The 48,592-nt window shown below is 44.3% G+C and carries 47 protein-coding genes; 27 read left to right on the forward strand and 20 right to left on the reverse strand.

What is annotated here, in order from left to right:
• Nucleotides 1–982 precede the first annotated feature (982 nt).
• The 4 genes from JGK07_RS08645 (at nucleotide 983) to JGK07_RS08660 (ending at nucleotide 4,118) form a co-directional block, all read left to right on the forward strand.
• Complete coding sequence (locus JGK07_RS08645) at nucleotides 983–2,548, forward strand: APC family permease (protein ID WP_293224419.1); 1,566 nt, start codon at nucleotides 983–985, stop codon at nucleotides 2,546–2,548.
• Between the two features lie 105 nt (nucleotides 2,549–2,653).
• The gene (locus JGK07_RS08650; protein ID WP_293224421.1) at nucleotides 2,654–3,052 is read left to right on the forward strand and encodes a P-II family nitrogen regulator; all 399 of its coding nucleotides are present in this window, start codon (nucleotides 2,654–2,656) and stop codon (nucleotides 3,050–3,052) included.
• On the forward strand, nucleotides 3,052–3,375 hold the full coding sequence (locus tag JGK07_RS08655) for a YnfA family protein (protein ID WP_293224423.1): 324 nt from the start codon (nucleotides 3,052–3,054) through the stop codon (nucleotides 3,373–3,375). The genes JGK07_RS08650 and JGK07_RS08655 overlap by 1 nt, the downstream gene beginning before the upstream one ends.
• A 224-nt stretch (nucleotides 3,376–3,599) precedes the next feature.
• On the forward strand, nucleotides 3,600–4,118 hold the full coding sequence (locus JGK07_RS08660) for a hypothetical protein (protein ID WP_293224425.1): 519 nt from the start codon (nucleotides 3,600–3,602) through the stop codon (nucleotides 4,116–4,118).
• A gap of 287 nt (nucleotides 4,119–4,405) precedes the next feature.
• Here the strand turns inward: JGK07_RS08660 and JGK07_RS08665 are convergent, their stop codons facing one another.
• Nucleotides 4,406–5,119, reverse strand: coding sequence for a response regulator transcription factor (locus tag JGK07_RS08665; protein ID WP_366039130.1), 714 nt, complete (start codon nucleotides 5,117–5,119; stop codon nucleotides 4,406–4,408).
• A gap of 406 nt (nucleotides 5,120–5,525) precedes the next feature.
• Between JGK07_RS08665 and JGK07_RS08670 the strand changes: the two genes are divergently transcribed.
• The 4 genes from JGK07_RS08670 to JGK07_RS08685 all read left to right on the forward strand — a co-directional run bounded on the left by JGK07_RS08670 (nucleotide 5,526) and on the right by JGK07_RS08685 (nucleotide 11,042).
• On the forward strand, nucleotides 5,526–6,386 hold the full coding sequence (locus JGK07_RS08670; RefSeq protein ID WP_293182351.1) for a phycobilisome linker polypeptide: 861 nt from the start codon (nucleotides 5,526–5,528) through the stop codon (nucleotides 6,384–6,386).
• A 334-nt stretch (nucleotides 6,387–6,720) separates the two neighbouring features.
• Complete coding sequence (locus tag JGK07_RS08675) at nucleotides 6,721–7,473, forward strand: phycobilisome rod-core linker polypeptide (RefSeq protein WP_293241694.1); 753 nt, start codon at nucleotides 6,721–6,723, stop codon at nucleotides 7,471–7,473.
• Nucleotides 7,474–8,031: 558 nt separating this feature from the next.
• The gene (locus tag JGK07_RS08680) at nucleotides 8,032–8,337 is read left to right on the forward strand and encodes a CpeR family transcriptional regulator (protein WP_293182355.1); all 306 of its coding nucleotides are present in this window, start codon (nucleotides 8,032–8,034) and stop codon (nucleotides 8,335–8,337) included.
• 20 nt (nucleotides 8,338–8,357) lie between these two features.
• A complete protein-coding gene (locus tag JGK07_RS08685; protein WP_293182357.1) occupies nucleotides 8,358–11,042 on the forward strand; it encodes a PAS domain S-box protein in 2,685 nt (894 codons plus the stop codon).
• A 370-nt stretch (nucleotides 11,043–11,412) separates the two neighbouring features.
• Here JGK07_RS08685 and JGK07_RS08690 read toward each other — a convergent pair whose 3' ends face one another.
• The 3 genes from JGK07_RS08690 to JGK07_RS08705 form a co-directional block, all read right to left on the reverse strand.
• A complete protein-coding gene (locus JGK07_RS08690) occupies nucleotides 11,413–12,522 on the reverse strand; it encodes a hypothetical protein (RefSeq protein ID WP_293182359.1) in 1,110 nt (369 codons plus the stop codon).
• Between the two features lie 228 nt (nucleotides 12,523–12,750).
• The gene (locus tag JGK07_RS08695; RefSeq protein WP_293182361.1) at nucleotides 12,751–15,786 is read right to left on the reverse strand and encodes a poly(A) polymerase; all 3,036 of its coding nucleotides are present in this window, start codon (nucleotides 15,784–15,786) and stop codon (nucleotides 12,751–12,753) included.
• Between the two features lie 541 nt (nucleotides 15,787–16,327).
• A complete protein-coding gene (locus tag JGK07_RS08705) occupies nucleotides 16,328–17,344 on the reverse strand; it encodes an adenosine kinase (protein ID WP_293241691.1) in 1,017 nt (338 codons plus the stop codon).
• Between the two features lie 179 nt (nucleotides 17,345–17,523).
• Here JGK07_RS08705 and JGK07_RS08710 point away from each other — a divergent pair, with 179 nt between their 5' ends.
• From JGK07_RS08710 to JGK07_RS08725, 4 genes are all read left to right on the forward strand, one after another.
• Nucleotides 17,524–19,083, forward strand: coding sequence for a bifunctional aminoglycoside phosphotransferase/ATP-binding protein (locus JGK07_RS08710; RefSeq protein WP_293190227.1), 1,560 nt, complete (start codon nucleotides 17,524–17,526; stop codon nucleotides 19,081–19,083).
• 87 nt (nucleotides 19,084–19,170) lie between these two features.
• Entirely contained in the window at nucleotides 19,171–19,494 is a 324-nt protein-coding gene (locus JGK07_RS08715) for a hypothetical protein (RefSeq protein WP_293156260.1), read from the forward strand.
• Nucleotides 19,495–19,900: 406 nt separating this feature from the next.
• Nucleotides 19,901–20,695, forward strand: a complete 795-nt coding sequence (locus JGK07_RS08720; RefSeq protein ID WP_293190229.1) for a YdcF family protein — start codon at nucleotides 19,901–19,903, stop codon at nucleotides 20,693–20,695.
• A 352-nt stretch (nucleotides 20,696–21,047) separates the two neighbouring features.
• Nucleotides 21,048–21,284: a hypothetical protein gene (locus JGK07_RS08725; RefSeq protein WP_293156254.1), complete on the forward strand. Its 237-nt coding sequence runs from the start codon at nucleotides 21,048–21,050 to the stop codon at nucleotides 21,282–21,284.
• Between the two features lie 170 nt (nucleotides 21,285–21,454).
• Here JGK07_RS08725 and JGK07_RS08730 read toward each other — a convergent pair whose 3' ends face one another.
• A complete protein-coding gene (locus tag JGK07_RS08730) occupies nucleotides 21,455–22,435 on the reverse strand; it encodes an ABC transporter ATP-binding protein (protein ID WP_293182463.1) in 981 nt (326 codons plus the stop codon).
• A 110-nt stretch (nucleotides 22,436–22,545) separates the two neighbouring features.
• On the opposite strand from JGK07_RS08730, the gene JGK07_RS08735 reads away from it, so the two are divergent.
• On the forward strand, nucleotides 22,546–22,734 hold the full coding sequence (locus tag JGK07_RS08735) for a hypothetical protein (RefSeq protein WP_293182371.1): 189 nt from the start codon (nucleotides 22,546–22,548) through the stop codon (nucleotides 22,732–22,734).
• A 159-nt stretch (nucleotides 22,735–22,893) separates the two neighbouring features.
• Here the strand turns inward: JGK07_RS08735 and JGK07_RS08740 are convergent, their stop codons facing one another.
• Entirely contained in the window at nucleotides 22,894–23,823 is a 930-nt protein-coding gene (locus tag JGK07_RS08740) for a phosphoribulokinase (protein WP_293182373.1), read from the reverse strand.
• Between the two features lie 165 nt (nucleotides 23,824–23,988).
• Entirely contained in the window at nucleotides 23,989–24,171 is a 183-nt protein-coding gene (locus tag JGK07_RS08745) for a hypothetical protein (RefSeq protein WP_293182375.1), read from the reverse strand.
• A gap of 367 nt (nucleotides 24,172–24,538) precedes the next feature.
• Here JGK07_RS08745 and JGK07_RS08750 point away from each other — a divergent pair, with 367 nt between their 5' ends.
• Entirely contained in the window at nucleotides 24,539–25,672 is a 1,134-nt protein-coding gene (locus JGK07_RS08750) for an adenylate/guanylate cyclase domain-containing protein (RefSeq protein WP_293182377.1), read from the forward strand.
• Between the two features lie 575 nt (nucleotides 25,673–26,247).
• Here the strand turns inward: JGK07_RS08750 and JGK07_RS08755 are convergent.
• The gene (locus JGK07_RS08755) at nucleotides 26,248–26,505 is read right to left on the reverse strand and encodes a hypothetical protein (RefSeq protein WP_293156235.1); all 258 of its coding nucleotides are present in this window, start codon (nucleotides 26,503–26,505) and stop codon (nucleotides 26,248–26,250) included.
• A 219-nt stretch (nucleotides 26,506–26,724) separates the two neighbouring features.
• On the opposite strand from JGK07_RS08755, the gene JGK07_RS08760 reads away from it, so the two are divergent.
• The 3 genes from JGK07_RS08760 to JGK07_RS08770 all read left to right on the forward strand — a co-directional run bounded on the left by JGK07_RS08760 (nucleotide 26,725) and on the right by JGK07_RS08770 (nucleotide 29,915).
• Nucleotides 26,725–29,130 (forward strand): ATP-binding protein, encoded by a 2,406-nt coding sequence (locus JGK07_RS08760; protein ID WP_293290826.1) that lies wholly within the window; start codon nucleotides 26,725–26,727, stop codon nucleotides 29,128–29,130.
• Nucleotides 29,131–29,214: 84 nt separating this feature from the next.
• Nucleotides 29,215–29,406: a hypothetical protein gene (locus JGK07_RS08765; RefSeq protein WP_293216474.1), complete on the forward strand. Its 192-nt coding sequence runs from the start codon at nucleotides 29,215–29,217 to the stop codon at nucleotides 29,404–29,406.
• A gap of 110 nt (nucleotides 29,407–29,516) precedes the next feature.
• Nucleotides 29,517–29,915 (forward strand): hypothetical protein, encoded by a 399-nt coding sequence (locus JGK07_RS08770; RefSeq protein ID WP_293202971.1) that lies wholly within the window; start codon nucleotides 29,517–29,519, stop codon nucleotides 29,913–29,915.
• A 78-nt stretch (nucleotides 29,916–29,993) separates the two neighbouring features.
• On the opposite strand, the gene crn3 is transcribed toward JGK07_RS08770, so the two are convergent.
• From crn3 to JGK07_RS08805, 7 genes are all read right to left on the reverse strand, one after another.
• A complete protein-coding gene (gene crn3, locus JGK07_RS08775; protein ID WP_293182385.1) occupies nucleotides 29,994–30,323 on the reverse strand; it encodes a CRISPR-associated ring nuclease Crn3/Csx3 in 330 nt (109 codons plus the stop codon).
• A 276-nt stretch (nucleotides 30,324–30,599) separates the two neighbouring features.
• On the reverse strand, nucleotides 30,600–31,553 hold the full coding sequence (locus JGK07_RS08780) for a DUF192 domain-containing protein (RefSeq protein ID WP_293224435.1): 954 nt from the start codon (nucleotides 31,551–31,553) through the stop codon (nucleotides 30,600–30,602).
• Nucleotides 31,537–33,294, reverse strand: coding sequence for an NAD+ synthase (locus tag JGK07_RS08785; RefSeq protein WP_293224437.1), 1,758 nt, complete (start codon nucleotides 33,292–33,294; stop codon nucleotides 31,537–31,539). Before JGK07_RS08785 ends, JGK07_RS08780 begins: the two co-directional genes overlap by 17 nt.
• Before the next feature lie 208 nt (nucleotides 33,295–33,502).
• Entirely contained in the window at nucleotides 33,503–33,808 is a 306-nt protein-coding gene (locus tag JGK07_RS08790) for an isochorismate lyase (RefSeq protein ID WP_293182391.1), read from the reverse strand.
• A 201-nt stretch (nucleotides 33,809–34,009) separates the two neighbouring features.
• Nucleotides 34,010–34,759, reverse strand: a complete 750-nt coding sequence (locus tag JGK07_RS08795) for an NUDIX domain-containing protein (RefSeq protein ID WP_293190239.1) — start codon at nucleotides 34,757–34,759, stop codon at nucleotides 34,010–34,012.
• Nucleotides 34,720–35,319 carry a nicotinate-nucleotide adenylyltransferase gene (locus JGK07_RS08800; RefSeq protein ID WP_293190241.1) on the reverse strand — a complete coding sequence of 200 codons (600 nt, stop codon included), beginning with the start codon at nucleotides 35,317–35,319 and terminating at the stop codon, nucleotides 34,720–34,722. Before JGK07_RS08800 ends, JGK07_RS08795 begins: the two co-directional genes overlap by 40 nt.
• A gap of 156 nt (nucleotides 35,320–35,475) precedes the next feature.
• Nucleotides 35,476–36,879, reverse strand: coding sequence for a nicotinate phosphoribosyltransferase (locus JGK07_RS08805; RefSeq protein ID WP_293190243.1), 1,404 nt, complete (start codon nucleotides 36,877–36,879; stop codon nucleotides 35,476–35,478).
• Nucleotides 36,880–37,033: 154 nt separating this feature from the next.
• Between JGK07_RS08805 and JGK07_RS08810 the strand changes: the two genes are divergently transcribed.
• Together JGK07_RS08810 and JGK07_RS08815 are read left to right on the forward strand one after the other, a co-directional pair.
• Nucleotides 37,034–37,168, forward strand: coding sequence for a hypothetical protein (locus JGK07_RS08810; protein WP_293182397.1), 135 nt, complete (start codon nucleotides 37,034–37,036; stop codon nucleotides 37,166–37,168).
• Between the two features lie 95 nt (nucleotides 37,169–37,263).
• Nucleotides 37,264–37,413: an isochorismate synthase gene (locus tag JGK07_RS08815; RefSeq protein WP_293182399.1), complete on the forward strand. Its 150-nt coding sequence runs from the start codon at nucleotides 37,264–37,266 to the stop codon at nucleotides 37,411–37,413.
• A 349-nt stretch (nucleotides 37,414–37,762) separates the two neighbouring features.
• Here the strand turns inward: JGK07_RS08815 and JGK07_RS08820 are convergent, their stop codons facing one another.
• Nucleotides 37,763–38,449: a diacylglycerol/polyprenol kinase family protein gene (locus JGK07_RS08820; protein WP_293190245.1), complete on the reverse strand. Its 687-nt coding sequence runs from the start codon at nucleotides 38,447–38,449 to the stop codon at nucleotides 37,763–37,765.
• A 129-nt stretch (nucleotides 38,450–38,578) separates the two neighbouring features.
• Here JGK07_RS08820 and JGK07_RS08825 point away from each other — a divergent pair, with 129 nt between their 5' ends.
• The 3 genes from JGK07_RS08825 (at nucleotide 38,579) to JGK07_RS08835 (ending at nucleotide 40,281) form a co-directional block, all read left to right on the forward strand.
• Entirely contained in the window at nucleotides 38,579–39,295 is a 717-nt protein-coding gene (locus JGK07_RS08825) for a DUF4336 domain-containing protein (RefSeq protein ID WP_293224439.1), read from the forward strand.
• A gap of 132 nt (nucleotides 39,296–39,427) precedes the next feature.
• The gene (locus JGK07_RS08830) at nucleotides 39,428–39,634 is read left to right on the forward strand and encodes a hypothetical protein (protein WP_293211048.1); all 207 of its coding nucleotides are present in this window, start codon (nucleotides 39,428–39,430) and stop codon (nucleotides 39,632–39,634) included.
• A 356-nt stretch (nucleotides 39,635–39,990) separates the two neighbouring features.
• Nucleotides 39,991–40,281, forward strand: a complete 291-nt coding sequence (locus tag JGK07_RS08835) for an antibiotic biosynthesis monooxygenase (RefSeq protein ID WP_293216464.1) — start codon at nucleotides 39,991–39,993, stop codon at nucleotides 40,279–40,281.
• A 240-nt stretch (nucleotides 40,282–40,521) separates the two neighbouring features.
• Here the strand turns inward: JGK07_RS08835 and JGK07_RS08840 are convergent, their stop codons facing one another.
• Nucleotides 40,522–41,499 (reverse strand): glycosyltransferase, encoded by a 978-nt coding sequence (locus tag JGK07_RS08840; protein WP_293224441.1) that lies wholly within the window; start codon nucleotides 41,497–41,499, stop codon nucleotides 40,522–40,524.
• 121 nt (nucleotides 41,500–41,620) lie between these two features.
• Complete coding sequence (locus JGK07_RS08845) at nucleotides 41,621–42,091, reverse strand: tetratricopeptide repeat protein (protein ID WP_293182411.1); 471 nt, start codon at nucleotides 42,089–42,091, stop codon at nucleotides 41,621–41,623.
• Between the two features lie 76 nt (nucleotides 42,092–42,167).
• Here JGK07_RS08845 and JGK07_RS08850 point away from each other — a divergent pair, with 76 nt between their 5' ends.
• Nucleotides 42,168–43,547: a glycosyltransferase family 4 protein gene (locus tag JGK07_RS08850; RefSeq protein WP_293224457.1), complete on the forward strand. Its 1,380-nt coding sequence runs from the start codon at nucleotides 42,168–42,170 to the stop codon at nucleotides 43,545–43,547.
• A 37-nt stretch (nucleotides 43,548–43,584) separates the two neighbouring features.
• Nucleotides 43,585–45,504, forward strand: a complete 1,920-nt coding sequence (locus tag JGK07_RS08855; RefSeq protein ID WP_293241688.1) for a hypothetical protein — start codon at nucleotides 43,585–43,587, stop codon at nucleotides 45,502–45,504.
• Between the two features lie 439 nt (nucleotides 45,505–45,943).
• Here the strand turns inward: JGK07_RS08855 and JGK07_RS08860 are convergent, their stop codons facing one another.
• Together JGK07_RS08860 and JGK07_RS33150 are read right to left on the reverse strand one after the other, a co-directional pair.
• Nucleotides 45,944–46,090 carry a hypothetical protein gene (locus tag JGK07_RS08860; RefSeq protein ID WP_293156176.1) on the reverse strand — a complete coding sequence of 49 codons (147 nt, stop codon included), beginning with the start codon at nucleotides 46,088–46,090 and terminating at the stop codon, nucleotides 45,944–45,946.
• A gap of 308 nt (nucleotides 46,091–46,398) precedes the next feature.
• Nucleotides 46,399–46,581 carry a hypothetical protein gene (locus tag JGK07_RS33150; RefSeq protein ID WP_325315263.1) on the reverse strand — a complete coding sequence of 61 codons (183 nt, stop codon included), beginning with the start codon at nucleotides 46,579–46,581 and terminating at the stop codon, nucleotides 46,399–46,401.
• A gap of 166 nt (nucleotides 46,582–46,747) precedes the next feature.
• On the opposite strand from JGK07_RS33150, the gene JGK07_RS08870 reads away from it, so the two are divergent.
• The 3 genes from JGK07_RS08870 to JGK07_RS08880 all read left to right on the forward strand — a co-directional run bounded on the left by JGK07_RS08870 (nucleotide 46,748) and on the right by JGK07_RS08880 (nucleotide 48,471).
• Complete coding sequence (locus JGK07_RS08870) at nucleotides 46,748–47,086, forward strand: hypothetical protein (RefSeq protein ID WP_293182415.1); 339 nt, start codon at nucleotides 46,748–46,750, stop codon at nucleotides 47,084–47,086.
• Between the two features lie 205 nt (nucleotides 47,087–47,291).
• A complete protein-coding gene (locus JGK07_RS08875) occupies nucleotides 47,292–47,867 on the forward strand; it encodes a DUF4360 domain-containing protein (RefSeq protein ID WP_293182417.1) in 576 nt (191 codons plus the stop codon).
• A 142-nt stretch (nucleotides 47,868–48,009) separates the two neighbouring features.
• Nucleotides 48,010–48,471: a helix-turn-helix domain-containing protein gene (locus JGK07_RS08880; protein ID WP_293206380.1), complete on the forward strand. Its 462-nt coding sequence runs from the start codon at nucleotides 48,010–48,012 to the stop codon at nucleotides 48,469–48,471.
• The last annotated feature ends 121 nt before the right edge of the window (nucleotides 48,472–48,592 follow it).

Consider the following 48,592-nt stretch of genomic DNA (forward strand, 5'->3'; position numbering starts at 1 on the left):
TTATTCCTGTAGTTTTAGGACTGTGGACTAAAATTACTAACGTAGATGTCTAACATTGACTACTTTTGGGTAGCTTTGTCCATGTTTTTACGAGCGGTACTTTGTAACTGTCAACTGCTATAGCTTTTAGAAGAGCTATATCTGAATCGATTTGTCGGTTGGCTGCAAGATAATAGATATCTCCCATAATTCTTGTGGAACAGGCAAGATGCCTGTTCTTGACAGGCTTTTTCGGAGAAGTCTAATGGTCACGTATTTGACTCATATCAATTCCGGCTGCACCGGAATGATATAGAGGAGACGGCTTGGCCTTAGTCCCTACTAAAAATAATACTGTAGGGACACGGCTCATATCAATTTCGGCTGCACCGGAATGATATAGAGGAGACGGCTTGGCCTTAGTCCCTACTAAAAATAATACTGTAGGGATTAAGGCCAAGCCGTCTCCTGATTTCAGCTAATAATTCCGATGCTACCGGATTTGACTCACAGCAGGTTTAAGCGGCTCTCCTGGGTTTATGGTGGATACGGTATTAGGCACAATTGTTCGCGATTCTGTGCTCCCCTCTTCGTCAAGGATATGCGGTTTGCTTATCACTACAAACTCAGGAGAACCATTTAAGCTATGTTTGGGCTTGAAAATTTTTTAAGTCCCGATCGGACTTATAGGCATCTATTGTATTTTTATATACGGATTTATAAACTATTCCCGTTTAAACAAGAAGTTAAATCCAAACGATCGCAGATCTCACGGGTGCATCTCAATGCAAGCAAATATGTTTGTATGGGCTATAGCATGACCTCCGTCAATATGGGATTATAAGTAATAACTTATATGCGGTCATGCTTCGCCCTCTTCAAAAACCAGATGCACCCGATCTCAGAGCTCACAATGACCAAAAGCAATTTCCTCCGTGGCCTCAGATTCATTCCTTCGCAGGCTTAGGACGGGATCGACAATTTCAAAGCTCAAAAAAAACCCATGACAAACTCTAATGGAGAATTCAAGCCTACCCTAGGACTGGTAGGCATTACGATTAACGCGATGGCGCTGATTGCACCGGGCGCTTTTCTGTGGACGACTTACCAATTGCAAGCCCCGCCGGATTCTGCTAAAAATATGTGGGCTGCGATCGCCCTAGCAACTGCGATCGCCCTGCTGACAGCAAGCTGTTATGCAACGCTTTCTAAAGCTTACCCCGAAGCAGGTGCCGGCAGTTCCTATTACTATGCAGAAGCAGCAATCTTAGCGAAACAGGAACACAAACACTTTCGTTTGGCGCGTTTGGCAAAGTTTGTAACCGGCTGGGCTGCACATTTGTACTACTGGGTGTACCCCGGCATCATGATTAGCTTTATGGGAACGCTTGTCGTTTACATCGGGCAGTTGTTTAACCCTGATTTTGCAGCAGATTGGTTCAGCAAAACCTTAATTTGCTTTATCTTCACTGGGCTGGTGGGCTTTATTGCCCTCCAGGGCGTTACCGGTTCTACGCTGATTAATATCATCATCAATATTGTGCAAATTAGCTCTCTCACCTTCCTGGGATTGTTGATGATTGTTTACCGATTAGGTCATCCGAATGTGAATTATGAACACGCAAATGCTTTTAGCGTTGTGATGCCTCATGATTTATCGGGATTGATTTACCAAGCGACGATCGCAATTCTGTTACTTGTCGGATTTGAATCGGCAACAGCGATGGCTGGTGAGGCCATTAATCCTCAGCGCGATATTCCTCGCGGTGTTATTCTCTCTTTATTTATTCAGGCTTGTATCTGTTATTTCTTCGAGTATTTCGCGGCTAATTTTTTCATTGGCGACCAATATACTGCAACTGTTGATGGCAAAACTGTAACGGGATTTGCCGCTGCATTATCGTCGGGTGCGCCGATCGGCGATATCGCGAAAATTTTGGGAGATACGCTACTATTTGGTAACGGATTTCTGCTGCAAATTACGATCGCCAGCACAGTCGTCATGGCATTGATCGGGACAGCGCTATCGTCGCTGTCAACGGGTGTTCGGATCAGTTATGCCATGGGGAGCGATCGGGAATTACCCGCCGTATTCGGCTTTTTACACGGGCGTTACAATACGCCTCACATCGGAATTTACTTTCTAACTGGACTTTCCGCTTTGATTGGGGCTTATGCGGTGCAGAGTGTGGATAACGTGACGATCGTTACGTTAGTGTCTAACATTGGCACGTTTATGCTCTACGGAATTACCTGTGGAGTAACGTTAGTTGCTACCCTAGAGCATTTGCTAGATGAGGAACACAACCCAATCAAAACTGTTGTGATTCCCGTTTTGGGTTTGGTCACGAATTTACTTATGGTTTGTGGCATTTTTTACTACGGTTTGACTGGAACTGGTAATGCCAAAACTAATTCTATGACTGCGATCGGCATTTCTGTTGCCTTCTTTTTTGCCGGATTTGCTTACCTGATTGGAGACAGCTTGATCAAAGGCAAACCTCTGTTTTTGCCGTCGGATATTAATCATCCCCTGCGCGATAACACCTCTGCATCTAAATCTCCATAGTTAAACAGTTGACCTGTGGTAGGGGCGGTGCCCCCGTGCCCGCCCTCTTAGCTGCCGATTGAGGGCGGGGGATGCTATACCCAAGATATTTGGTAATTGAAATCTATGCAATTAGTTCTTGCGATTATCCAGCCTGCTAAATTGGATTCCATCAAGGAAGCCTTAGTCAAACTTGGTATTCAAGGAATGACTGTCACAGGCGCAAAAGGATTCGGACGGCAAAAAGGGAAACCGCTTGCTTTTTTGGGACTCTTAGATATGGAAGGCAAACCTTTTACGGTTGACTTTCTGCCGAAAGTCAGAATTGAAATTGTCGTGAACGACGATATGGTTGATGCGGTTGTCGATACGATTGTGACAACGGCGAAAACAGGAACTGTCGGAGATGGCAAATTGTTTGTGATTCCGGTAAGCCGAACAGTTCGCATTCGCACAGGCGAAGAAAACGAAGCTGCTTTGACAATCGAAGAACCTGCAACTTTGAGCGATTCCTGGAAAAAATAATGATTCAATCTTTGTTGCTTTTTGTGTTAGCTGGAGTATGCGAAATTGGCGGTGGCTATTTATTTTGGCTGTGGTTGCGCGAAGGCAAAAGCCCTTGGTTAGCCGTAATTGGGATGGTTATTTTAGGGGTTTACGGAGTGGTGCCAACGCTGCAACCGGCTACTTTTGGGCGAGCATATGCGGCTTACGGGGGTGTGTTTATTGTGTTGTCAATTCTGTGGGGCTGGATTGTCGATCGCATTGCTCCTGATAAGTACGATTTACTCGGAGGGTGGATTGCTTTGCTGGGCGTTTTGGTGATTATGTATGCGCCTCGCCGTTAGTTAGCATGATTCGGCATCATTTGGAATGATTCGGCGGTTGAAACCGCTTCTTGTCATACGAAGTCTGCCTCCGCAGACTAAGAGATCGCGGGTTGAAGTTCAGCCACGATCTCTTTTTTGTCAGCTTTTGCTGACAATCAGCTTTTTTCATGCTTGCTTTTTCAAAAAATGTGTTAAATAGTAGTTAAAGATACAGAAAATAATTAATTTATCAGAAATAAACCATGTTTAATACGATTTTGAGCCAGCAGCGACAAGTCCTCGGAACCTTTTCTAGCCGTGAAGACGCAGGACAGGCTCTGGATTGTCTGGTGTTTTCAGGCTTTCCGCTAGCGCAGGTGTTCTTGCTGGGGCAAAGGTGCGAGGAACAGCAAAATTCTTTAAACCTTCCCTCAGAGTCGTTTGGAGCGATCGCAGGCACTGCAACTGGTCTGAAAAAAGGAATGTTTCTGGGCAATTTGGTGGGGGGTGCCACCGGGCTACTGTTAGGAGTGGGACTCCTTGCCCTTCCCGGTGTGGGTCAAGTATTGCTGTCTGGGGCGATCGGCTTTACGCTGTTGAGTGGCGGAATTGGCACGGCTGCGGGTGGATTGATGGGAGCTTTAATTGGATTGGGGCTGACTTCAGAGCAAGCTAAAGCCTATCAGCAGCAGATTTCTCAGGGCAGTGTTTTACTAATCGTAGAAGGCAGCGGACAAGAGGTCGATCGGGCTAAATACTTGCTCGCAAAATCGGCAGTCTAAACTTTAAGAATATCGGGTAAAAATCGAAGTATGACAGCAGTAAGAACCAAGAAGGAAGAAAGAAGGAAGATGAAATACAAAGACGAATCAACCCGAAATAATAAAGCATATTCTATGTAGATGTGGTACACACAATCTTGTCGTAAGTAAGGTGCGTCGCCACCAGTCAATCAGCAAATTATCCAAGATATCGGAGCGACGCACCCTACAAATTAACAGCACACAATATATCTGCTACTGTACTTCATGAATCTGGAATAGGCTGTATCAGTATAGGTGGCAATTTCTTACAAGCTCAGTGGCTTGAGCCTAGAGTTACTGACCGCATTTACAGGGGAATCTGATTGCTTCAGGCGATAGCCCATACTGTGAACTGTCTCAATTAAATCTTCAGCAGCTCCCGCAGCTTTGAGTTTTTGACGCAAACCTCTGATGTGAACCTTGACAGTATTTTCTTCTGGAGGAGATTCCAACGACCAGACGTGTTCGATCATGACACTTCGACTGAGAACACGGCGACCATTTCGCAACAGAAGTTCCAGAAGCGCGTATTCTTTGGGCGTGAGATGGAGTGGGGTGTATCTATAGCTAACTTCATAGGTACTGGGGTTGAGGCGAATTTCTTCCCATTCTAAAATCGGCCCAGAAGTGCTACTACCTCGACGCAATAAGGCTCGAATCCGAGCAAATAGTTTTTGCAAGTCCACGGGTTTGACTACATAATCATCAGCCCCAGCATCAAGCCCATTAATTTCATCACTGAGGGTGTCACGGGCTGTGATCATCAGGACAGGCATAGTATAGCCGTGCGATCGCAATCGATGGCAGAGACTAATTCCATCAAGTTCTGGTAACATCAAATCTAGCAGCAGCAAATCATAGTTGAGCATCTTTGCTTGATGCCATCCAGATTCCCCATCGGTAACTATATCAACAACATAGCGCTGGTCTGTCAAGGCTTCTGCCAACGTTTCTGCAAGGCGCAGATCGTCTTCAACCAAGAGAATCCTCATAATCAAGAGGCTGGGGGAAAGTACAAAGCCACTTATTGACTTTTAGACAAGATTGAGTTAGCGAACCAGAGCGCTCTAATACCAATAGGGCTAGGGCGATCGCCATGCTGGCTCCTCAACATCTTATTCGCATTTGGGCCCCAAATTTTACCGATTTGCGATCGAGATGTCAACAAGTTTTGACCCAAGGGAAGCTCAGAAACCATTGGCCAAAGCTTTCTTAACAAATATTGCCAAAAATCACGATTTATTACTTATTGAGAATCTTTCCGATTTCTTTACCATTTTCTGACTCATTTCTTTACTTGTTATATGTAATTGTAGGTGGGATCGGCACTTGGATGGGGTCAATTCTCCCACCCACTTGATAGTTAATTTGGGAGATTAGTGTTAAATGGCTTTTGGACCAGCTTCAAGATTGGGAGTGAGCCTGTTTGATGAAACCCCACCAATAGAGCGGGTTACAGGTAACTCCAATGAAGACCTTGAAACCATCATTCAGGCAGTATACCGACAAGTTTTGGGAAATGCCTACGTCATGGAGAGCGAACGCCTCACCGTTTGTGAGTCGCAGTTTAAACGCGATGAACTGACGGTACGGGAGTTTGTGCGTCGGGTTGCAAAGTCTGACTTGTATCGATCGCGATTTTTCGATAGTTGTGCTCGCTATCGGGCGATCGAACTCAACTTCAGACATCTACTTGGTCGCCCTCCGCTGGATCTCGAAGAAATGCGGAGCAAAAGTACCATTCTGGATACCAAGGGCTTTGAGGCTGAGATCGATTCTTATCTCGATAGCGATGAATACCAGAATACTTTTGGAGATGACATTGTTCCCTACATCCGGGGATACAAAACCGAAGCTTGTCAAAGCATGGTGCAGTTTACCCATACCTTCGAGTTGGTGCGAGGTGCTTGTAGCAGCAGCTTGAAGGGAAATCTGGCTGGTAAGAGTCCGCGTTTGAATTCCCTAGTAATTCAGGGCACGCCAACCGCCGTAATTTCTCCAGCCAGCAGCGGATCGACATTCCGCAATCCATCCGGTAGCGCTCGGACTCGTCATGGCGCTGGATCGGATGAAAACGGAAAAGTCTATCGCATTGAAGTTACCGGCTATCGCGCCAATGTGGTGAATCGGATTTCCAAGTTTCGCCGCAGCAACCAAGTTTACCTGGTGTCGTTTAACGAGCTATCCGAAACCTATCAACGGATTCACAAACAAGGTGGGACGATCGCTAGTATCACCCCTGTCTAGTTGAAAGTCGATCAATTTTAGATTTTAGATTTTAGATTTTAGATTTTAGATTGAAGAATTATTCGGGGCTTGTAATGAGAATTCGGAGCTTTGCTTCAATCAACAATCAACAATCAATTATCAAAAATCAACAATCATTCCGGTACAACTGGAATTGATATAAGCGGTGTATTACTGACATATTGAACCATTCTCAATTAACATTTTACGAACAGGCAAGATGCCTGTTCCACAAGAAATCCACTCTTTGTGGAACAGGCATCTTGCCTGTTATTGACAGTGGTGCAAGATTTCAGCTACTACCAACTATTATCTGTAAAGGAGATTAATTGCAATGGCAGATTCGACAAAATGTGAACTGTGGCCAACCAGCGGTGTAGATGAGGTGCAAGCTGTGATTCGCGCCGTCTACAAGCAGGTTTTGGGCAATCCCCACGTGATGGAAAGCGAGCGCTTGGTAACTGCGGAATCTCAATTGTGCGATCGCAGCATCTCCGTGCGTGAATTTGTGCGATTGGTTGCTAAATCTGATTTCTATAGCACTCGCTATTTTCAAAAGTGCGCTCCCTATCGATTTGTCGAACTCAATTTCCTGCACCTGCTAGGTCGTGCACCGCAAGATCAAACTGAAATTTCTGAACACATTATCCGCTGTGTTGAGCAAGGCTACGATGCCGAAATTGACTCATATCTCGACAGCGACGAGTATCAAACCGCTTTTGGTGAAAACGTTGTTCCCTATTACCGAGGCAGAAGCAGCGAAGCAAATACCAAGCAAGTAGGTTACAATCGGATGTCGCTGCTCGATCGGGGTTTTGCTCAAATCGACAGTGCCGTCAAAGCTTCTCAGTTAGTCTACGCCGTTGCTACCAACAGCGCTAACGTCATCAAGCCCTCAACCAGTCGAGGAGGCGCTTATGTCGCAACCGAAAAGATGTTCAAAATTGTGGTAACAGGGTCTAAATTCGATCGACCTCGGCGCCTCAGTAACACGACATACATTGTGGCAGGAGACAATATGACTCCGCAAATTCAGCGGATCAATCGCACCTCTGGCAAAATTGTCAGCATCACTGAGATTCTCTAAATCCAACAAAAACAAGAAGTTTAATAGATGGATTTAAGTCATATTTAGAGGGTTTTTCTGGCTTCTCTAATTAGATTCAGCTATCTCTAAATTTCTAGCAACAATTGGATAGAAATTGAGATTATATCAGTTTCTCAAAATAATTGTACAATCTACATCTTTGGGTCGATATTCTACAATCAACCTACTGTTATTACTGTATAATTTGGGATAACTGGTATTCCCTCATTTTGAGAATATTAAGTATCTCCCGAATTGGAGGATGCCCGATTCGGGAGAATGCCAACTCTATTAATAAACTAGCTGGAGAAAATTTAATTTGAAATCCTCATCACGTTTTTGCGATCGACCATGATTCTCTATACTCCAATACTTAAGACAGTTTGTTTAAAGCCTCTGTAAGTTTGACAGTACCAGCCCTGCAATTTTTAAATTTTTTTCTGCGTTGCCATTAAAAACAAACTTGGAAAAAATAGTTCACAATAGATCCAGCCTAGGTTTCATGTACTCGATTAGCACCTAAAACTGTCCGAAGTATTGATACTCAATCATATTAGAATGTTGCCACCACAAGCCCAAAAAAAGTTGCAATGCTGGATTCGCAGCCGTCATTTAATTTGTTCTGGCAATTTTTACATCTTTGAAACTATAGACTATAGCGCTATTGAGCGATTTACCGAGTCGATTACGGCTTTAGGAGGAACATTAATCTCGGTTCAGCCGATCGACAAAATTTGGATGGGCGATCACCGTCAAGTCATTCTATATCGTGCCAAAGCCAGTTTGCATACGCCTTGTCACAACCTCAAGCAATACTGGTTTAAATATGGTAGTTTCCAGACTAGGTTCGATCCAAGCTCTTGATCTGGCTGATACTGGTTAGCATGGTTGTAGCATTGTTGTTGTCTGTTGGTGGCATCCTGATTTTCATAGGAATTATCCAACCATTTTCTATGCTAAGTAACATTTTTCTAGTTGCGATCGGCGTTTTAGTTGTGGTAGTAATTTGCCCCTGCTTCAAACAGGAAGTAGCCCGACGACAAACAGCCGAAGGGGTGCTGCGCCAACAAACCGATCGCGAACGGTTAGTCAATCAAATTGCTCAACACATCCGACAATCCCTGGATTTAGACCACGTGCTAGAAACCACGGTAGCAGATGTGCAACGCTTTCTGGAAGCCGATCGCGTTCTCATTTACCGCCTGTGGCCAGACGGAACGGGCAGCGCCATTAACGAAGCCGTTTTACCCCCTTACCCCGTCATTTTAGGAACATCCTTTCCACCAGAAGTGTTTCCCAGCGAGTACCATGAGGCTTATTCTCTGGGAAAAACCCGCCTCATAGAAAATATTGAAGAAGCCGATCTCGAAACTTGTCTGACTGATTTTCTCCAACAATTTGGAGTCATAGCAAAATTGGTTGTCCCCATCGTCCAAGAAAATCGGCAGGTTGAGGGGAATCCTTCTGTACCCTATCTTTGGGGGTTATTGATTGCTCACCAGTGCGATCGCCCCCGCATCTGGGAAACCTGGGAATTGGAGTTAATGCAGCAACTAGCGACGCAGGTGGCGATCGCCATTCAACAGTCAGAATTATACCAACAGCTTCAACAACTCAACGCCGAACTAGAACAGCGCGTCCAACAACGTACCGAAGAATTAGCTGAAGCCAACGTCGCTCTACGAGACGAAATTGGCGAACGACAGCGCACCGAAGTAGAACTGCGCCACACCAACCACACCCTAAAAACCCTGATTAGCGCCTCTCCTCGCGCTATCTTCACGCTGGATATAGAAGGGTACGTCAAAATTTGGAATCCTGCCGCCGAACAGATGTTTGGTTGGACTGAAGCAGAAGTCATCAACCATCCCAACCCAATTTTTATCGACGATCCATTAGAAAATTATTCCACTCTCCGCAGCAATCTCCTGCAAGGAATCACATATAGTGTCGAACTGCGCCGCCACAAAAAAGACGGAAGTGCGATCGACATTATCTTCTCCGCTGCTCCTTTAAAGAATAGTGAGAATCAGATTGAGGGCATTGTCGCAGTGATTGCCGACATTACCGAACAAAAGCAACAGGAAGAACAGGTGCGACTCCTCCAATCAGTTGTTGTTAACACAAATGATGGCGTCGTAATTACCGAAGCGGAAGCGATCGATGAAGTTGGTCTTCGCATCATCTATGTCAATGAAGCATTTACCCAGATTACAGGATATAGCCTAGAAGAAGTTTTGGGTAAAACACCCCGGATTTTGCAGGGTAAAAAAACCGATAGCACAGAATTAGACAAAATTCGGATAGCACTTTCGCGTTGGGAATCTGTCACCGTTGAAGTGATTAATTATCGGAAAAATGGCTCCGAATATTGGAATGAATTTAGTATTGTTCCTGTTGGCGATCGCACGGGTTGGTATACTCACTGGATCGCCATCCAGCGAGACACCACCGAACGAAAACAAGCAGAACAAGCCCTGCGACATAGCGAAGAACGGTTTCGATCGCTCATTGAAAATGCTCTAGACATCATTATGATTCTAGATACAGATGGTACGATCGGCTATGTCAGTCCTTCTGTGGAAAAAGTCTTAGGGTATTTAGTATCTGAACTCGTGGGGAAAAAAATATTTGAGCCAATTCACCCAGATGATTTTACCACTACTTATCAAAGTCTCACCAATACTTGGCAAAGTGCAGAACTCAACCGTCCCATTGAATTCCGCTATCGGCACAAAGATAATTCTTGGCGAACCTTGGAAGCGATTAGCCAGCCTTTTATAAACAATGCAGCCACCACACAAATTATCGTCAATACTCGTGACATCACCGAACGAAAACGACTGGACGAAATTCGGTTAGCCCTGGAGCGCGAAAAAGAACTGAGTATTCTGAAAACCCGTTTTTTTTCAATGGCATCCCATGAATTTCGCACTCCACTCAGTACGGCTTTAGCAGCAGCTCAAATTCTAGAAAACAGCCCAGACGAATGGAATGACTCCCAAAAGCGACTGAGAAACCTGCACCGAATTCAGGATTCTGTAAGGAATATGGTGCAATTGCTCGACGATATTTTAACCATCAATCGCGCCGAAACTGGGAAACTAGAATTTAATCCAAAATTTTTGGTTTTGGACAAATTTTGCGAACAATTTGTGGAAGAAATGCGGCTCAGCGCTGGCAGTCAGTATACCATCACCTTTACCTGTGAAGGAAATCCAATTCCCGTTTGCTTGGATGAAAAATTGTTGCGATCGATTCTGTCCAACGTATTATCCAATGCGATTAAGTATTCGCCTAAGGGAGGTAATGTGCATCTTGGTTTAGAGTTTCAGTTGCATCAGGTGCTACTCCAGGTTTGCGATCGAGGAATTGGCATTTTTCCAGAAGATATAAAGCAGTTGTTTGAGCCATTTCACCGAGGTAAGAATGTCCGAACTATCCCTGGTACGGGATTGGGATTGATCGTGGTTAAAAAGTGCGTTGACTTGCATCAAGGTAGTATTGAGATTACCAGTGAAGTTGGTATTGGTACAACTTGTGTGGTGACACTTCCGCTGGTATTATAAAACTATCAATAGGTCAAGGTATGTTGTTGCGCTTCAGCGCTCTTTCCTAATATTTGTAAAGAGCGCCCAAGCGCAACTACGTACCTAATTTGTCTGACTACAATAAAACCGTCCTTTCTGGATAGGATATATACAACTACTAATAGGCTAAGGTATGTAGTTGCGCTTCAGCGCTCTTTCCTAATATTTGCAAAGAGCGCCCAAGCGCAACAACGTACCTAATTTGTGTGACTGCAATAAAACCCTCCTGTCAGGATAGGATATATAAAACTACCAATAGGTCAAGGTATGTAGTTGCGCTTTAGCGCTCTTTCCTAAGATTAGCAAAGAGCGCTGAAGCGCAACAACGTACCTAATAAGGAGCACGATCTCATTTGGCAAGATGGGAATCATGGCCGGCTGGGGCTTCGAGCTTGACTGGTGGGGTAGCTTTGAGATCGTCGAAGAGGGCTTTTTCTTCACGAGCAATTGCATTGTAATCATTCACTTTCTGCTTGTAAATATCGAATTGCTCTTGAAAAGCAGCAACGCGCTCCTGCTGTTCGCGCACTCCATCGTTAAATTCTTGCACTTTTTGATTGTAATCAGATTTTTTTTGTTCAAACTGAAACACCTTTTCTGGAGAGCCGTTACCCTGTCGGTAAGATTCTTCAGCTTGTTCCTTAAAACGCATTAAATCCAATTGCAACGCATCTAGATTGCGTTTCTTCGATCCGAGTTCGAGATTGTGCTCTTTGATTGTTTGCTTGGTTTGTGCGAGACTTGCTTCTAAGGTCTCAATTTCAGGTTTGAGTTGCTGGGATTTCTCATCTAATTTTCGCACAATCTCTTGAGACAGATCGGCTAACTTTACCACTTGTTGGCGATCGCGAAAGTAACGCTGATAGTATTGTTCGAGTTCGACATCGCCGAGATAGCCGAGCTCTGTCCCCAGATACGAGTGCAATTCGTTAACATACAAAGCTATATCCTTTTGCTGGTATTGCTTCAATATGCTAGACAAGCGATCGTTTTTGATTTGCAAAGCAGCTTGTTTGAGTTGGGGTGTTAGCTTGTCGCGATCCGATGGACTGAGGCGAGTGTAAGCGGCATGGAGCATTTCATGGGCTGCTGTCACTTCCATCACGCCTTGAAATCGATCGTCTGTAACCGACTGAATCGCGATTTTGCCCGATTTACCGTTGGTGAAATAGCACCCAAAGATAATTAAGGTATCCTTCACCTTTTCTTTTGTTTGACAGATTTTAAAGAAGGTTTGCTTGGGTTCGATGGTTGGAGTTTGCCGGTAGAAAATTTGTTGCGCTTCCCGCGTCATGGTGGTGGCGGTGGCGAGACGTTCGATTGCTGCTGAAGGTGGCGCTACACCAATCCACTCGTCAAGCTGCGAATTTAAGACAATCCTAGAGATGGCCACAACTAGCACAATTATCCAGAAGTTCTGCGATCGAAATAAGTTTTTTATCGACCATTTTATATTCATAAAAATTTTGGTAAATCCATTTCTTTAAAAACTGCTAGGCGCAGATAACGCTGGTAGGTTAGTGACTCGGTGGAGGCGCTAATTTGAGTTTTTATTTGGGAATGTAGGATGCAAATTCATCGGAGCGCTACAGTTGAATTACAATTTTACCATTGAGTTACACCAGACGACCGATCGATCTGCCTTTCTTGTTCAAGAAAAGATGTCAAATGGGTTCTGTAGCCTTTCTCAGGTAGATGAGGTACAATGTGACCAACCCGACTGGACATGATATGAGTCGCGATCGCACAACTCGATCTGCAAGATACTGCTACAATCGTTAGCAGCATTGAACCGATCGATAAACTCATTGCTAATTTGGGCGATCGCACCAGAATCTTCATCTATATTACAGATGATACCTAGCACGACACTAACTAGATTTTGCCTTCTCCGAATTCCAGGCCAAGGTCTGACAGAAATATTTAGTTTTTGCTCTAAATCGATCGCTAATCCAATTATGTGACCTTCAATCCAGCCGCCGCATTTTTCTAAATTACCAACTTCTGCACTACTTACCGTCAATACTAAAAACGCATTTGATTGTTCCAGTAAATCAACGGACTCAAATAGAGTTGTCCAAGTGGTATTTCCCGCCAATACTTCCGACGCAATTTCTGCACCGCGACCCAATTCGCGGCGCAATATTTCTGCGGTCGATCGCGTGACATTTCTGGTACTGTTTTGACAAGGTGCGATCGATGTAATTACAGGCAACCATTCCCGCGATTTTTGTACTTGATACTGTGTTCCGGCTTCAGTTAATGCTATTGGTTGAGTCCAATCGTGTTGGCTGAGGATTTGGAAAAAATGAGCAAGTAATATATCTAGGTTTAAGTGTTCGCTATGAATAGAACTCCAAGCTGTCAGTAATGCCCAAGAAAAATTACCGAGAAATCCCCAAGCATTACCGTGAATCTGACGTGCTTTCGCCCAGGTTCGCACCGCCCTTAACAAGTTTATAAATAAATCCCAGGACAAATGTTGGCTGACTGTATCTACCATTAAATCCGCTTCCAAAGCACCTACTACGGCACTCCAACTGACGGCATCAAAAAATGGTCTAGCCTCTTGAGATAATGGTTCAATTATCTGGAATTGTCCGAGGGTTGTGGCAGAGAGTAAATCGACTGCCACTCCTTCTATTTCCATTCTCAATACTGGTACTCTCCCCGATTTTACCAGTTGGGAGCAATAGCACAATCCTGCTAATCTAGTTTGTACCTGTTTGAGGAATGTTTCTCCTGTTAAAGGGGCAGGAATTATACAAAGTAAATCTAAATCGCTGTGGCTGCTTTGTATGCCGATCCGCGCCGATCCAATTTGCTGTAATAATGGTTGGTAGCCTAAACATTCTTGACAGGCTTGGGTGACGATCGACTGAATTAGTTCTTGATGCAGTGTCTGTGTTTGGCTTAGTTTTGGATCGAGTTGGTTGATTATTTGTATTAGTGATAAGTTAGACTCATTTTCTCGTGTTTTTGCGCCGGGATTTTCTGGGGGAGTTGCCGATTTTAAAGGTATCCGATATCTAATCTCGAATGGTTCGTTATCGCGACGGCTAATTAGGGCGATCGAGTCTACTTGAAATTTGACTGGATGCCATTGGGAAAGTTCGGTTTTGGCGACTTCGGTTGTGTCAAATTGACCTACAGTTAAATGGGGTGTGAATCCGTTAGCTGATTTGCTACTTTGTTCATCACATTGCGGAAATATTTGTTGAAGTATTGCTTGTAATTGATGCAGTGGATCGGCAGGTTGAGGAATCGGATTTAACCATGCCGTACAGCTAGAAGAGTGCGTGAAAGTTTCAAAGTTTGATAAAGTTATAGTAAATGGTTCTAGTTTTGTCAGTGCTTGGGTAATGGCTGCTGCTGCTTCTGAAAAATATGATTCTGGCAGAAAACCATATATTATATTGATATGAGGCATCCAACGATGAAATTGCCGATCGCAACGGCGGCGAATACTTTGAATTGCAGGTAAAATGTCATCCGGTGGAATGATGACAACTGCACTTTTATAGACAGGTGAGATGGTTTGCAAACAGGTGATGGATTCTAGTTGGGTGAGGAGACCAAAATGATCTGAGGGATAGATTTTTCCTTCTGTATCTGGTATGGGATTGCAGGCAAATAATTCTATTTGACGAGATATCCAATCTCGGTTCTGACTCCGTAACATCATCCTATCTAACCGTCCCGCAAGTCCAGTTAGACTCATTAATGCTGCCAAAGGATTAGCCTGGGGATGGAAAGTGTATCCCGGATCTTCGGGATGCAGTGTTTGCCAAAGATCGATAAAATTGTTTGTCGTTAATATCTCTGCTGGTTCGTTGTCTTTGGCATTGAAATCGCCAACAATTAGACAATCTCCCGGCTGTGAGTTTAGGTATTCTAGCAAGATATTAAGTTGCTTATACCTGACTTTTTCAGAATTTTTATTGTAATCGCTGGTGAAATGGACGGCGGCGACATTGAGAGTTTTACTATTCAGCAACCACTTTCCTACTAATACCCGCTTCCGTGGCGAGTAGCGATATTCTACTAAAGTAAATGGCAATCGCGATAGCACTAATAAACCGTGCCATTCCAGCGTTTCGCCTTGGGGAGATTCGGAGATATGATAAGCCTGAACCCAATCCTCAGCTAATAATTTTTCTAATAAACGCGGTGTTACTTCTTGAAGGGCGATAATATCGGCATCACACTGACGCAGATGCTCTATAATTATCGGAATTCGCTGGGCTGTCTCGGTAAGTTCTGACTCGTAGAGATCTGATAATACGTTATAACTGACAATTTTTAATCTGGTTATCGTTACCGACTCTAAGGGCAAATTCCTGGCTTGCCAATTTTGTTGATTGTATTGGTAAATAGATCTAGTCGGGAAGTCTTTCACAAAGGTGGGATTTGATTGTTGAGGATCGATTTGCAGTTGCTGGTTTGCCGATTCTATATTTTCCGTGGCGACAACCCATGCCGCGACTGGTAATTCTCCAGTAGTAAACAAGTCTACCAGCCGATCGCGATCCCAAACAATTGTTTCCCCACATTTAACATAACGAATCCGATGCCAGGGAATATCGCCATCGACTGCCCATTCTGACAAAGGCTTTTCCCGCATATTACCAGAAATGCGATCGCTAAAACCAAGGCTAAAGGCACGATGGTCTAAACGACTATCCCATAAAATGCGATCGTAAATCTCGCGGATTGTCGCCATTTTGGGTTTTGGGGACTTTGGCTGTGACATGGCATGATGCGGTTATAGTTACGCGTATAACACGAATATAACTATATTGTACTACACGAAAAAGGCGATCGTGTCGGGTGCGATGGGTGTCGATAAGGTAGCTTATTCCCATTTCCCATTGAAGGTTCGTAGTGTGGACTTTAGTCCGCAACATACTGCGGACTAAAGTCCACACTACGAACAATTTTTGTTATGTTAATCGACCGGACTTGATATTACAGGCAATTATTAACTTGAAAAAATTGAAAGGGGATGATAATGCCTATCAGCTTCGGATTGGTGACTATCGAATAGGTTTTTATTTTGATGGCGAAACTGTTACTTTTGCCAGGGTGCTTCACCGGAAAGATATTTATCGCTACTTTCCACCATAAAACTGTTTTCACTCTGACAGAACGTTTTAGGTAACTTCTCCTTGTCCTTTGAAGTAGTAGATTAATGTATTTGTATCCGATTAGTTCCACAGGCGATCGCCCCTTACGACAAAAAGTGCGATCGCCATTTTCAACTACTAACCATAAATCACCTGGTTCAGCAAATGAGCCTGAGAACCCTCAAGACGAGGGCCGTGAATCTGCACCACCATTGAAGCCAAATAATTGCCCCAACGAGCCGCTTTTTCAGCGCTCAAACCATTAGTAATTCCAAACAAAACACCGCCTGCAAAAGCATCGCCAGCACCCACAGTATCGATCGCCTTTACGGGAAATCCAGCCACATCTACAATCTGTTTGTTTTCCACCACCATGCAGCCTTTGTCCCCATTTGTGATAAAAGCCAAATCCGAAATCTCGCTCATCTTGCGAGCGCACTCTTCCAGAGATTCCTCCTTGAAAAAGCTCCGAACTTCGTCAGAGTTGCAAAAAATGACATCGCAATATTCCGAAACCACCTTGTGAAAATCATCCGCAAATCGATCGACCAAAAAGCCATCCGAAAAAGTAAAAGCCACCTTCACACCCAGACGCTTAGACTGTTCCATCGTCTCAATACTAGCCTTTCTGGGCTCGGTCGCATCCCAAAGATAGCCCTCAACATAACTGTACTTGCAATGAGACAGGCGATCGACATCAATATCAGTCGCCGCCAGAGTAGTAGAAACCCCCAAATTAGTACACAGCGTGCGTTCCGCATCCGGCGTAGTCAGCACGACACAAGTACCCGTGGGCCCATTCGACTCAGTAGCAGGATGCACATTAAAATCAATCCCAGCCTCCAGCAAATCTTGGCGGTAAAATTCGCCGTTAGTATCCTTAGCAACCTTCCCCGAATAATAGCCTTTACCGCCACTCTGAGCCAAACCAATCATCGTATTTGCCGCAGAACCCCCCGATCGCATTTGCAGCGAATTGTGTTCCAAATCGTGCAAAATTCCCCCCTGTGTTTCCGAATTCATCAGCGTCATCGCGCCGCGATTCAGCCCGTGCTTGACCACAAAATCATCTTCGACTAATGCTAGGATGTCTACAAGGGCATTGCCCACGCCAAACACATCTACGGAACCGGATTCTTGATTGTTTTCTGTCATCACTAATTTTTGGTTTACACTAACTATCAACTCTATAATAAATCGGATGAAAGTCAATATCCTTGCATCCCCAAATCCAAATCCTCAATCCCCAATCCCCAATCCCCAATCTAAAAATCCCCAATCCCCAATCTAAAAATCCTCAATCCAAAATCTAAAATCTAAAATCCAAAATCGATATGACTTGTCTCCCACCTCTGATTCAGCAGATGTTGCAGCCCGGGTTTTACCCGCACGGGGTGACAGAACCAGTGCAACTAATTCAGACTCACATTTCCTTTGTCCTGCTGACTGGAGATTATACTTACAAAATCAAGAAGCCAGTCGATTTTGGCTTTTTGGACTATTCGACTGTGGAGAAACGGCAGCATTTCTGCATCCAAGAATTGGAAATGAACCGACGCACAGCACCGGAAATTTATCTCGAAGTTTTGCCAATTATTCAAAGTGGCGATGCGTTTCAATTTGGCAGTAATTCACCAGATGTAAATCCCACCCAAGTTGCTGTAGAATACGCGCTTAAAATGCGGCAGTTTCCTCAAGATTCACTGTTGCTCAGTTTGTTGGAACACGGACTATTGACCGAGCAAATTATGGCAGACTTAGGGCGCGAAGTTGCTAGGTTTCACAGCAGGGCAGTTAGTAATAGCTACATTCGCAAATTTGGCGAAGTCACTCAGATTCGTACAGCAATAGATAACAACTACCGGATTTCCCAAAAATATATCGGCGGGCCGCAGACTGCGAGTCAATATCGGGAAACTAAAGATTATACTGATGCGTTTTTTGATGAAAATCAAGACTTGTTCGAGCGACGGATTGCTAACAATAAAATTCGCGAGTGTCACGGAGATTTGCACTTGCGGAACATCGCTTGGTGGCAAGATAAAATATTGCTGTTTGACTGCATTGAATTTAACGAGCATTTTCGCTTTGTGGATGTCATGTACGATATTGCTTTCACCGTCATGGATTTGGAATCGCGGGGGCGCAGAGATTTAGGAAATGTTTTTCTCAATACTTACGTCGAACAAACAGGCGATTGGGAAGGACTGCAAGTGCTGCCGCTGTATTTGAGCCGTCAAGCTTATGTGAGAGCAAAAGTAACTTCGTTAATGTTGGACGATGAAGCGGTTTCTACTAATGAAAAAGCACAGATTTCACAGAGTGCCGCTCATTACTACAAACTGGCTTGGGAATACACAAAGCCGCGCTCGGGAAAGTTAACTTTGATGTCTGGTTTGTCTGGTTCTGGGAAAAGTACAGCGGCTCGATATTTGGCCCGCCACACTGGGGCGATTCACATTAGATCCGATGCTGTTCGCAAACATTTAGGGGGAATTCCTTTAAATGAACGCGGTGGTCAAGATTTGTACTCGGATGAGATGACGGCACGGACTTATGGTAGATTGTTAGAGTTGGGGATAATGCTGGCTGACCGAGGTTGGGATGTGATTTTAGATGCTAAGTTCGATCGCCAAAACTGGAGAACCGATGCGATGAATCTGGCTCAATCCCACGGCTTGCCCCTGCAAATCGTTTACTGCACCGCACCAATGGCAGTATTGCGACAACGACTGCAACAGCGCAGAGGCGATATTGCCGACGCCACAGCAGAACTATTGACCTCGCAGCAAGCAGAAGCAGAACCTTTTACACAATTAGAGCAAATTTCTCTAAACGTTGTAGATACCGCACAAGACTTAGATGTACAATTAAATTTGATTTGTGGGAAGTAGTTGGAGTGCGATCGCCCGCGATGAATTTCATTCTCTGCTAATATTGTCAATATCTTTCTGTATTATTACAAAAATAACTTGCAGCTCATGGCAAAATTTAACGGAGACTCCAAGGGGTTTAACCCCGCGCTGATCTGGTTCGTGTTGTTTACCGTTGGGTTTCGCTTAGTAGGATGTAGTCTGCCCGTGAGTATTGGCCTTGGTGTCCTCGGCGGCGTGGCAGCAGGCTTAATGGTTGCTTGGTGGCACAATGAACTACTACTCAACCCGAATACACGTTCCAAGGAGAAAACCTCGGATGCTATCCTCAATAAAGAAGTCGTGGAAGTAGACGGGCATAAATACAAAACCTCCCGGCGTGAGCCTACTTCATTCTTTGACTGGCTATCAGAGCCTGAGGATCGTCGCTAGCACCGATTTGTTTTTAGTATTGAGTTTTGAGCTTTAATTTTAACAGTGTAAACTTCAAAACTCAATCATAAAAATTAAACTTTTAGACCAAAATAGTTAGCAGATCCCTGCCACTCCCAAGCTTGCCTATTTTAAAAATATAGCGGTTCTCAGAAAGATGAAGTACGTTGTTGGGCTTTAGCCCTCTGAGTTTATCTGAGTTTAGTGGTTATATAAGCTGTCAGTCATACCTCATCTTTTTGAGAAAAGCCATATCTGCGTTTATCTCGGTACATCTGCCTTTAATCTGTGGTTTTCGTATTAATAAAATCTTGGCAATAACTCTACCAATGCCCAATGCCCAATGCCCAATTCCCAATTCCCAATTCCGAATTCCCGCTAACGAGCAATTTTAATTACTTCCTGAATGTTTGTATTTCTGTCTAAACTTTTACCGCTGTTTATTTATCCTTTGGGGTTCAGTTGCCTGTTAATGATGGCGGCTTTAATCGTGCTTTGGAAGCATCCCAAATGGGCGGCAGCACCAATGGCTGGGGCTCTAATTATTTTACTGCTTGGGAGTAGCGGTTGGGTGTCAAAATCGTTAGTGCGATCGCTCGAATGGCAAAATTTACCAACCGCCGAGTTCCCTCAAGCTGAAGCGATTATCGTGTTGGGTGGCGGTGTGAAAGCAGGACTAGCGCCCCGCCCTTGGGTAGAATTGGGGGAAGCGGGCGATCGTATAATATACGCTTCCCGACTTTACCGTCAAGGCAAAGCTCCCCTGTTAGTGCTCAGCGGCGGTAGAGTAGATTGGAAAGGTGAGGGCTCTCCCGAATCGGCAGATATGGCAGAAATTGCCCAAACAATGGGCATACCGGCATCAGCAATTCTGCAAGATCCCGATTCCCACAACACCTATCAAAATGCCGTCAACGTGCGGCAAATCTTAGACGCAAAAAACATCAAAAAGCCCGTTTTGCTAGTGACATCGGCGATGCACATGACTCGATCCCTCTTGATTTTTCAGCGCCAGGGAATAAAAGTAATCCCAGCACCAACAGATTTTCAGATAACCCAGCAGGATATCGCCACATCTCAAAGCAACGGGCTAGCATTCGCCCTCGACTTATTGCCGGATACCTATTATCTACACCAATCTACTAAAGCTCTAAAAGAATACATCGGCTTAATCGTATATCGCCTGCGGGGATGGCTTTAATGGATTTTAGATTCTGGATTTTGGATTTTGGATTGCAGAATTTTAACTAATATCAAGCAAGAACAATCAATGCAACAATATTGATGATGATTCTTGTGGGATGGGCGTCCCGCCCGTCCTCTCTGGACGGGCGGGACGCCCATCCCACGAACTTCTGTAAATTATTTAATTTGCGATCCTAAAAATCTACCCAGCGACGCACCAGCACGACAATCTCTGAATAAACTAACTCAACGCACGATTTTTTATAAATCTTATAAATTCTAAAATCCCAAATCTAAAATTCGAGGATTTAATGTGTTAAATTAAAGTAATCACACCAAATATTTGCCACAGTCGCCCCCAAACAATTATGTTGCCCCACGAGCTACAAAACATTGTCCCAGAACCGACTCCAACGGCTGAAATTTTTCAGAGACATCAAGTTGTCCGTGAGTTTTATGACGAAGTTAAATACCGTCAAGAATTTGAGCTTTATTGCCAGTGGTATTATGCTACAGCCAAGCAGCACCAACAAGAATTGCAGAAAATGCAGGGAGATTTTAATATATTCGCTTGGTTCCGTCGCGGACATACTCCGGGCACGTAAAAGCGCGGGGATTCTAAGGTCAAACTGCGATTGCATGGCCTGTCTAACATCACCTAACTCGGGCGGTTGATGCCAAGAAAAACAAGCAAGTTATTCTTGGCAGGGTTTTCATCCTGTCCATCGATCGGATCTGGCCTCGGCGGTAGCCGTTTTCAACAAATATCCCTATTTCAACTGCTCGAATAAATACCTCTTTCTTGCAGTTGCTGAATAAAAAACTCTTCCAAAGAAGGCTTAGCCAAATTCATCCCAATTAGCTGCCCTCCCATCACGCTCAAATTAGCAATAAAGTCCTTCGGATGTCCCTGCAAATGACCGTACCATAAATCATTATCAACTTCCATATCCGGTATCCATTTTTGCAGAATATTCAAATGGCCACCCTTACCTTGAACTCGGTAAGTTTTAGTATTACCCAAAAGTTCATCGATCGCACCAACACAGATTAACTCACCGCGAGCCAAAATTGCCACCCGATCGCAAATCTTCTCCACATCCGAGAGTACGTGCGAATTAAAAAAAATCGTTTTCCCTTGATTTTTCAGCGATAAAATTATCTCCCGCATCTGATAGCGCCCCATCGGATCTAAACCAGACATCGGTTCGTCCAAAAATACTACATCGGGATTGTTAATCAAAGCTTGAGCCATGCCGATCCGTTGCAGCATTCCCTTAGAATACTGGCGCAACTGTTTTTTAATTGCCGCCGATTGAGCTAGCCCAACTAAATCTAGTAAATGCGGAATTCGCTGCCGCTGAATCGAGGGGGGGATTTGAAATAAGCCCGCCGCAAATTGCAAAAATTCCCAGCCCGTGAGATAATCGTAAAAATAGGGATTTTCTGGCAAATAGCCGACTCGTTGCTTCACAGTGCGATCGCCCAAAGGCTTCCCCAACAACAGCGCCCTGCCAGAAGTCGGCCGCACTATCCCCAGCAAAGTCTTCAGCAGCGTAGTTTTCCCCGCTCCATTCTGCCCTAACAGCCCGAAAGTTTCCCCCTCAGAGACAGTCAGAGTGCAATTTTTGAGCGATTCAATCTTTTCGTTCATCCAGAAGCCAGTACGGTAGAACTTCCCCAGATCGAATGTTTGCACCACTGGGGTAGCCCCTGGCATCTGGGTGGAAGTTGGCGCATCTATAACAGGTTCCATTTTCGTCATAAAAATAAGTAGCACCTGATTATATTGTATTGCATAAGTCCCTTAATAATTGCTCCATTTAATGTTAAACTAAGATTAGCTGCACTTAAAATATTCTGAATATGGAACGTTCAAAAATTATTGCTATTATCACCGGCGTCATTTCTGTAATCCTAGCAGTTGCCTACCTGCTGCTCGTCACTCTCCTCGACTTCCGAGGCGAAATGGTTCCCGCACCTCAAAGTCAGTTGCCAGTATCGCTGCAAGTTCAGCAATTGGCGACAGTTAATCAGACTTTGCCCTCACATTAGTTATTGGTTATTGGTTATTGGTTATTGGTTATTGGTTATTGGTTATTGGTTATGGCAATAATAACTAACAACTGCCAACTGCCAACTGCCAACTGCCAACTGCCAACTGCCAACTGCCAACTGCCAACTGCCAACTGCCAACTAACAACTAACAACTAACTAATACACATGAATTGCTTTCATCATGTGATATGCAACTAGCAACTGCGTCAAAGCTAGCGGGTAACTTTGCAAAACTTCGCCAGTTGTGCCGATTAGTTTGCCAATTTCCGGGTTGCCTTGGGCACTGCAAAATCCCCGCAGGTGGGGCATTTCGTTGCACAAAATCTTTTCCAGTTCGTTTACTTGTTCGCTCGTAGCGTGGGAGTCTACTTCTAAAACATCTACTGGTTTCCCCATATCGCGATCGAGTCCCAAACGAATGGCCGGTTTAAAACTATCGCTGCCTTGAGCTAAAATCTCAGTAAAATCAGGGTGAGGAATTGTTGGTCTCAGGACTAAACGCACGCTCAAATTTGATTCTTTGTCGGCTTCTGGCGGGTAAAAACTAACTACAACATCGGCAAATTTGCGCTGGGGGCGAATATAATTTTCTGAATCCGGTTCCCGCTTTTCTATTTCTGCAAGTACCTGTTCTTCAGTATAACCGCGCTTCATAATATCGCGCTTAACTTTCCACTGAGTTCGCAACTCTTCTGGGGGAGCAAGATACACTTTGACATCGTAAGAATCGCGGATGGTTCGGGTTGAGTAACCCAGCAAACCTTCAACTATTACAAATTTTTCTGGCTTGATGTATTCCGGGGGATCGAATGTACCTGAGTGGTGGTTGTATATGGGTTTGAGAATTGCTTGACCTGTACGCAGCAGGCTGAGGTGCTGCTGCATGATGTCGAGGTAATTGCAGTCGGGATGCAGTGCTGTGAGCCCGATTTCGGCGCGCTGCTGTCTGTCATACCTATGATAGTCGTCTGTGCAAATCACAGTGACATTTTCTGGCCCCAATACTTGGGCAATTCCCCGCGTCAGGGTGGTTTTGCCTGCTGCGCTGTCTCCGACAATACCGAGAATGATTGGTCGATCGCTCATTGTTGTTACCCCGACGGACAATAGCAAATTTTTTCTGAATCTTAAATCTTATCAAAATTGTACTCGATCCGATCGCTAATCGCATGGTTTGACTTGCTCCCTTCCCGAGTTTCCCCATGTGTAAAATTATTGTATTATTTCTTAATAAAATGTGGCACCAGAGACTCAGGGATGATATGACGAAAAAATCACGCCCATTTCTCGATCGCCCGCCATGTCGATCGTACTTTTAAATCCAGCTATACTAAGAATTTCGGGAAAATTAGCCCCGCCAACTGTGCCAGTAAGTCCATGAGTGTAGTGTAAATTGCAACAGCGGTGGGAATAGTGCGATATGTTTGTTTTCAAAACGGGTACCAAGCAGTCAATCAACTTACCAGTCAATCAATCTACATGGAGGGCGATCGAATTTACCCACAACATGAAGTTTTTGGCAAAGCTTTTGTTGTGCCTGACAAATTAGTATACATTTGAGTCAAGGAGGCATTCGTACATCAAAAATAGGGCCAATCGCTCTTTCTCCCTGCTTCAACAAGTAGTTTCATGAAAAAAAAGATTTCGATGCACCGTGCGTAAGTTTTGAATTTAAACCAATCTTATAGCGGTTCTCAAAAAAGTGAGGTATGCCCGATGCCCGATGCCCTATCCCCGATGCCCATGAGTACCTCATCTTTCTGAGAAAGGCTATAAGTTTAACTAACTTCCTAGCAAGCTGATGAATCAACTATCTTTTGAAAAATTCAGGGGCAGTATTTTAATTATTGACGACACTCTTAACAATTTAAGTTTACTGGAGCGAATCTTGTCGAAAAAAGGCTATGAAGTACGACTTGCATCTAGCGGCCAACGGGGACTCGAAGCTGTGGAGTTGACTCAACCTGACTTAATTTTGCTAGATATTATGATGCCTGGGATCGATGGCTATGAAGTTTGCAGTCGCTTGAAAGCTAGCGATCGCACTCGCGGCATTCCCATTATTTTTCTGAGTGCTTTGGTAGAAGTTTCTCATAAGGTGAAAGCCTTTAATATTGGCGGGGTGGATTACATTATTAAACCTTTTGAAGCAGTAGAAGTGCTAGCTAGGGTTGAAAATCAATTGCGGCTGCGGGAATTAGAACTGCAACTTACGCATAAAAATCAGATGTTGCAGCGGGAAATTGCTTCTCGGGAAGAGGCAGAAATTGAAACGCGGTTGCTCTTGGAAACAACCAAATTTCAGAAAGAAGAAATTGAAGAATTGCTCTTAAATATTTTGCCTAAACCGATTGCCGATCGCTTGCAGGAAGGACAAAGCATAATTGCTGACAGCTTTTCGGATGTCAGCGTTTTATTCGCTGATTTGGTGGGATTTACAAATTTTGCATCTCAAAAAAGTGCGGCAGAAACGGTGAAAGTTCTCAATCAAATTTTTAGTCAATTCGATCGGTTATCGTTAGAGCACGGTTTAGAGAAAATCAAAACTATTGGTGATGCTTACATGGTAGTCGGCGGTTTGCCCCAACCGCAAGAAAATCACGCAGAGGCGATCGCCCAAATGGCACTCGATATGCAAGCTGCTCTCGCTAGCTTCAATCTCAAACACAATCAAACTTTTAGTCTCCGCATTGGGATAAATATTGGTGGGGTGGTGGCGGGAGTCATTGGTTTAACTAAATTTAGTTACGATTTGTGGGGGGATACAGTGAATGTTGCTCACCGGATGGAATCAAACGGTATTCCGGGAGAAATTCAGGTGACTGCTGCGGTTTATGAGCGTTTGAAAGATAATTTTTCCTTTAAAATGCGCGGTGCTGTTGAAATTAAAGGTAAAGGAGAAATGATGACTTATTTGTTGCTCGGGCGAAAGTAGTCAGTAGTCAGTAGTCAGTAGTCAGTAGTCAGTAGTTAGTAGGGGCGGTGCCCCCGTGCCCGCCCTCTTAGTAGTCAGTTGTCAGTTGTCAGTTGTTATTTGTTGGTTGTTATTTGTGAGTTGTTATTTGTTGGTTGTCAGTTGTGAGTTGTTGGTGATAATTAATAACAACCAATTCCCGATGCCCTCTTTGGCCGATGCCCAATGCCCAATTTCCAATTCTCATATATTAGATTTACTGAACATTAACAAGTATTTTTAGGCACACTGCATTGGCGCATTAATACGCAAGACACCAGTGTTTTGCGTTCATATAAGGCATTTAATATTAACCGCAGAAACTTATACGTAAGTAATTAACTCTAATCCCGATCGTCCCAGTATAAAATACTATTCCGTAGTAGATCAGTAGAATTTTAGCTCGAAAGCTCGAAAATTATGCTGTTTATGCCCTAAGATAGATACACTAACTATTTTCAACTTAATTCCTGGCTTGGGGTCAGCCAATATGGATGCAACAATAGATGCAGTACATTTGACTGCGGTAATGCCTGGAGATCGCCCGATCGCGAATTTTACACCGATTTATCGAACCGCTTTCGGGGCTGTGGGCGATTGAAACCGCTAACCCGCCTGTAGCAAACTCTTGTAGTTTCCCGATCGGCGCGAAACGACCAAAAATCTAGATATTCCGGGCGCAATTCCTGCCCGCAGTATAAAAACCTACGCCCGCAGTTACCGATTTGTTGTGGACTTCTGCGAGGCGGTTGTGCCAGAATGCGATCGTCGAGTTGCATCGCGTGACAGTTAATTGCATCGCTCGAAATAGTCATCAAGCAAACAGATATTCCAGGACGAAATCGAAAGGAGGTCAGTTATTTTAAAATATATGAAAGATTCCTATCTGGGAAGTTTTATTTATAGTAACCTGCCAGATAAAATGGGATAAATCTTAGCACAAATAGACGCCGGATCGGCAATAAATTCCAGCCGCAATCCGAAGTAGTTAGACAGGGAGATACCAACAAGATTCATGGGAAAGTTGTGTTGTAATGCTAGTAACTATGATGCACGAATTTTACGATGCGCTGGCAGATTTAGCAATCTATGAAGATGCCGCACCGACAAAGCGAAAACAAATCCTAAAACGTGTTTTTGTAATTCAAAAAAACCTCAAAGAATTCGCGCAGCGTAACCCGAATAGTCACCAGCACAAATTAGATCTGGTTGAAGCAGAATGGCTTCGCATTTTTGGGAAGACTACAGAAGCAATGGAACTTTACGATCGAGCTATTGCCGGAGCTAAAGCTAACGATTTTTTGAATGAAGAAGCTCTTGCTTGCGAACTCGCTGCTAAGTTTTACCTGTCATTGGGAAGAGAAAAAATTGCTACAGTCTACATGATAGACACCTATGATTGCTATCTGCGCTGGGGAGATCGAGCCAAAATTGATGAATTAGAAAAATGCTATCCTCAATTGTTGTCAGCGATTTTGCAGCCTGCTAAACTCGCTACAGATTCATTAGCAACCTTCGCGATACCTGTCAAACAAAATCAATCTGTACCTTCATTGATGAATCCGTCTGTGTCGGCGACAGTCTCAGATTTTGGGAATTTTTCAACTCTGCTAAAAGCTTGTCAAGCGCTTTCTAGTGAAAGAGATCTCGATCAACTAATTGCCAAACTGATACAACTGGCGATGAGAAATACAGGCGTTGACAAAGGAGTGCTGATTTTGCAAAACGGCAATCAATGGGAAATTGCTGCTGCAAGAGCGATCGACAATTTGGGTGTCGATCGGGCGATCGACTTATCATCCGCAACACTCGATAAAAACAGCGATATCCTGCCCCTAAACATTGTTGATTGCGTTAAAGAATTGTTAAAACCTGTGATTTTGCGGGACATTCCTCAACAATGTGATTGGGAGTCCGACTCCTACATCCTCAAATACCAACCGCAGAGCCTGTCGTGTTTGCCGATTCTCGATCGAGACAAGTTAGTCGGCATTTTGTATCTAGAGAATCTGTTAACTGCAAGAGTTTTTACGCGCGATCGGCTGCAATATCTGAATCTCCTGTGTTCTCAAGCAGCCATCAGTTTGTCAAATGCTCTGCTATATAAAAATTCTCAGGATTACAGCCAAAAATTAGAGCGAATGCTAACAAAAGTCAGCCGAACAGAAGTTCAGCTTGCCGAGCAAAAACAAATGCTGCAAGCGATTCTTGATGTCGCTCCGATTTGGATTTGGATGGTTAATCCTCATGGAAAAGTACACTTTTTCAACAACACTTTTTGTCAAGATATCGGTGTGCCTCTCTCCGCTTTACTAGCTGTCGAACATTACAAAGATATACTAGGAGAAAATGCAGCGAATTGCCTGGTTTCAGATGCAGCCTGTCTTGCCCAAGATTCGCCCCATTACTCCAACGAAACTCTAATGTTTGTGGACGGCAAACTGCACTATTTAGAAGTCACAAAAGTGCAGTTAAAAAAATCCGATGGCGAGAGGATCGGGATTATTGGTTTGGGTGTTGATGCCACCGAGCGTAAGCGAGCACAGGAACTTTTGCAAGAGCAAAATCAGCGCCTCGAACAAACTTTAAAAGACTTACAACAAACGCAACTGCAACTCGTACAAAATGAGAAAATGTCGGCTTTAGGTAATTTAGTTGCCGGAGTCGCCCACGAAATTAACAATCCGATTGGGTTTATTTCGGGCAATTTAAGTGAAGCTAAAAGAAGTTTCGGGGATGTAATAGAACACTTAGAATTGTATCGCTCTGATGCACCCAAATCGGAAATTGCGAACCATGCCGAAGAGATAGATATCGATTATCTCTTGGAAGATTTACCGAAGATGATTAATTCCATGCAAGTCGGGTGCGATCGCATTTCCAGCATCAGCACCAGTTTGCGTACATTCTCCCGAGGCGATAAAGACTACAAAGTTCCTTTTAATATTCACGACGGCATTGATAGCGCTATTTTGATTTTGAAACACCGTCTAAAAGCTAACGAAAATCGCCCGCAGATTGAAGTGATAGCTAAATACGGTAATATCCCTAAAATTGAATGTTTTCCCGGTCAATTAAATCAAGTTTTTATGAACTTACTTGCCAATGCGATCGATGCCTTAGAAGAGTTAAATATTGGACGCACTTTTCACGAAATTGCTGTCAATCCCAACCGCATCACGATTTGCACTAATTTAATTGGGGAAGATTATATTATAATTCAAATTGCTGATAACGGAACCGGGATGCCAGAAGAAGTAAAAAAACAGATATTCGACCATTTGTTCACGACAAAAGCTGTCGGGAAAGGAACGGGATTGGGGTTGGCAATTGCCCATCAGATTGTGGTAGAAAAACATGGCGGCACTATCGAGACGAAGTCGCAGTCTGGAGTTGGCACTGAGTTTGCGATCGTTTTGCCTGTGAAAGTGAAAGGATAAATATTAATTAAAATTAAAGGTTTTTTGGGCGATCGCGTGATAAAATATAATTTTACCACTCTATTTTATTAGAGGGTCTTTTAAATGCCCTACAGCCAATTTAGGCTCGAACAAATCAAATCAGAATTTGGAATAACTCTCTCGGAACAATTCGGACTGTTTGCAGAGATTCCAGAAGCTACCTACAGCCAGTTTTTATCAGAAACCCTAGAGTACAATATTCCGTTAGCTCTGGCAATTAACTCGGACAAATCTCGATCGGAAATGATTGTATAGCCTTTCTCAAAAAGATGAGGTATGACTGACAGCTTATATAACCCTTAAATTAAGAGGGCTGAAGCCCAACAACGTACCTCATCTTTCTGAGAACCGCTGTAGCGCCAATTTTGATTGAACTCAGAAAACAATTTGACAATGGAATAGGCTTATTTTCCGGTAAAGATTTTACGGTAGATAGCCTGAGAGGTTTAAACGGATTTTGCGATTTCCTGATTAGCAAATCGCCGGAACAGTTAATTATCGAAGCGCCGGTTATTGCTTTAGTCGAAGCCAAAAATGATAATATAGAATCTGGTTTGGCTCAATGTATGGCTGAAACGATCGCAGCTCAATTGTTTAACCAACAAAAAGGCAATGAAATTAAGAAGGTTTACGGAGTTGTGACAACGGGAAGTCTCTGGAAATTTATGCAGCTAGAAGAACAAACTATATCGATCGATATCAATGAGTATTTTGTGGGCAATCCTGGCAAAATTATCGGTATTTTGAAAAGTTTTATCGAATAACGTTGTACAATTTGTTTGTAGTGAGGACTTTAGTCCTTCTATTGATTCGGACTGAAGTCCTCACTACGAACCAAATTACTAAGTTGGTAAGTTCAATTTGATTATTTGTCCCACTGATACTTCGTGCTTATGAGTTGCTACTACCACGGCGCCTTCTAGTCGCGGATCGTAACATCCAACCCAAGCAGCAGGATGGCATTCGTGCACTAAATACCCGTACAGCCAAATTGCTCCTCTACCTTCAATGACAATTCCTTGGCTGAATTGAACATTTTGAGGGATTTTCAAACCTTGTAAATCATCTGGTATAATAATACCGTCTTGAGTAGTAATTCGTAAGCGTAAATGTTGGTAGGCTAAACCGTCTTGAGTTTGATTGGGGATTATTGTTAATTCAATAGGATTCATTGGATGCAAAAATGTTGAATGTTTTTACAGAATCATATCATGTCCGATAGCATGGGCGGGGGCGGGTTTATGAGATTGTAGATTATGGGCAATTATTGTTGGTGAACCCGCCCCTACAAAATTTAACATCATACAATTCCGAATCAAACAGACATGATATCATATATAGCATTTATCAGAAAGATGAGGTATGACTGACAGCTTATATAACCGCTTAAACAAAGAGAGCCCAAGCCCAACAACGTCCGCGAACCTATCTGAGAAGGGCTATACCTTTTAGGGCAAATTTGGAATTCGATCGCCTACTTTGAGTCCCAACTGGGCCGCCCTGCCGCCTTTGAGCTCGATCACTCCGTCAACGGGAACATCGGGGCCGTAGTTGGGGCAGGTGTCGCTGAAACAGGGCGGTACGTTGGGAATTATCGCCTGCACTACCCCTTCGCGCAGAAAAATCATATCGAGCTCGATTTGCACGTTTCTCATCCAGAAACGCACATTGCGCGGGGGGGCGATCGCGAAAAGCATTCCCCTGTCATCGGGCAATTCTGTGCGAAACATTAAGCCAATTGCTTGTTCTTGGGGAGTTTTTGCCACTTCCAGCCCGATCGCCCGATCGCCCAAAATCGCATTCACTGAAACTGGCAAAAGTTGAGCCATATCCATCCCACCAAACATTGAGATAAAGTTTGATTCAGTCAAATTAAATCTTCCTGAAACTACTCCTAAATAGTTACCAGAATTTTTATTTTGCATCACAGTTTGGTTCTCAGAAATAGAAATGTTCAAATCGCTAAACTTGATGCCTTCTGTCAAGACAATTTTATCATTGCCGCTGCCAAAATCTGTAATAACATCGGCTTGGGTGACAGTAGATGCAGGGGATGTGTTTTCTAGCACAAATAAATCATCGCCCGCGCCTCCTGTCAAGATATCTTTGCCATCGCCGCCGATTAGTAAATCGTTCCCCCGATCGCCATTAATCGCATCTTCACCTTGTCCTCCATAGATTGTATCGCTTCCCTGGCCTCCAAACAGGGTATCGGCACCTTCGTTTCCGGCGATCGAGTCATTGTCGCGATCGCCAAAAATCAGGTCATTCCCCGCCAAACCTTGAATAGTGTCATTCCCTGCAAATCCTCTCATAGTATCGCTTCCGGGAGTTCCCAGAAGAAAATCGAAGCCGAAAGTACCGCCGATGTTAACCATTTTGCGTTTAATGATGCGTTTCATAAGAGGAAGATTTGGCGATCGGCATCCGCCAACCGGTACCAAAAGCTCGATCGCTAATTTTCAAACCCGGGGCTGCTTGTCGCCGTTTAAACTCCGATTGCCTGACCAATTTTACTACACGCTTAACCACGGCTTCATCGTGTCCCGCCGCGATAATTTGTTGGGCAGATTCGTGATGTTCTATCAACCGCTGCAAGATGTCATCCAAAATATCATAAGCAGGCAAAGAATCTTGGTCAACTTGCCCCGGTTTCAGTTCAGCACTAGGCGCTTTATTAATAATATTAACTGGAATGATTGCGCTGTCAGGGGACGAGAGTACAGCCCCTACATATCCCCCCGCATTCAGCCACCGACAAAGCGAATAAACGCGAGTTTTCGGCACATCGGAAATGACTGCCAATCCGCCATTCATATCGCCGTATAGAGTGCAGTAACCCACCGACATTTCCGACTTATTGCCCGTGGAAAGCAGCAAATGTCCGAATTTATTAGAAATCGCCATCAACAGATTGCCACGAATCCGCGATTGAATATTTTCCTCGGCAATTCCGAAAGTGGTATTGAGAAACAAATCGCCGAGAGTGCGATCGTAAGTTTTCATCAAATCGCCGATCGGCAACATTTCGATCGCAATTCCGAGATTTCGGGCTAACTCCAAAGCATCATTAACCGAATGATCCGAACTGTAAGGAGAAGGCATCAGCACCCCTAACACATTTTCGGGCCCGATCGCGCAACTGGCGATCGCCGCCACCAAAGCCGAATCTATCCCGCCACTCAAACCAAGTACAACCTTAGAAAAACCGCATTTGCGAACATAATCTCGGACTCCCAAAACCAAAGCCGCCCAAATTTCCGCATCCCCGAATGGCGGTTCAAAACTTAAATCAGTTGTGGAAATTAAATCACTTGTGGAACGGGCATCTTGCCTGTTCCCACCCCCGAGCAAATCTTGTTTGTTTTCATCATATTCCAGCACTGCAAAATCAGTTTCAAAAGAAGCCAATACTTGAATCAAATTCCCCTGACGGTTCACCGCAAAACTGCTACCATCAAAAATAATATCATCATTTCCCCCTACCTGATTAGCATAAACAATCGGTATTCCTGAACGGATGACACTGTGCTGCAACATCGCCGATCGCACTCCCCGCTTGCCAACAGAATAAGGCGATGCCGACAAATTCACCACTAAATCCACGCCCAATTTTGTCAAATCGGAAATAGGATCGCCCGCGTAACTGCGTTTACCCCAAAACTCCTCATTGTTCCACAAATCCTCACAAATTGTCACACCAATTTTGAGTTCACCAATAGTGAAATAATTACTGTTTTGTCCCGGTTCAAAATATCTATCTTCATCAAATACATCATAGGTAGGCAACAAGCGTTTATGAAAAACTTGTTGCACTGCGCCATTTTGCAACAAAACAGCACTGTTGAACAATAACTTCTCGCCTAGTTTCACAGCATCAGCATTAGGTACGGCAGTGCCGACAATGACTGCTAACTCCGGTGGCAAAGCTTGCGCTAGTTGTTCCAAATATGCGGCAGCAATTGCAATGAAACTCGGGTTCATCAACAAATCGCGAGGCGGATAACCCAGCAGCGAAAGTTCCGGTGTTAGTAATAAGTTGGCGCCCTCAATCTGCGCTTGTTTCGCTGCCTCCAGAATTAGGTTGGAGTTGCCACAGATATCACCAATAGTAGGGTTGAGTTGTGCGATCGCAATTTTCATATTACCAAGTCACCTAATAAATCTTGCTAGCAGTCCGCTCGCGCGGACTCAATTTCCTATAGTCTTAGACTTGAATGTAGGGAAACATTACCAGAAAGAATTGGTTGAAAGCCTCTCCCTTTTAAGGAGAAAGTTAAATCAGACGATTCATTACTTCAATCCACTTCCTTCTAGGTAGAGGTCGTTGTCAACTGTCAACTGTCAACTGTCAACTGTCAACTGAATCAGATTTGTAACGCTTCAATTCTTCCTCAATAAAATGATTGACCAAATCCCGGTAGAGTTTTTCTACCACATCAGGATTCAAACCCGATTCCAAAGCCCACTCGCGTCGCTGTTGTAACATAGCCTGAAAGCGATCGGGCGCTCTAACGCTCGCTTCACTCGTTTTGAACCTGGCTGCTGCAATGACGTATTGAAATCTCTTGCTCAAAGCATCGATCACTTCTCGATCGATGATATCAATTTCCTCGCGAACTTCATGAATATTAGCACATTGATCTGGGTCTTTCATCTGCTGCACTCCTTAATAGATTGTTTTCTCATATTACTCAATTGAACTCGTAATGTCAGTCGATTTTAGATTTTAGATTTTAGATCTTAGATTGACTCCACGGATTAATCTGAGAGATTTAACCTTAGTCTAAAATTTGGCGATCGACTCTCAGCAAGCGTCGGTGGCGGCTATTTTTAGGCGAGGTCATCCAAGGAACAGCTATATAAACACTAGGGGCTTATTTTTGAAAGGAGCAAAAGCGGCAGCATCAAAGCGGTACAAACTAGCAGGACGCCCTGCACCTCGCGAAACCTTAACACGGGTATCGCACAAAAAGCCCAATTTCAACAATCGAGCTCTAAAATTAGAATAATCAGAAAAATTTTCCCCCAAAATAGTAGTATACAATTGATACAGATCGCTCAAAGTAAAAAGCTCTGGCAAAACTTCAAAAGCTACGGGACTGTATTCAAGTTTGTTGCGGAGTCGCCGGTATCCGTATTCGAGAATTTGATTGTGATCGAAGGCTAGCTTCGGAACTTGTTGGACGGGATACCAAGCAATGCCGCCGACGCGGTGCCCGACACCTGCAACTACACTTCCAGCAATCAATTCAGCTTCTTCAAACCGCACCAAAGCAAAGTAACTCACCGAAAGATAGCGATCGCCCCTGGTGAATTCTCTCGGATCGCGTCCCGGTTCTCCAAAAGTATACAGTTGCTCCAGATACAAATTTTCTACTCGAATTTTTTCCGACAAAATCCGGTAAGCTGCATTTTCCAGAGACTCTCCGTGCCGTACCAAAGTACCGGGAAGACTCCAAGAATCGATAAACGGTTCGTCTTGCCGCATTACCAACAGCACCAACAAGCGGTTCTGCACGGTATCGACGGAGAAAATTACATTATCTACTCCTACTTTAAAGTCAGCTAATGAGCAACCTTCGCTCTTTTTTGTGCCTCGTGCCATGCGTACAAATGCTCCCGATTAATGTAATCTTCGATAGTCGGAGTCAGGGCTTCCGTGTCTCCTGTTTCCCGATAGGAAGTTGAAGAAACATCGGGAGCGTTCAAAGATGCGATCGCCACTTCTGCACCCATGCGCTTCAACTGCCACAAATCTAACTGTTCTGACGGATAACCAGGCCGCGGTACTATCAGTAACTCTACTTCTTTTAACAACTGTTCAAATTTGTACCAGCGAGGCAGTTGTCCCACCAAATCCGAGCCTATTACCATCGTCAACTCTGCATCCTGCCACTGCAATCTTGCTTGTTCCACGGTTTCTAGCGTCCTCGGACTGCTGAGTTCTGGATGCAAACAAAGGTTGTGTCTGGGCGAATTAATTTCTTGAATCATTAACAGCAGCATTGCCGATCGATGTTCTAGGGATGTTTGGTGCGACTTGAAAGGATTGTCCGACGCCCAAACTGCTACCCAATCAAAATGCTGAGCAAGCCAATTCAAGATTGTTTTGTGTCCCGCAGTAGGTGGATCGGCACTGGTTCCAAACAAGGCAATTCTTTGCATAGGGAATTGGGAATGGGTAATGGGGAAATAGGTACGTTGTTGGGCTTTAGCCCTCTTTATCTATATCTATAAAGAGGGCTAAAGCCCAACAACGTACCTGATCGATGCTATAAGCGAGATATTTCATAAGTTTTAGTCTGACGTTGACACAAATAACTAATGACTCTTTTTCGTTTTTTGAGTGAGAGTCTGCAAATCTGTAGAAATTTCCATCGGTGGCGAAATCGGGTTATTTAATTGGCGAGTTTCTGCCGGGAGACTGGCGACAGAAGCAGCAGTTCGTTTGGCGATATCCTCCAAACTTTCGGGTTCGTGCAATCGTTTGCCATCCTTGACAACCAATTGCATTAATGGTAAATGATGCTCCGAATTGTAAATATTGTCCGCTGCCAGTCCCAAACAATCTCCGATAATTTCTCCATCTTTCATGGTTCTAAAAATTTGCTTTTTCCCTGGATATGTTACCTTGCCGCTGGCCTCTTTCATCACGGGCATTCCGTCTATTTCCACTAACTTATAAACACCGTTGATAGGCGAACCGGTGACCAACTTTGTTCCCAAACCGTAACCGTCAATGCAAGCACCCGCACTTTTTAATCTAGCAATTTCGTGTTCGTCCAAATCACCGCTAGCAATAATTGGCACGCCCGGAAGGATCGATCGCACTTCCCGAGACAATTTTACCAAATCCCCCGAATCCAGCCGCACGCCTTCCAAGGGCATTTCACCGCTGTTGACTCGCGATGCTAAAGTCCGCGCCGCCGCCACAGTATCGTAAGTATCGATCAACAGCGGCGCCCCCGGAAAATAGCGGTGAAATGCTGCAAACGCCTCATCTTCGCTGCCTTCGAGAGCCGACACAGCCATTACCAAAGCATGGGCGATCGTACCGACAGGTTTGCGGCCCAATTTCAAAGCAGCCAAAACATTAGAAGTACCATCGATCCCAGCAGCCAAAGCGGCCCTAGCAGCCCAGACAGCAGCTTGAGGCCCAAAAGCCCTGCGCGTCCCGAATTCCAGCAACTTAGCCTCCGGGCCCGCCACATCGCGCAGCCGCGCAGCCCGCGTCGCAATTAAAGTTTGATAATTGATTGCATTCAACAAATAAGTTTCGACTAACTGAGCCTGCCACAGAGGAGCCTCGATCCGCAAGAGAGGTTCATTGGCAAATACCGCCGTCCCCTCGGGTACCGCCCACACATCCCCAGTAAAGCGGGCCCAAGCGAGTAGATCCCAAAATCGCTCGGGGGCCCCGGCAAAAATTCCGGTGGACTGTAAAGCCTGAATTTGCGCCTCTGAGAACCGCAATTTTTCTAGATAGTCGATCGCCTGAGCCAAACCCATGGCGATCGCATAACCAAAACCATCTGGTAGCCTGCGCGCGAACAATTCAAAACTCGCAGGGCGATCGTCGAGGCCTTCCCCGACGTAACAAGCCGCCATCGTTAGCTGGTAGAGATCGGTCAACAGGCTGTAATCTGCTGGAGAAACCGTCAATTCCCGATCTTCTAAGATTTCCTCAAAACCTGTGACGTGCAGGCTTTCTGTCGCAGTTTTCATCAAAAAAACCCCGGACAAACTTTGTTTATTTAATTATAGTGACAAATACCATATCTTTTTGTAAAGGTTTGATTAAGATTTCAGAGAGAGTCGGAATATTTTATGATTTATGCCCTCTAATAGGGGTTTTTGTGTAGATGGGTACAAAATAATTATGGTAGAATCACTAAAAAGTTCGCATTTAGCAATCTCAGCAAATCGATCGCAAAATATATATGAGGAGATTGGGGCGATCGACCAAAACACTGAATTGGTAAAAGCTTCAGTTTGCTTCGATGTTGCAGACTAATAAGTAATTCAAACAAATATTGCTAAAGCGATCGCAGGGCAGAAACTCAGACTAATCTATAAAGTATCAACAGCCAGAAAAGAGAGGCGGTTCTTATGAATCTTTCTAAATCTGTGGTAGGCGCAATGCGTTACGTTTCGGAAGCTGCATCGAGGATTTTTAGACGGAGCGATGACGATTATCCGGCTACTGGCGTTCAGCCTTTTGAAGGTACGCCACCCAAAGGCTCTAAATGGGACAGATGAAAAGGCGATCGGAGTATTTCTAGTGAGGTAGGCAAAGACATTCGTCTCACACAATAACGGCAAGTTTTTCAACTACTTTGAAATATCTTCAATTTCCCCCAGCTAAACTTTGTTTAGCTGGGGTTTTGCCGTTAAAAATTGGTAGTAATGATCAAGATTTTCAAAGGTGGTACCCGCCACGTGATTTATCCGTGGAATCAATCCCAAATCAAAAATCGAAAATCCTCTCTTCCCCCGAATTTATCAGTGGGGTCGCCTCTAAAATCTAAAATCTAAAATCTAAAATCTAAAATCGATTGACGTTAATGTTTTGAGTTTTATGAGGACTGAAGTCCTCACTACGAACCAATTACCAAAATTGATTGAGCAAAAAGGCGATCGCCCCGCTGCCGATTGGCACAGTCAAATTGTCAATTCCCAACTTAGACACCGACTCCAAAGTAGCAGCAACCAAAGCCACAACAGCCGACACCGCCCAAGTTTGCCAAACATTGCCTTGCACAGCCAGCAAAATCAAACTGCTAACAGCAAAACTCACCAAATACATAGTTGCAGAACCTTCCCAACTCTTCTGCATTCCCCAAACTCGATAAAGATGTTTGCCGTATTTCTGCCCAATAACAGCGGCCAATCCGTCCCCCCAAGCCATCACTAAAATGCCCAAAGCAGCGTATTCTTGATGTTGTAGCGGCCAAAACCAAGCGACGAGAACGCTGATACTGACAGCATAGAAAAAAGTCCCGAAACTCTTGCGGTGGATAGTGTTCAGACTTGGCAAAATCGGAACTTGGTAGGAAATTAGGGCGATCGCACCAGCCAAAAAACCAGCCGAAATCCCCACCCAGTCGGGTATTTGCAGCCACCAAGCCAGCAAAATCACGTTTCCAGTACCGATGTGAACCACCTTGCGCGATACCTCGGCACCGACAGCAGTAAAGCGATTTAACCCTTCAGCCACCAGCAAAATTACGCCCAACCAGGCTCCCACGAGGGAAATTTGCAACCACACAGTCGGAATTTCAGACAATATAAACACGATATTTAGGAAAAACTGCGATCGGGCACTGTGTACTACTTTAGTGGAAAGCGCGATCGCGATCGTTGAGGGTGCGATGTCAAAAAGCGCTACAATTGACTCTGTTTCGCAAGCTGCTGAAGGTTTGAGATGCTCAGAGAAATCGATCGAGATATTTGGGTTGCCGAACAACCGTTACGGTACTTTGGACTCAGCGTTGGCACGAGAATGACCGTGATTCGGCTGGCTAATCGCGAGTTAGTCGTTATTTCTCCGATTCAAGTCAATGATACAATCGTGAGTCAGCTTAGCGAACAGGGAACCGTTAGCCACATCATAGCGCCCAATCTGTATCACTATTTGTTTGCAGCCAATTTCAAAAAGCTCTACCCAAACGCGAAATTCTGGGCTGCACCGGGTTTGGAAGCTAAAAAACCAGATTTGGCGATCGATCGAACCATCCAAGGTGAAGCAAATAGTTTATGGAACGGGCTAGAATATGTATTTTTTGATGGATTCAGAACCCTTAGTTTAAGCGGTTTTGATTCACTCAATGAATGTGTATTTTTTCATGCTGCAAGCCGCACTCTGATCTTAACTGACACGGCCTTTCACTTTGACGAGAGCTTCCCAATCATCACACAATTTGCGAGCAGAGCGATCGGCGGATATAAAAATTTGAGTCCATCGATACTGGAGCGAATTGCGACAAAGGATAAAGAAAAAGTGAGAGAGTCAGTTAAGAAGGTTTTAGGTTGGGACTTTGAGCGAGTGATTGTCGCTCACGGCAGCATCATCGAGACTCAGGGAAAGCAAAAGTTTAAAGAGGGGTACGAGCAGTTTTTAGGTTGCTCTGTGAATGTTTGAAATTAGAGAAAAATAGGTTTTATGCCTGTGCAGGATGTCTCGATCGTTCATGAAGTAGACTCGGCAGTTGAAACCGCGTTTACTTTTTTCATGTTAGATTAATCGAATAAACACGATAGGGATTTTTAGACTATGACTTTCAGTGATGTAGTTGAAGCTATAAAAATTCTTTCCGCTGATGAGAAGCAGGAAATTCAACTATTGTTGAAACAATATCTCCGTGAAGAACGCCGTGAGGAGATCTCTGAGAATTTTAAGTCGGCGCAAGTCGAACAACAAAAAGGTTTGCTGAAATTTTCTGCCAACATCAATGAACTGAAACAACTGATAGAGGAGTAATCATGGAAGTCAGTTTCAGTTCTTCATTTAAACGTGCTTTCAAAGGGTGCATCTCAATGCAAGCAAATATATCTGTAGGGGCGAAGCATGACCGTAGTCAATATGAGATTATAACTAATAACTTATATGCGGTCATGCTTCGCCCTCTTCAACAGTGAGATGCACCAGTCATCAGTTCACGATAGATCCATTTAATCCGACTTTGAAAACTCACAAACTGTCGGGGAAACTTAATGATTTTTGGAGTTTTACCGTAGATTATGACGAAAGGGTGCTATTCTACTTTACGGAAGATGGTAAAACTGTGTTTGTAGATATTGGTAGTCACGATCAAGTGTATTGAGAGGAAAATAGGTTTGATTAGTATACAATATGTCTTAATTATTCATGAAGTCGAAAATTATGCAGCTTGGAAAAAGGTATTTGACAATGCTGCAAATATCCGAAAAGAAGCTGGCGAGCGCTCGTATCAGGTTTTGAAGTATGAGAATGAACCTAACAAAATTGTTCATTTCTCCGCGTGGACATCAACAGCAGATGCCAGGGCATTTTTTGAGTCGCCTGCACTGGTTAAAATTAGAGAGGAAGCGGGAGTTAAAGCTCCTGAATTTATCTATTTAGACCAATTAGAGTCAGGAGTATTGTGAAAGACGCATTCGTATAATGTCAGTATAAAAGACTCGGCGGTTGAAACCGCGTCTACACAAACAATGTCCGCCTCCGCGGACTCAAGAAAATCAAGAATTAAAACCGCTTTTTCGGTAGATTTTGTCTCCATAAATGTGATTTTAACTACCCACTCTTCAACCTGCGGAGGCAGGTTTTGTCTGTATAGACGCGGTTTCAACCGCCGTCTCAACCGCCCGGTATTGTCTCGAAATCATCTTTCACAACTCGCGTTTCAACAACTCCCGCACTAGCGCAAAAGCCCTCCCCCGACACTTTTCGGGCAGCAGCGACAATCCCAAACCCGCCCACATTTTAGTCTCAGAAACCGACTTCCCAGCTCGCACCATCCGCCGCCCTTTTGCAGTTTCACCCACCTCAATCAACCGCAAACCTAGGGCTAATTGAGTTTCTGCAATCCTCTTGAGCCTGACTGTTTCCAACTTCTCGGAATCAAATTCGTAGCTGGTCAAATAGCGCAATTTATCGCTCAAATAGGGAATTGCCCGATCGCATCCTTGCTGTCCTGCATGAAATCGATACTCCATCAACAGCTCGGGCAAGTAATAGCACTTTTTGCCTGCAATTGCAAGTCTCACAAACAAATCGTTATCTTCGCAATTTTGCCAATTGGGCCGCAGAAATCCGACAGATTCCAGCGCGCGGCGCCGAAACAAAGTTGCGCCTATTTGCAAACTTTGTCTTATAAAAACTGTAGGGAGTAAATCTTCAATCATTCCCGCCGACAACTCGGTGCGGCCCCACCGCTGCGAATTCAGTTGTGTCTGGTTTTCGTCAATGTTGTTGTTGAGATCAATGACCCAGTGGTCGGTACTGACAAAATCTATGTTGGGGTTTTTATCCAAAATAGCAGATGTCCGCTCTAGAAATTGCGCGCTCAGGCGATCGTCATCGTCAAACTTGATAAAATATTCGCCCCTAGCCGCCGCAAAGCCCGATCGCATATTATTACTTTTGCCGATATTCTGCGGGTGCCGAATGTAGCGAATCGGGCGATGGCTGGGAGCCCCGCAAGCTACGACAAATTCCGACATCAACAGCGCAGTCGTGTCCGTCGAACCGTCATCGCAGACAATTAACTCAAAATCTGTATAAGTTTGATCTAGCACGCTGGCGATCGCACTAGCCAGCAAATGCACTCGATTGCAAGTAGGAATGCAAACACTAATTTTCGGCATTAAAACCATTTTAGATTTGGGATTGAGATTGCGAAAAAAATTCGCAATTGAGTTCAGGGAAAGAAACCACCTATGCCCTATGCCCTATGCCCAATGCCCAATGCCCAATGCCCTATGTCTTTTAATTTAAACGAGCTGTACATTCCAGAATTAACTTTTGATTCACCAATGCAAAAGGTTGAATTTCCAAAGCGCGACGAAAAGCTCGAATAGCACTTCTGTATTCTCCCAGGGCAGCGTAGCACAAACCCAGACCGTGCAACGCCCCAAAATGCACCGGATTTAGTTGAAGGACTGTTTCGCAGTCTTTGATCGACCTTTGATAATTGCCTTGGGTATAGTGAAGTACGGCGCGCCGGTTCCAAGCTTCAGCAAAATCCGGCGCTTCCGCAATCAGTTTTGTCAGCAAATCCAAAGCGTGCCGAACATCTCCTGCATCTAGGGAAACTTGCGATCGCCTGAGAACTTGCATCCCGTAGTCACCCTTCTGGTTAAACCAAGTGCGCCAGAGTTCTGTAGTAGCCCGATCGCGCACGCTTTCGTCAGACTTTTTCAAATCTTCGAGCAGCGCCTTAACAGATAATTCATCCATAGGTGGGAGGATTGTTAAACAGGTTTTATCAATCAATTTTATCGTGACAGTGGCAACTTTATTTATTCAACATCCCATGCGAATTTTGATGCTTTCTTCAACTTTTCCCTATCCGCCAAGCCGCGGCGGAACTCAGGTAAGGACATTTAATTTGTTGCAATACTTGAGCCGGCGGCATGATGTAATTCTTGGTACTGTGCGATCGCCAGATGTCACTGACTCACAAATCGACGCATTGAGGCAACAAGTTACACAATTAGCAGTTTTCCTCCACCCGCAGACACCCCCCCAACCCCCCCTTGCTAAGGGGGGGCTAAGACTCAATCAGGAGACTACTGAGGGGGGGTTCTTTCCTCCCCCCCTTAACAAGGGGGGGATTGAGGAAGAATTCTTTCCTCCCCTCAATCAGGGGATTGATGAGAAAATGAACGAAATAATAGGAAAATTCCACAGATTTAGTCAATTTTTGTTATCCGGGACGCCTCCGAACGTAATCTCCAGCTACTCTCAAGCAATGCAAAATTGGGCAGACAATTTAGTCATAGCAGGCAAATGTGATGCTGTTACCTGCGAGCACAGCGTTAACGAGATTTATGTGCGTCCAGAATGGCGGCAAAAACTGCTAACAGTTGCAAATATTCACAGTTCCGTTTGGGGAACTTGCAGGGAAATGTTAGCCACCGGGACTTCCCAAAAACCCCTGCGCGATCGACTAAATTTACCGCTACTCGCCCGCTACGAAAAACGTTACTGTACCAAATTCTCCCGTATTGTCGCCACCACATCCACAGACAAGCAGCAACTGCTAGAATTGCTGTCCTCTGGCAGCCTCGGAGGGAAAGCAGATTTTTTTGTCCCTCCCATTGATGTGATTCCTAACGGCGTGGATTTGGCAGAATTTCCCTATCGGTCGATCGATCCAGGAGGACACACCTTAATCTTTGCAGGCGCCATGAACAATTTGCCCAATATAGACGCGGCCAGGTTTCTCAGTTTGCAGGTACTCCCAAAGTTGCAGCAGCGGTATCCCGATGCTACCCTCACCCTAGTCGGCACCTCGCCAGTTCCCGAAGTCCTCGCCTTGGGGAAACTTCCGGGAATTCAAGTAGTAGGCAGGGTGCAAAGGGTGGCAGAATATTTGCATCAGGCTGCTGTTTGTGTGGTGCCGATGCGGATTGGTTTTGGAATTAAAAATAAAACTTTGGAGGCGATGGCGGCTGGAACGCCTGTAGTTGCTAGCGATCGAGGTTTGGAGGGTTTAACCGTCGGTGGCGGGCCTTCCCCGACAAGGGCCTTGCGGGCAAACGAAGTTCAGGAGTATGTTGAGGCGATTACCAGTTTGTTTGAAAATTATCAGCTAAGACAGGAACTGTCTCTGAGGGCGCGATCGCTCGTTGAAAGCCAATATACCTGGGATATCATAGGTCGGCAGTACGATCGGCTATTCCAATTTTAAACTCTAAATTCTAAAATCTAAATTCTAAAATTCGACGATGGAACACAAAATAAACTCCTCAAAAAATCGAGCCAAACCCCCAGAAAATCGCAAAGTTGCTCCTCCTCCGACAAGACGCCGCCGCCAAAACCGACGCGCCAAAAAACTTCAAGAGTCCCAGCTTCCCATACCTGGTTCCCCAACTCCTGTCAGATATCCCTGGAAAAGACTGGTAGCTAATTTGACAGCCCTCAGCGTCTTGTGCGGCTGTGCAGCTTTGATGGGAGGTGGCGCTTGGCTGAGTTACCAGCTAATTGTCGATCCCAACGGTAACAGATTGGTCTCTCAGTTTGTACCCGGATGGTCGCGCCTGCCTACAGGTAGCAGAGATACCATCCAAACTCTCGATCAAATCAAAGCCAGCATCCGCAAATTGGGATTCATCACCGGCGAACCCCTACCGCTTCCTGTTGAGAAATCCGCAGATAATTCTATTTCCGATTTGCTGTTGCCGGTGATGGTGGAAAGAACAGTTAATGCTTCTACAGTTTGCAAAAATCCTTGCCGTCAAATTGTCGAACTTCGAGTGTACAAGCGGGTGCAACTTCCCGATCGCGATTCCGATACCGTACAGTATTTTCAGCTAGCAAGTTCTGTGAATATAGAAGGCCCGGCGGAATCTTTTGTCATTGCTTCTTTGGATGACTCTGGATCCAACAATCAAGCCTCAAATCAGTCGCTACCGCTAACAGAACTGCGCCGCTTTGACGGCAAGCCCCCCGAATTGGGCATTTGGTTTAATGTCAGCGGTAAACTCGTGCGGGGCGACAAGAAAATTCCCTACGGACAAGTCGTTCGCTACAACCCCAGTCAAAATCATTTAATCTCGCTGTTGGATTGGGCGAGTGCGGCCGGACAAGCGCCGAATTGGCAGCAAATTGTTAAGGGGCAAAACCCCCAGTTGGCGATCGACCAAACAATTGGTTTAGAACCGCAATTTACCATTTATCAAATTGGTTCGCGCAAATTTATCCCGAACCCAGTTCAATTAACCGCGATTTCCTTAGAAGAATTTGCCTTCAATGACCAGACTTATAAAAATGGGCTGCGACTGGCAAAAAGCGGACTTTGGTCTCCCGGATTAAATGTCATGCGTTCAGCTAAAGCCAAAGCCGGTCAGAATTGGCCCGCAGTCGCCCAAGCTCAACTAGAGACGATCGAATTTCATGCTAAAATTACTCGTGCTCAGGCGATCGCATCTTGGGCCAGTCCCAGCCAACAAGTTCTCGCAGAATTGATAGACGGCCGCTGGAATCAAGCTTTGCAAGTATTTGAAGCCGATCCCAGCAACACTCACGAAATTGCCGCCACCCTCAAAAATGAAGGCGGGCGGATCATGAACCGCGTAGACGCCGCCTTGAGAGTCAATGCCGCTGACGCCGATGTCAAAGCTTGGGGCACCCTGATTGTAGCCTCTCAAGACGGAACTCGCGAGGCGATGAATTGGCTCGACCAGCAACCAGATACTGACAGCGAAACTCGAACTAGAATTCGCAATTTGGTCAATAAACTTGAGGAAGCAATTTCTCAAGCTGAAAGTTTAGAAGACCACAAAAGTCAAATTATGGGTTCTGCTACTTTAATTAGCAGTATTAATCCCGCTGAGTGGCTGGAACCAGAAGCGAAAAACGAGTTAAAATTGACCGGAGAACAAGTTTGGTATCAGGTACAAGTAGCCAGTTTTTACGACGGAACCCGCTGGGTTAATCCGCCCTTTGCCGATGTAGAAGTCCGCTCTTTTCCTGCTACTCAAATCAAATGGTTGTGGGGGCGCCTGGGCTTGCAGGCTGACCCCAAGATTAAGATAGAAGTAGCGATGGCTAACGGTCAACAAAGAGTCGCTGTGGGAACCGTAAAAGCGGTGCAGATTCAAGACGGAAATCTGCGATTGCTAGCGGCGGTTGATAAGCGATCTTGACAGTTGACAGTTGACAGTTGACAGTTGACAGTTGAGGGCGACCTCTACCTGGAAGTTTGAGGATTCGAGTAATGAATAGTCTTGTTTTAATTTCTCCCGCTTAAGGCAGAGGCTTTAAACCATGTTTTTCTGGTAATCCGGCAAAAAACCTTCGGCAGAGGGAAAAGTCACGGACGCAGTCTTGGTACAAAGAAACCAGTTTTTTTACCATTTCTGCCCGTCGCAACAGAAGTATTTCCGCAAAAAAACCCAGTTTCCGGCCACCCGTGCGTTCAAAACAAGGAAGAAGCAAAAAGTTTTCTTCTCCCCCTCTCCCCCTCTCCCCCTCTCCCCCTCTCCTTCTCTTCTCTCGATCTCCCCCTATAGAGATCGGACAACAATGCAGACAACAATTTTGTTAAGTTAATTTACACCACTTGCACACAAAAACCCAGAGATGTTAGATCGCGGCCTTTTTAGAGAGTGCTGCAATCATCTGTCGTTTGACCGCTTTAGCCCAAAGCTCAAACTCCAAGCTGTTGATATCGTTAATTTTCACTTCCTCAGCAGTCTGATGTGGGGCTTGCTTCTGTGCTGTAGTCTCCATTGTTTTTTTCCTCGTTCAAAAAAAGTTATTAGTCGATCGTAAGCAGTGAGCATCATACCTCTATTTTATGTAGTAATTGCTGCCATTAGTTATACTAAATACATAGAATTTAACGATTAGATGCAGTAAATACATCTTGATAATGCAATTTGTGAATAAAATCTTAAGAATCCTGTAATCCTTGCTATATATAGGTTTTTCCTGACATAAAGATGTAACTATTTATAAATTATGGCAATATCAAACCAAGATTCATGTTAACAAAGTTTTGTTAAATGAATGTATTAGCATATACAGCAAAAATATATTTAATTCAATTTACAAAGGGCAATAAAGGCGATCGCCACATCTGCAAGTCCCAGTACAATATCGATTCCCTCCAGCGCCGCCAGCAAGGACAAAAACTTAATAGACTTCGGATTCACTTGTTTAAGCCGATCGACTGCCGCCACTGCTGAGTTAGCAGCAACCAGAATGCGATCGACAATCAAAACATCTCACTTTAGCGATCGGCATTTCCATTTCTTCGTATTTCAGCAGCAAATCTCGCGTCACCTCACAGGCTAGCAGCATCCCAATTTCTTTCAGCAGTTAACGAAATTTTCCCGTGTGCGCTTGAGCTTGCAGCACGAGAGTTAACTTGTGCTGTATCAAAAGATGGTCGATAACACTAACTCATTTTTTTGTGAAGAGTTAATCTACCTTACTATCATCTCTCCCTACCTAGATCTGCCTGAGAATACATCTCTCCTCTTTTTTACCGTTACCCGCTACCACACAGATCATTTCACTACAGCTACAAAGCCTATAATTCCAGAATGCAAGCATCTTTTCTCAACAAATAGCCACGGGAAAATATTTGCTGCTGAAAAAACATTTTTCCGCGCAGCAGCAGACAAAAAAAACAGAGCTTTGTTCCCGCAAACACCTGTAAAAAAAAATCAATTTTTTATCATCGAATTTTCCGGAACAATCTCTAAATGCCATGAATCTTAGAAAGTATCAGGACAAAACAAGTATTAGTCCATCAACTAATGCTACTTGATCAAGCTCCGAGCCAGGTACAGCGATCTAGCTCCCAGTCAGAGTCTGACTGCCTTTTCAGTAAAGGCTTGCCATCTCCTAATTGGAAGGGTATCGCCTCAATCTTCCTTGAATAATTCAGGTTTGTCCTAACAAAAAAACATTAAGGAGAACATCCATGAAATTTGTAAAACTATTGCTAGCCACAGTATTAACCACTGCTGCTATCAGCCCAGCCTTGGCTGCTAACCCATCAGTTCAAATATTAGGTGCAAGCTACGGCGGTAGCGGTTGCCCAGACAGATCCGCCAGCGTCAGCGTCAGCCCCGACGGTCAAGAACTCAGCATCCTATTTGATAAGTTTGTAGCCCAAGGAAACGTCTCAGCAGAGACCCGGAAAAGCTGCAATTTGAGCATTCCCATCAAAGTACCCCAAGGCTTCCAAATTTCGATTTACGATGCCGATTATCGCGGTTACGTTGCTCCTAAAACCAGCGGAAACCTCAGAGCAGAATACTTTTTTGCTGGAGCCAAGGGCCCAGTTTTTTCTCGCACTTTCAACGGCGAAACCAACTACAACGTTCGAGATAGCTTAGCCACTGTAGCAGATGTGTGGTCTCGCTGTGGCGACAGTGTAAATATGCGAGTAAATGCTTCGATGACAGCCCGCGGTGCCGGCACAGCCACCGTTGACTCCTTCGATTTAGCTCATCGCGGTTTAGTTTATCACGTCAAATATCGCACTTGCCGCTAACCATAACCGCTAAAAAACATAACACGCATGACCCGATTCCTTTACGAAATCGGGTCATTTGTGCGCTCATCAAAACTGCTAAAGCTTAGAGAATTTACCCAAAAATATGCTACAATGACGCTTAGGCTTTGAGAAATGTTCTATGAAAGTAAACTACCAAGAAAGAATTGATGTAACAGCCGACGCATTAAAACAACTTCTGTCGCAGCAACGAACCTTGACTAATCGCTCAAAAATCCAGGCACTTTATTGGTTAAAGACTGGATATAGCCAAAGCCTTACAGATGTAGCTGAACGTTTAGGTGTACATAGAATTACTGTACATAGATGGTTAAAACAATATAGTGCTGGCGGTCTGCAAGAACTGTTAAAAATACGGCAAGCAACTGGTAGACCCAGAATAATTCCCTCAGCAGTAATAGCAGGAATTGCAGAAAAGTTAAGTGAGGAATCCTGTGAATTCACAACTTACAAAGAAATTGCGGCCTGGGTAGAAGATAACTATCAAATATCAGTCAAATATCAAACATTACACAAGCAATTACACTATCGCATGAAAGCAAAATTAAAAGCACCAAGGCGTTTGAATAACAAAAAAAAATGATGCAGCTATCGAATTTAAAAACAACTCCTCTGAAAAATAGATACTGCAATAAAGGTACGTAGTTGCGCTTAAGCGCTCTTTCTTAGATATAAAGCAATACAGTTGACTAATATACTGCTAT

This window comes from Microcoleus sp. PH2017_24_DOB_U_A, from assembly GCF_020738205.1.
Lineage (GTDB): Bacteria > Cyanobacteriota > Cyanobacteriia > Cyanobacteriales > Microcoleaceae > Microcoleus.

Bases quoted from the DNA above. Each gene is read 5' to 3' on its own strand.
- JGK07_RS08645 (WP_293224419.1), top strand. From the start codon at position 983: ATGACAAACTCTAATGGAGAATTCAAGCCTACCCTAGGACTGGTAGGC.
- JGK07_RS08650 (WP_293224421.1), top strand. From the start codon at position 2,654: ATGCAATTAGTTCTTGCGATTATCCAGCCTGCTAAATTGGATTCCATC.
- JGK07_RS08655 (WP_293224423.1), top strand. From the start codon at position 3,052: ATGATTCAATCTTTGTTGCTTTTTGTGTTAGCTGGAGTATGCGAAATT.
- JGK07_RS08660 (WP_293224425.1), top strand. From the start codon at position 3,600: ATGTTTAATACGATTTTGAGCCAGCAGCGACAAGTCCTCGGAACCTTT.
- JGK07_RS08670 (WP_293182351.1), top strand. From the start codon at position 5,526: ATGGCTTTTGGACCAGCTTCAAGATTGGGAGTGAGCCTGTTTGATGAA.
- JGK07_RS08675 (WP_293241694.1), top strand. From the start codon at position 6,721: ATGGCAGATTCGACAAAATGTGAACTGTGGCCAACCAGCGGTGTAGAT.
- JGK07_RS08680 (WP_293182355.1), top strand. From the start codon at position 8,032: ATGTTGCCACCACAAGCCCAAAAAAAGTTGCAATGCTGGATTCGCAGC.
- JGK07_RS08685 (WP_293182357.1), top strand. From the start codon at position 8,358: ATGGTTGTAGCATTGTTGTTGTCTGTTGGTGGCATCCTGATTTTCATA.
- JGK07_RS08690 (WP_293182359.1), bottom strand. From the start codon at position 12,522: ATGAATATAAAATGGTCGATAAAAAACTTATTTCGATCGCAGAACTTC.
- JGK07_RS08695 (WP_293182361.1), bottom strand. From the start codon at position 15,786: ATGGCGACAATCCGCGAGATTTACGATCGCATTTTATGGGATAGTCGT.
- JGK07_RS08705 (WP_293241691.1), bottom strand. From the start codon at position 17,344: ATGACAGAAAACAATCAAGAATCCGGTTCCGTAGATGTGTTTGGCGTG.
- JGK07_RS08710 (WP_293190227.1), top strand. From the start codon at position 17,524: ATGACTTGTCTCCCACCTCTGATTCAGCAGATGTTGCAGCCCGGGTTT.
- JGK07_RS08715 (WP_293156260.1), top strand. From the start codon at position 19,171: ATGGCAAAATTTAACGGAGACTCCAAGGGGTTTAACCCCGCGCTGATC.
- JGK07_RS08720 (WP_293190229.1), top strand. From the start codon at position 19,901: ATGTTTGTATTTCTGTCTAAACTTTTACCGCTGTTTATTTATCCTTTG.
- JGK07_RS08725 (WP_293156254.1), top strand. From the start codon at position 21,048: ATGTTGCCCCACGAGCTACAAAACATTGTCCCAGAACCGACTCCAACG.
- JGK07_RS08730 (WP_293182463.1), bottom strand. From the start codon at position 22,435: ATGGAACCTGTTATAGATGCGCCAACTTCCACCCAGATGCCAGGGGCT.
- JGK07_RS08735 (WP_293182371.1), top strand. From the start codon at position 22,546: ATGGAACGTTCAAAAATTATTGCTATTATCACCGGCGTCATTTCTGTA.
- JGK07_RS08740 (WP_293182373.1), bottom strand. From the start codon at position 23,823: ATGAGCGATCGACCAATCATTCTCGGTATTGTCGGAGACAGCGCAGCA.
- JGK07_RS08750 (WP_293182377.1), top strand. From the start codon at position 24,539: ATGAATCAACTATCTTTTGAAAAATTCAGGGGCAGTATTTTAATTATT.
- JGK07_RS08755 (WP_293156235.1), bottom strand. From the start codon at position 26,505: ATGACTATTTCGAGCGATGCAATTAACTGTCACGCGATGCAACTCGAC.
- JGK07_RS08760 (WP_293290826.1), top strand. From the start codon at position 26,725: ATGCTAGTAACTATGATGCACGAATTTTACGATGCGCTGGCAGATTTA.
- JGK07_RS08765 (WP_293216474.1), top strand. From the start codon at position 29,215: ATGCCCTACAGCCAATTTAGGCTCGAACAAATCAAATCAGAATTTGGA.
- crn3 (WP_293182385.1), bottom strand. From the start codon at position 30,323: ATGAATCCTATTGAATTAACAATAATCCCCAATCAAACTCAAGACGGT.
- JGK07_RS08780 (WP_293224435.1), bottom strand. From the start codon at position 31,553: ATGAAACGCATCATTAAACGCAAAATGGTTAACATCGGCGGTACTTTC.
- JGK07_RS08785 (WP_293224437.1), bottom strand. From the start codon at position 33,294: ATGAAAATTGCGATCGCACAACTCAACCCTACTATTGGTGATATCTGT.
- JGK07_RS08790 (WP_293182391.1), bottom strand. From the start codon at position 33,808: ATGAAAGACCCAGATCAATGTGCTAATATTCATGAAGTTCGCGAGGAA.
- JGK07_RS08795 (WP_293190239.1), bottom strand. From the start codon at position 34,759: ATGGCACGAGGCACAAAAAAGAGCGAAGGTTGCTCATTAGCTGACTTT.
- JGK07_RS08800 (WP_293190241.1), bottom strand. From the start codon at position 35,319: ATGCAAAGAATTGCCTTGTTTGGAACCAGTGCCGATCCACCTACTGCG.
- JGK07_RS08805 (WP_293190243.1), bottom strand. From the start codon at position 36,879: ATGAAAACTGCGACAGAAAGCCTGCACGTCACAGGTTTTGAGGAAATC.
- JGK07_RS08810 (WP_293182397.1), top strand. From the start codon at position 37,034: ATGGTAGAATCACTAAAAAGTTCGCATTTAGCAATCTCAGCAAATCGA.
- JGK07_RS08815 (WP_293182399.1), top strand. From the start codon at position 37,264: ATGAATCTTTCTAAATCTGTGGTAGGCGCAATGCGTTACGTTTCGGAA.
- JGK07_RS08825 (WP_293224439.1), top strand. From the start codon at position 38,579: ATGCTCAGAGAAATCGATCGAGATATTTGGGTTGCCGAACAACCGTTA.
- JGK07_RS08830 (WP_293211048.1), top strand. From the start codon at position 39,428: ATGACTTTCAGTGATGTAGTTGAAGCTATAAAAATTCTTTCCGCTGAT.
- JGK07_RS08840 (WP_293224441.1), bottom strand. From the start codon at position 41,499: ATGCCGAAAATTAGTGTTTGCATTCCTACTTGCAATCGAGTGCATTTG.
- JGK07_RS08845 (WP_293182411.1), bottom strand. From the start codon at position 42,091: ATGGATGAATTATCTGTTAAGGCGCTGCTCGAAGATTTGAAAAAGTCT.
- JGK07_RS08850 (WP_293224457.1), top strand. From the start codon at position 42,168: ATGCGAATTTTGATGCTTTCTTCAACTTTTCCCTATCCGCCAAGCCGC.
- JGK07_RS08855 (WP_293241688.1), top strand. From the start codon at position 43,585: ATGGAACACAAAATAAACTCCTCAAAAAATCGAGCCAAACCCCCAGAA.
- JGK07_RS08860 (WP_293156176.1), bottom strand. From the start codon at position 46,090: ATGGAGACTACAGCACAGAAGCAAGCCCCACATCAGACTGCTGAGGAA.
- JGK07_RS08870 (WP_293182415.1), top strand. From the start codon at position 46,748: ATGGTCGATAACACTAACTCATTTTTTTGTGAAGAGTTAATCTACCTT.
- JGK07_RS08875 (WP_293182417.1), top strand. From the start codon at position 47,292: ATGAAATTTGTAAAACTATTGCTAGCCACAGTATTAACCACTGCTGCT.
- JGK07_RS08880 (WP_293206380.1), top strand. From the start codon at position 48,010: ATGAAAGTAAACTACCAAGAAAGAATTGATGTAACAGCCGACGCATTA.